The following is a 51,081-nucleotide window of genomic DNA, read 5'->3' on the forward strand; positions in this document are numbered from 1 at the left end:
AGAAAGTTCGACGAGAGCCGCTTGGTAGGAGATCGGTTCGATGGTGACAAAGTCGAGTACACGGCCGCCGACGGAATCCATCAACGCGTCGACATAGTTCCGTGCCTCAGCGCGCAGATCCGCATCCCGACGATACCAGAGGTCGACCTCTAGTCTGATGAGGCGTCCGGGCGTTTCGCGCAGGAGCCGATCGACGTATTCCTTTGTCCTTGGATCGACGCGGTCCTTAGGTGACCACGGACGAATATCGTTCAGGTAGCCAAAGAGGTTCCACCATGCGGCTCCATCCTGAGCGGGACGGCTCCTATCAGCCTTGAATTGATGCCATAGGGAGAGAACTTTCTGCAGCCCGGCCATACTTGGCATGGTTACATAGAGAGGCGTGTCTACTTCGGCTTCGCCTTCATCGTCTTCGTCAGATTCTACCTCGTCTTCGTCGTCCAACGGGGCGTAGTCCTCACCCAGCCATTCGAGTCCAGCCGCGTTAGCCGCTCGTACGAAGTTTTGGACTGGACCAATAACCTCAAACACGAGCGCGCGATCGGGCGTTACTTCATCCGCAGACGTAGTAGCTGTTGTATCGCCAAGAATCTTCGCGACGGTACCAGCAATACGGTCGAAAGTGGCCCCAAGGCGTTCAGCCTGTGTCTCTGAGGAGATCCTCCGAGGAAACCTCGCTCGTCGGCCCGGTATTCTCTGACGTTGGACGGGCTCGCGTCCGATTCTTACGATTGGTTCCCGCGCCAACTTGTGTCGTCCCCCCGACTTTGCGGCGACGCTCCCATTGCATCACCGCTTCTTTGAAGGCGTCGACGGACGTCTTCGAGCCTTTGGATAGGACGTGCTTGCGACGAGCGTCCAGAACAACCGTCTCCACTTCCGAGAAGGTTTCTCCTCGAAACATTCTCGTAAAGTCGGCTGCACTGATGCCGATTTCGCCGAACGTGTCATGAACTCGTATATACCAGTCACGGAGTTCCGCATCGCCCGGCTTTGGAAGCTCAATTCGTACCTCGAAACGGCGCCAGACGGCGCGGTCTAGAAGCTCCGGATGATTGGTTGCGCAAACCACTACACAGTGCGACGGAAGGGCATCCATGTGTAGAAGAAGCGAGCTCACTACACGTTTGATTTCACCGGTTTCGTGGGCGTCTGAACGCTCTTTCCCGACGCTGTCGAACTCGTCGAAAAAGAGGACGCAGGGCGTCCGCTGCACGTATTCGACAATCTGTGCCAAACGTCCTGCCGTCTCGCCGAGATAGCTACCGACAAGACCATCGTAGCGAACGGTCAGGAAGGGCAAGGCCAGCTCCTTCGCCAGAGCGCCGGCAAGACTGGTTTTGCCAGTGCCAGGCGGTCCAACAAGCATCACGGTATGGCGAGGTTCGAGCGAGTGCGATCGAAGAAGGGCAGCCTCCGAAATCTCCGCCACGAGATCCATGACCTCATGTCGGACGGCTTTCGGCAGAATGAGGTCCTTGGCCCGACGTTTGGGGGTTGTTTCCCAAAGCAGGGATTGAAGGTTATCAGGGAGCATCGGCGAAAAGCTGATGGGTGATGAGGAGGCCGTTGGGTGAGGGAAGCCGACAGGTTCGTCGCGATTCGACCGCGAGCGGTGCTTCTGTTGGCGATGCGCTTCGTGGATCAACGCTGTGAACGTATCGCGTAGAGCCCCGGTGTCGGGAGCCCCGCCAGCAGGTCGCAGCCTCCGCACAGACTGTTCGTTCTTCATCGCTTTCATTCCTGAAGTTCAGCCTAAGCGTTTCGCACCGCTGCCCTTCGACCATCTTCGCCTGGCGCGCATCTAACGTGGACGATCCGCTTTGCGCCTGCAAGTAGGCAAAAGGCCCTATGAAGGTGGCGTCGACGTTGATCGTCTACGCCTCCCGGATTTCCCGCATCGCGCTGTCCAAGCTAGTAACTCCGTCAAAGCGAAAGGACGCCTAGGCCATTTCCAAACCTAGATCCAACGTCGCGATCATTGAGACGCCAAACGCTGGAGTCGGCAGATAGGAAACACGCAAAAGCGCTCTCTTAAACCCCTCCAGGACGAATGCGGCACGGCGGTGTCCTAGGTCTGGAAGCGCGGCGACGTAGGAGTTAACCCATCGACATCGCCCGTGCAGAGCGGTTCGGTTCGCAGCTGTGGTGAGGCGTGCAGCCTTGTTGATCGGAAGTTGCACCGTAAGCAAAATTTGGTGCAACCTTCTGGCGCACGATCACAATGTAGGAAAAAATGGTGCCCAAGGGCGGGATCGAACCACCGACACTGCGATTTTCAGTCGCATGCTCTACCAACTGAGCTACTTGGGCCCACACCGCGATTGCGATTGGAGGCGTGCCTTTAGGGGTGGTTTTGCCCCGTGTCCAGCCCTTCTTCGTCACTTTCCTTGACCGGAATGCGATAACCTTCGCCCAGCCATTGCAGCAGGTCGCGATCCTTGCACCCGCGCGAGCAGAAGGGGGCGTGTTCGGCGGCGGTCGGCTTGTCGCAGATCGGGCAGGGGGTCATGCGCGTTCCAATTGCAGGGGGCGGCCGGTGCGGCGGGCGATGGCGTCGCGCCAGTCCGGATTCGCCATCAATCGATCATAAAGGGTGCCGGAGAGCCGATGCACGGCGGCGGGACCCGGCGGTTCGCGCTCCCATTGGCGTAGCAGCGCGCGGGCGCGGGCACCGATGGGGTCGATGCCGAGCCGCTCAGGGATCGAGGCACGCGGGCGCGGGCGGACGATCTGGAGAAAGCCGAAGCCGTTCACCGCCGTCCGCTCGAATGGGAGCGGGAGGGCGGCATCCAGAGCCTCGGCCACCGCCTGGCGAGGCCCCTTGCCCTCCAGCGTGGGGAAGTCGATGCCGATCGACCCGCCGATGCCGTGGCGCACGATGCTTTCCGCCACCGTTCGGGCGGCGGCGATCGACAGCGGTTCGTGCGGGAGCGAGCCATCAACGTCGAACAGCGTCATCGCCGGGGTGGGCGTCATGCGCAGCACGCCCGCGCCGAACCCGATCTCGCCCGTGACGGCTTCGTCGAGCAGTTCGGACCAGCCCGCCGCTTCGAGGTCGTCGGGTTGATGGGACAGCAATTCGCGGACGGGAATATCCATTGCGGCGATTCGCGCGCGCAGATCGGGGCCCGGCCCAGGTACGGCGTCCTCGGGTGCGACCACCGCCTTGGGCAGTTTCGAGCGGCCGCGCTCGGGGATGGCCTCGCGGGTAACGAGGACGGTCAGCGCCGATCCTTGCGTCATCCCCTTGGGCACCGGCGCCAGCAGCACGTCGCCGCCGCTCGCCAGCGTCACCCGCCCCTGCCGACCGGGGAGCAGTTCGACCAGCCGCCCCGCCGCCACCGTGCCGACGGTCAGCGTGGCCGTCAGCTCGATCGCGGCCTGGACGATGCGGCCATCCTCGACCAGCGCGGCGCGCGCCTCGCCGATTCCGGCCTCATAGAGCCATTCAGACAAGCGGGAGCCCGGCGGCCTTCAGCAGCGCGCGCGTCTCGAACAGCGGCAGGCCGATGACACCCGAATGCGACCCCTGTAGGAAGCGGACGAACGCCTCGGCACGGCCCTGGATGGCATAGCCGCCAGCCTTGCCCAGCCCCTCGCCGCAAGCGATGTAGGCGTCGATTTCGTCGTCGGAGAGCGGCTTGAACGCCACGATCGTGTCGGCCAGCCGGGTGCGTGCCTTGCCGGTCGCGTCGATGACGCAGACGGCGGACAGCGCATGGTGCCGCCGCCCGGACATCAGGCGCAGCAGCTTGCGCTGGACTTCCTCGGTCTCGGCGGGGGGCAGGATGCGGCGACCGAGTGCGATGGTGGTGTCGCCCGCGACGACCACCTCACCTTCGGCACGGTCAACCGCGTGCGCCTTTTCCACCGCCAGCCGCAGCGCGTAAACACGGGGCAGCTCGGCGGGGCGGGGCGCTTCATCGATATCGGGCGAGGCCGTGCGGTCGGGCACGACTCCCAGCCGCGCCAGCAGATCGCGGCGGCGCGGGGAAGAGGATGCAAGGACGAGCGGCATGGGAGGCCGGTCGCTCACTTGAAGCGGTAGGTGATCCGGCCCTTGGTAAGGTCGTACGGCGTCAGCTCGACGAGCACTTCGTCGCCGACCAGCACGCGGATGCGGTTCTTGCGCATCTTGCCCGCCGTATGCCCCAGGATCTCGTGATCATTCTCGAGCTGGACGCGGAACATCGCATTGGGGAGCAGTTCCACCACGCGGCCGCGCATCTCGAGCAGTTCTTCCTTGGCCAAAAAATACCTCGGTTCGTCTTGTTTTAGGGTATGTCGAAGAGGCGCCGCCATAGCCGCAAAGCCGCCAAAAGGAAAGGCGTGGCCGTTCAACCCAGGATATGGGGATGGAACACGGTTTTGCAATCCTCCCCGCGTGCGGGGAGAATCGTCAGGCGGGGTTATGTTTGGCCAGGAACGCGGCCATCGCCTTCAGGAATTCCAGCCGGTCCTCGGCGCGGGTGAAATGGTGGTCGGCCAGCGGCTGCTCGATATAATTCACCTGCTTGCCCGCCGCCTTCAGCGCGGACACCATCATCCGCGACTGGTTGACCGGCACACGCTTGTCCTCCTTGCCGTGCACGATCAGCAGCGGGATCGCCATGTCGGCCGCGCCGAAGCGGGGCGAGACGGCGTGATAGTCGGGTGCCTGTTTCTGCAGCCAGTCGGCGCGCGTCTTGCCGAACAGGAATCGCGAATCGTAGCGTTTCATCGCCTGAAGATCGGACACCCCCGCATAGGACACGGCGCAACGATAGAGCGCGCTGTTGCGCTGGGCCGCGCGCATCGCGGCATAGCCGCCATAGGAGGCCCCGACCATGCAGGCGCGTTTGGGATCGGCGATGCCTTCCTTCGTCAGATAGGCGACTGCGTCGTCCAGATCGTCCTGCATCTTCAGGCCCCATTCGCCCTGCCCCTTCTTGGCGAAGGCGGTGCCATAGCCCGAGGAACCCCGATAATTCGGCTGGATCACCGCATAGCCCAACTCGGCCAGATACTGGCTCCACCAGTCCCAGCTTTCGGAATCGCGGGCGAAGGGGCCGCCATGTGGCATGACGATCAGCGGCAGGTTCTTGGTCCCGCGTCCGCGCGGCATGGTCAGGATCGCCTCGATCGAGGTGCCGTCGCGGGCGGGATAGCGCAGGGTACGGACGGGCGACAGCCGCTGACCCTTCAACTGGGGATTGGCCCAGGACAGGAACTGCATGTTGCCGTAATCGGTATCCCAATAATAGAGCGACCCCGCCGAGGACGGGCTGCTGACCGTCACCAGGAAACGGGTGCGCGCGGTGTTCCAGGACACGATCTCGGCGCGGCGCGGCGCCACCGACTTGTCGATCGCATCCTGCAATTCCTTGATCCGCGGGTCGGTCCAGGCGTCGTGATAATATTGATCGGTGTAGCGGATCGCCGAAACATCGTCGCCCGTCGCAGTCTTGATGATGCCGTCGATGTCATAACCGGTGACGGTGCTGAGCTTGCGGCCCAGCTTTAGGTCGGGCAGCGAAACTTCATACAGTGCGTCATATCCGTCGCTGTCATCGATCGCCAGCGCGGTGCCGTTGGGACGAAAGACGCTGGGCACCAGCACCGATTCGTCCTTCCGGCCATCGGCCCGTGCGATGGTGCGGAAGGGCTCGGCGTTGGACTGGCGATAAAGGATGCTCTTCTGACGGGTGTCGTCGCTGTAGCGCACGCCCATGCGCAATTGGCCCTGGCCGTCGGCATACCAGTCCCACACATCGGTCTGCCCGCTCGCAATCCGCTTGACCCGCCCGGTCGAGACATCCGCTTCATAGACGGAGGGGTAGACGTCCGACATGGAATAGATGCCGGTCTGCTTGGCGAACAGCAGGCGCGGAGTGCCGTCATGTGCGGTCCACAACACCTCGTCGGCGCGGAAGCCCGAATTGTCCCAATCGATCTTCACCGTCTTCTGCATGTCGGCGCGGACACCGATCAGGCGGGTGACATAATATTCCTCACCCTGGATCACGTCCTGGCTGCCCAGTCCAACGACCAGCCATTCGTCATTGACCCAGCGCCACCAGTTGACGTCGACCTTGTCGCTCAGCGCCGCCAGCGCGGTCTTGCCATGGCCTTTGATCAGCGGGACGACCATCAGATATTGCTTGCCGTTCAGCGCCCGCTTGCCCGCGATGCGGGTGCCATCAGGCGACAGGGCAGGTCCCTCGAATTCGGGCAGCGCGGCAAAGGCTTCGACCGGCAGGGGGCCCGTCTCGGTTGGACTGGCCGGGGTTGGGGTCGGTGGGGCGGGCGGTGTCTGGCCCGCATTCTGCGTCATGCCCGTCAGCGCCATCAACGCGAGCGCCGCCACCGACGCGCCCAGCTTCCTTACCCCACGCATTCCCGACCCCCCCATGTCGGCACCACTCCCCAGGGGCCGAACCAATCCAGATTAACAGCGTAACCAAGGGAAGAAAGGGGATTCAGCGTTCGGGGGCGTGCTCATAGCCCCAGCGGGGCGGCGGCGGGATCGGTTTCCCCGAGTCGATCAGGATCAGACCGCCGCCAGGCCCGAAGCTGCCGACACACGTGGCGGCGACCGGCGGCGCGATACCGGCGGGCAAGGCAAAGAGCAGCTCGTAATCGTCCCCGGCGGTCGCGGCGGCCAGTCGTGCTGCCCGGTCGGTGCCGCCGAATGCCCGCGCCGCTTCCGACAGCGGGACCCGATCGAGCGCGACCGTCACCGCCAGTCCGCTCGCCCGCGCCATTCGGTGGGCGTCGATCAGCAGCCCGTCGGATACGTCCATCATCGCATGGACGATGGGCCCCAGCGCGCGGCCCTCACTCAGTCGCGGAAAGGGGCGGCGATAGGCATCGCGCAGCGCGACCGGGCCATGGCCTGCCTGCGCAATCGCCAGGCCCAGGCCGGCATCGCCGATGGTGCCGGTGACCCACAAGGCGTCGCCGTCTTGCGCACCATCCCGCGAGGGGGCGGCGGCGTCGCGGCCGAAGGCGGTCAGCGTCAGGGTGCGGGGGCCGCGCTTCGACACCGTATCGCCGCCGATCAGCCGCGTGTCGAAGCAAGTCAATACCGTCCCCAGCCCGTCCAGAAAGGCGCGGTCCCAGGTGGAGTCGCCCAGCGGATAGTTGAGCAGTACCCCTTCGACCAGCGCCCCCTTGGCGGCCAGGTCGGACAGGTTGGTGGCGACCAGCTTCCACGCGATATCGGCGGGCGGGTCGTCGGGCAGGAAATGCACGCCTTCGACCAGCGTGTCGGTGGTGACGACCAGCGGCCCGGCGTCGATCACCGCGCTGTCGTCGACCAGTCCGCGCGCACCGGGATGCAGCGGCATCCGGCGCAACGCGGCGATGAACTCCGCCTCGGTCATCGGGGCGGGTGAGGGATCAGGCCCGCGCGACCTTGGCGATCGCGTCGAGCAGGCCGTTGACGAAGCCCGATTCGCGCTTCTCGTAAAAGGCGTGGGCGACATCGACATATTCGCTGATGACTGCGCCGACCGGCACGTCATGGCGCGCAATCAATTCATAGGTGCCCGCGCGCAGGATCGCCTTCATCGGCCGGTCGAGCCGGTTCAGCGTCCAGCCCGAGGCCAACTTGCCCTCGATCATCACATCGATCTCGCCCAGCCGCGCATGGACGCCCTTGACGATGTCGTCGAAGAAATCGGTGTCGGCATCGGCATATTCCACGTCTTCGATGGTCGCGCCGATGCGGTGATTGTGGAATTCGTGGAGCAGCGCCGCCAACGGGGTCTGTTCCATGTCATGCTGATAGAGCGCCTGGACGGCGGCGAGACGCGCGGCGGCGCGCGCCTGGGTACGGGCTGGAGGACGAGTCATTGGCGGGCCTTTACCGGGCTGTCGTCAATCCGTCACGCATTTTGGGAGAGGGGGCGGGAACCCTCAAAGCATCCGGCGGAAATAGACCACCCGTTCGGTCTCGACGAAGCCGAGCGCGCGGTGCATCGCATGAGAGCCGATATTGTCGAATTCGGCATCCGACGCGAACTCGGTGCACCCCTGCGCCTTGCCCCAGTCGGCCACCGCCGCGACCAGCGCACCGGCCACGCCCCGTCGCCGATGGGCCGGATCGACGCACAGCCCTTCGAGGAACAGCACCGGTGAGGTGTCGCAGCCATTGACGTAATCGTGCCGGATGGCAGCCTCGGCGAAACCGATCACCCGGGCGTTCTCCAGCGCGACGAAGCCGCCGCCCTTGGCCAGCCGTCCGGCAATCTCCGCCGGTTCGCCTGCTTCCTCGCCCCAAAGCATCGCCCGCAGCGCCAGCCATCCTTGCGAATGCTCCGGCGCGGCGGGCGTGACGATCACCGGTTGAGCCGCAGCCGCAGCGCCACCGACTTGGCATGGGCGGGAAGCCCCTCGGCATGGGCCAGTGCGACCGTCGCGGGACCCAGTTCGTTGAGCGCGGTTTCGGTCAGGCCCAGGAAGCTGGTGCGCTTCATGAAGTCGAGCACCGACAGCCCGCTGGCGAAGCGCGCACGGCGGCCGGTGGGCAGGACATGGTTCGGCCCAGCGACATAATCGCCGATGGCTTCCGGCGTATGGCGGCCCAGGAACACCGAGCCCGCATGGCGCAGGCGGTCGAACAACTCTTGCGGCTCGTCCACCGCCAGTTCCAGATGCTCGGGCGCCAGCCGGTCGACCAGCGGCATCGCGGCCTCCAGCGACTCGACGACGATGATCGCGCCGTTCGCGTCCCAGGCGGTGCGCGCGACGCTGGCGGTGGCCAGTTCGGGGATTTGCCGGTCGACGGCTTCGGCGACACGGTCAGCGAAGTCGGCGTCGTCGGTGAACAGGATCGACTGGGTAACCGTGTCATGCTCGGCCTGGCTCAGCAGGTCGGCGGCGATCCAGTCGGGATCGTTCTTGCCGTCCGCGACCACGACGATTTCGGAGGGGCCCGCCACCATGTCGATGCCGACCATGCCATAGACCTGGCGCTTGGCCTCCGCGACCCAGGCATTGCCGGGGCCGGTGACGACATCGACCCGCTGGATGCGCCCGGCGCCATAGGCCAGCGCGCCGATCGCCTGCGCGCCGCCGACGCGCCACACTTCGTCCACCCCCGCGAGATGGGCGGCGGCGAGGACCAGATGGTTGATCTCGCCCTTGGGTGTCGGGGTGACCATCACCAGCCGTTCGACACCCGCCACCTTGGCGGGGATCGCGTTCATCAACAGCGAGGAGGGATAGGCGGCGCGTCCGCCGGGCACATAGATCCCCGCCGCATCCACCGCCGTCCAGCGCGCGCCCAGCCGCACGCCCTGCGCATCGACATAGTCGGTGTCGGTCGGCTTCTGCTTTTCGTGATAGGCACGGATGCGTGCGGCGGCGAGGTCGAGCGCGGCGCGGAGTTCGGGCTCCAGCGCCTCATAGGCCGCACGGCAATCGGCGGGCTCGATCCGCCACCCGGTCTCGGCAAGGTCATGGCCGTCGAACTGCTTGGTGAAGGCCGCCACCGCCGCCTCGCCATCGTCGCGCACCGCGCGCAGGATGACCTGTACGTCGCGCGCGACATCGGCATCGCTCTCGCGCCGGGCATCGACCAGCGCGTCGAAGGCGGCGGCAAAGCCCGCTTCCGTCGTATCGAGGCGGATCATGCGGCTTCCCTCTCGGCGACCGCGCGGCGGAATGCCTCGACCAGCGGCACGACTGGCGCGCGCGTCTTCATCGCCGCGCGATTGACGACCAGGCGCGAGGTGACCTCCTCGATCACCTCGACCTCGACCAGCCCGTTTTCCTTCAGCGTGCGGCCCGACGACACCAGGTCGACGATACGCGGCGCCAGACCCAGCGTGGGGGCCAGTTCCATCGCACCGTTCAGCTTGACGCACTCGGCCTGCACCCCGCGCGCGGCGAAATGGCGGCTGGTGATATGCGGATATTTGGTCGCGACGCGGACATGGCTCCACCCGCGCGGATCGTCGCTTTCCGCCATCGCGGCGGGCTCGGCGACCGAGATGCGGCAATGACCGATTTTCAGGTCGACCGGCGCGTACAGCTCGGAATAGCCGAATTCGGACAGCACATCCGACCCGACGATGCCCAGCTGCGCCGCGCCATGCGCGACGAAGGTGGCGACGTCGAAGGCACGGACGCGGATCAGCTCGATGCCCGGCACATCGGTCGCGAAGCGCAGCGCGCGGCTGTCCTTGTCGGTGAAGGCGGGTTCGGGCCGGATGCCGGCGGCGGCGAGCAGCGGCAGCGCCTCGGCCAGGATGCGTCCCTTGGGGACGGCGATGATCAGCGGTTGGGCCATGAGGATCGGGGACTTACCCACCCCGGTGGGGGATCGCAATGTCGTTTCCCTTCCTCCCCTGCAAGGGGAGGTGGCATCGCGTTAGCGATGACGGAGGGGTGTCATCCTATCGAGAGCGGGACACCCCTCCACCAGCTTCGCTGGTCCCCCTCCCCTTGCAGGGGAGGAGTAGGACGCTTCACACCTTGGCGGCGTAGATCATCCGGCCGGGGCCGAGATTGGCGAACACGCGGTCCAACTCGTTCTCGCCGACCGCGAAGCAGCCCTGGCTGCGGCCGAGCATGCCGTGCGTCCTGATCATGTCGCGATTGGCGTACCAGGCCGAATGGATCACGATCGCGCGGTCCAGTGCATTGTTGTTGGTCGGATCGAGGCCGACCAGCCGCTGCGACCGACCATGCTTGCCGACATAATATTCGTCGGTCAGGAAGGCGCCTTCCGAGCTGGCATTCGAATTGAACGCATTGGAAAAGCGCTGAAGATAGCCGCTGTGCGACGGGTCTGAACCGCTGCCGTGCGAAACGAGCAGCGAGTTGCTCCGGCCGCTGACCAGATCGACCAGATGGAGGCGCGGTTCGGAAGAGCCGACCGCGAAATCAACGATCGCCATGCGATCACGCCGCTGTACCTGCGATCCGTGCCGCTGGAGCGAGGCCATGGCCTGGCGCAGCAGTTCCGGCCGGACGACCCGCGACGACGCCAGGATCGGCTGGGCCGGGATCGGCGATGGCATGGTTGGGCGCGTCGGCAGCGGTGGCTGGCGCACGGGGCGCAGATCACTTGCCGTCAGCCGCCCCCGGGCACTTGCCGCCCCCGGAACCGCCAATGCCCCGGCGAGCACCAGCGCGTTCTTCAACAGCGCGCGCCGACCCGGCGCCGCGTCCAGATTATCGTGCATTTTGGTCCTTCAACCCCAGAAATCCCGCGACTCCTAGATAGCAGAGAAGGGGCGGTTTTTCTGCCCGTCCCTTGATCCGTTGATCGCTTGGTTCCATCGACTCGGCGTAAGTTCCGCCGTTCCGCAAAAATTTTCGCTTGGCACAAATTCTGGGTTGACGTGTTTAAAATTTCGTGAACTCGCCAAGGAAAAGGGATATGAAGGCTTTTGCTTTTTCCGCCCTGCTGGGCTTTGCGTCGCTGGGTCTGGCTGCGCCAGCCATGGCCGCCGATGAAGGGCCTGCCACCGCGACCATCGCCCAGGCCGCGGCCGCACTGGCTCCGAACCGCTTCGTCTGGGCCGATCCGCAAATGGCGGCGGTCGACCCCGTGACCCAGCCGGTCACCGTGGTGGTAAGCCTGCCCATGCAGCGTGCCTATGTCTATCGGGGCGAGGCGATGATAGCCGCGGCCTCGGTGTCGACCGGCAAGGATGGCAAGGACACGCCCACCGGCACCTTCCCCATCTTACAGAAGCGCGAAATGCATCGCAGCAACCTGTATAACGACGCCGCGATGCCGTTCATGCAGCGACTGACCTGGGATGGCGTCGCACTACATGCGGGCAACAATCCGGGATTTCCCGATTCGCACGGCTGCATCCGCCTGCCCGCCGTTTTTGCCAAGAAGCTGTTTTCGATCACCTCGGTTGGGACGAATGTGATCGTCACCGATCAGATGGTCGGCGATCATTTCGACCCGTCGCTGCTGGAAACCGAGGCGAGCCAGGCCAATCAGGCGCAGCTGGCGTCGCTGACTCGGTAAATTTCTATGCGGCTTTGGACTGTACCTAGGCCGACCGCCTCGTCAGGCCACCAGAGCCCCAAAGCCTGAAGCTGCGGCCGTAACGTCGCTTCATCGGTGAAGTGCAACGCGTGAATGCCCAGCGCGGCCGCGGCGTCGATATTGGCGCGGTTGTCGTCGATAAACACCGCCTCGCCCGGCTCCAGCCCGAATCGGGCGAGCGCGAGGCGGTAGATGGCGGGATCGGGCTTCACCAGTTTTTCGTCGCCCGACACCACGATATCGCGAAAGCGATCGAACAGTGCCGCTTCGGCCACGCGAAAGGGTGGCCAGAACTCGTGGCTGAAGTTGGTGATTGCGAACAACGGGACGCCCGCCGAATCGAGTTCGGCGACCAGTTCGTGCATTCCCGGAATCGGATCGCCGATGCTCTCGCGAAAACGCGGGCCCCAGGCGGCGATCAACTCGGCATGCTGCGGATACAGCGCGATCAGCTCCGCCGAGGTGTCGGCGAAGTCGCGGCCAGCATCATGCTGGAAATGCCATTCGGTCGTGACGACATCGCGCAAAAACGCATCGAGCGCCCGATCGTCCGCGATCAGGCGCCGATACAGGATGCGCGGGTCCCAGTCGTAAAGGACGCGACCGACGTCGAAGATGACGGCGGTCGGCCGATCGGCACGCGTGGCGGACAAGGCGTCCGTCCCGTTCGATTCGACCGGCATCAGGGCTGATTAGCCCTGGCGCGCCTTGAAACGACGGTTGGTCTTGTTGATGACGTAGGTGCGGCCGCGACGGCGGATCACGCGGTTGTCCCGGTGACGATCCTTGAGCGACTTCAGGGAATTGCGGATCTTCATGATCGATTCGCTTCTTTTGAACTGGAGGGTGATCTGGAAAGCGTCGCCGCCTAGTGGCAACCGGCGTTCAAGTCAAGGTTCGGCAAGTCAAGGTTGGGGCATGACAAGACGATCAGGATGCATCGCGCCCCTTTCGCCACCGGATCAACCGCCATATGTCATGCGTTGCCCATCCGTAACATCCTTCAAGGTGTCTTCAACGCATGAAAGCCCGCTCGCTCCTGATCCTCGCGGCCGCCGCCGGAACGCTGGCCGCCTGTTCCACCACGGGCGGGCGTATGCCGCCGACCGAGGTGATCCGCTATCACCTGGGCGAGCCGATCGCGCGCGGGACCATCCGGGTCGAGCCGCTGTCGAGCACGGGTCCGGCCAGCATCGAGTTCAAGACCTATGCCGCCGCAGTCGAGACCGCGCTGCTGCGCAACGGCTATTCGGTGGCGCAGGGTGACGCGCAGCCGGACTATATCGCCACCGTCTCCTTCACCCGCGCCAATCGACTCGGGCCGCCGCGCCCGTCACCCTTCTCGATCGGCCTGGGCGGCGGCAGCTTCTCCGGCGGTCGCGGCGGCGGCGTCGGCCTGGGCGGGGGCGTGAGCTTCCCGATCGGCAAGAGCCGTCCGCAGGAGATCATCGGCACCGAATTGTCGGTCCAGATCAAGCGCCGAGTCGACCAGTCGCCGATCTGGGAAGGCAGCGCGCGCAACATGGCGCCGGTCGAAACTCTCGCCAAGCTGGATGCCCAGGCGCAGGCGACCAAGCTGGCCGATGCGCTCTTCACCAAATTCCCCGGCGAATCGGGCCGCACGATCGAGGTGAAGTGACGCAATGACGCTGACCATCAATGCGTCCTTCGACGGCGGCAACATTCGTGTCGTGCGCGTCGACGGCGACCGGGTCGACCTGGAAATCGTCGCCGACAAGGATTCGGACTTCTACCAGTGGTTCTACTTCCGCGTCGGCGGGGCGAAGGGGCGGACGCTGACCTTTCGTATCCTGAACGGCGCGGGGTCGGCCTTTGCCGATGGCTGGCCGCATTATCAGGTGCGCGCCTCGACCGACCGGCTGGACTGGCGGATGACACCGACGACCTATGCCGATGGCGTGATCGAATGGCAGTGGGCGGGCGAGAGCGATCTCGCCTGGTTCGCCTATTTCGAGCCCTACACGATGGAGCGTCACCATGATCTGGTCGCGCGAATCGCCGGGCGCGGCGTCCATCACGAGGAAATCGGCGTCACCCTGGACGGTCAGCCGATCGATTATTTCCGCCTGGGCACCGGGCCGAAGCAGGTATGGCTCTACGCACGCCAACATCCGGGCGAATCGATGGCCGAATGGTGGATGGAGGGGGCGCTCGACTGGCTAACTAGCCCGGCGGCCGAGTCGCTGCTGGCGGCGGCGACCGTCCATGTCGTGCCCAACATGAACCCGGACGGCACGCGGCGCGGGCATTTGCGGACCAATGCGGTGGGCGTGAACCTGAACCGCGAATGGCATGATCCGACCCCCGAGCGCAGCCCCGAAGTGCTGTGCGTGCGCAACCGGATGGACCAGACCGGCGTCGACTTCGCGATCGACGCGCATGGCGACGAGGCGATTCCGGCCAATTTCATCGCCGGATTTGAGGGGATTCCCAGCTGGACCGAGGAACACGGCGCCAAATTCTATGAATTCGGCCGCCGCCTGGCCGCGCATACGCCCGATTTCCAGACCCAGATGGGGTATGAGAAGTCGGGGCCGGGCCGGGCGAATCTGGCGATGTCGACCAACCAGCTCGCCGAGCGATTCGGGGCGGTGTCGGTGACGCTGGAAATGCCGTTCAAGGATCACGATCCCAACCCCGACGCGGTGCATGGCTGGTCGGGCGAACGCTCGGCGAAGCTAGGCGTGTCGTGCCTGGAAGTGCTGGCCGGAATGATCGGGGAAATTTGATCGTGGGGGCGGGGGACTTTGGTTCTCCGCCCCGCTGGTTTCCCTTGGCCTTCGACTTCGCTCAGGCTGAACGGGGTTGGTAAGTCGGGTTCACGCGAAGGCGCGAAGACACGAAGAAGATTTTTCGCGCAGAGGCGCAGAGGACGCAGAGAAGGTTATCCGCGGTTAGCGCCGGTTCTCTGTCAAATCATGGCCTCATGCCGCAGTCGCGGCAGCGCCTGTAGGCCTCTGCGTTCTCCGCGCCTCTGTGCGAACCTTTAACGCCGCACGCCCTGCGCCGCGAGATGCCGGTCCAGATCGGCCAGCACTCGCTCCAGACCGAACGCATCCCCCGCCTCCGCGCGCACGGTCAGCGCAGCCTGGGTATTGGAGGCGCGCAGCAGCCACCAGCCATCCGCCGTCCGCACCCGCACGCCATCGGTGTCGTTGACCTCCGCGCCCTCGGCCCGCAGCGCCTCGGCCACCCGCTCGACGATCGCGAACTTGTCGGCCTCCGCCACCGCGATTCGCGTCTCGGGGATGTCGATCATCGCGGGCATCGCACCGCGCAGTTCGGTCATCGATCGGCCCGCCAGATGGACGCTGCGAATCAGACGGATCGCGGCATAGTGCGCGTCGTCAAAGCCATACCATTCCCCGGCGAAGAACATATGGCCCGACATCTCGCCGCCCAGCGGCGCGCCCGTCTCGACCATCTTGGTCTTCACCAGGCTGTGGCCGGTTTTCCACATCACCGGCTGGCCGCCCAAACCCTGGATATGGTCGAACAGCGCCTGGCTGGCCTTCACGTCCGCCACGATCGGCGCGCCGGGATATTGGGCGAGCGCGGGCCCCGCCAGCAGCATCAATATCTGGTCGCCCCAGATCACCCGGCCCTGGCCATCGACCGCGCCGATCCGGTCGCCATCGCCGTCGAAAGCGAATCCGAAATCGAGCCGTCTCTCCGCCACCAGCGCCTTCAGCGCGTCTAGGTTGCTCTCGACCGTCGGATCGGGGTGATGATGCGGGAAATGACCATCCACATCGGTGAACAGCGTATGGTGCTCACCCGGCAGGCGCTGGACCAGCTTTTCGATGACGGGGCCCGCCGCGCCGCTGCCACAGTCCCAGCCGATGCGATATTCGCCGCCCGCGTAACCCGCCATCAGCCGGTCGACATAGGCGTCGAGGATGTCATGCTCGGTGACCTGCCCGGTGCCATCGGTCCAGTCGCGCGCCGCCGCCATCCGCGCCAGGTCCTGCACATCCTCGCCAAAAAAGGGGCGATGCTGCAGCACCATCTTGAAGCCATTGTCGTCGCGGGGGTTATGACTGCCCGTTACCTGTACGGCGCCGTCCACTTCTAGGGTCGCCTCGGCGAAATAGACCATCGGCGTGGGGCCCAGCCCCAGGCGTATGACGTCGACACCGCTGTCGGTCAGACCCTCGATCAGCGCGGCCTCCAGCATAGGCGAACTCAACCGCCCGTCGCGCCCCACCGCGACGCGGGTGCCGCCCGCTTTCCGCACCCGCGTGGCGAAGCCGCGCCCGACCGCATAGGCCGCGCCCTCGTCCAGCGTCTCGGGCACGGTGCCGCGCACGTCATATTCGCGGCAGGCACTGGGGTGGATCGCCGCGACCCGTTCAGCCCCAGGATCAGGCATCGCGCCGAGCCAGCAACAGGTCGCGCGCCGCATTCACCCGCCGCGTCAGGTCGGCCGAGCCGCCGCGATCGGGATGGACCTGTCCGATCCGCCGACGATGCGCCTGGCGGATCGCCTCGGCATCCGCGCCGGGCGACAGGTCGAGAATGGCGAGCGCATCCGCCTCGTCACGGGGCAGGCGCGGCGCCGGGCTGCGCTTGGCGGGGCGTGGCATATAGCGCCACACCAGCCAGATGACAGCCAACGCGATCAGCCATTTCATGCGGCGGCGTCTGCCTCTTTGGTGCCGGCTTCCGCCCCAAGCTCGGGCAGCTGCAAGGCCGCCATCATCTCGCGCAGTTCCTGCCGTGCGGCGACATGGCCCAGGCCCATCGCGCCGAATTCCTTGGCATCGATCATGGTCAGGCCGTTGGGGAACATCTCGCGATAGATGACGCGCTCGCCCAGCCCCGGAATCACCCGGAAGCCGACCCGGCGCGACAGGTCGGTCAGCGCGTCCGACACGCGGCGCATGTTGCGCGCCTCGATATGCTGAAGCCGGTTGCGCAGCACGACCCAGTCGATGGTGGTGCCATCAGCGCGCGCCCGCTGCTTGCGCGCGTCCCAGATCAGCTCGGAATAGAAGCTGGGGCGCGTGACCTGGAACGTCTCCGGGTCGACCTGGCCGATCAGGTCGAAGTCGACGAAGCTGTCGTTCATCGGCGTGACCAGCGTGTGCGACAGGGCGGCGGCGGTGCGCGCGAAATGATCGTCGCGGCCCGGCGTGTCGACGATCAGGAAGTCGGCGTCCTGCGACAGGCCAAACCACAGCTCCTCGAACCCTTCCTCCGTCTGGCTGGTATGGGTCGCGTGGACCGGCATGGGCAGCTGGTGCCCGGTGCGCTTGATCGTCTCGGCCCGGTTGTCCAGATAGCGGCCGACGGTGCGCTGGCGATGATCCAGGTCCAGACAGGCCACCCGCGCCCCCTTGGCGGCCAGCGCGATGGCGACGTGAACCGCCGTGGTCGATTTGCCAGTGCCACCTTTTTCATTGGCAAAGACAATTACGTGCGTGGAAGATAGCCGTTCCGGCAACTCGTCGCTTCCTTATTGATCCCCGTTGCCACCCTACATAGAAGCCCTGGGCGTGGGGAACGAGGGGTAAAATCAGTGGAAGTCATTCGGGATCGCGAAGCCTTGGTCGCGGCGCTCGCCAGCTTGCGTGCCGACGGCGCGCGCGTGGCGTTCGTGCCGACCATGGGCGCGCTCCATGCCGGGCATGTCGCGCTGATCGAGGCGGCCAAGCGGCCCGGCACCAAGGTCGTGGCCTCCATCTTCGTCAACCCGAAGCAGTTCGGCGCGGGCGAGGACCTGAGCCGCTATCCCCGGCGCGAGCAGGCCGATATCCGCATGTTGACCGAGGCGGGCTGCGACCTGCTCTGGCTGCCCGGCGTCGAGGTCATGTACCCGGAGGGCCACGCCACGACGATCCGCGTCGCGGGCGTGACCGAGCCGCTGGAGGGGGCGTCGCGCCCCGGCCATTTCGACGGCGTCGCGACCGTCGTGGCCAAGCTGTTCAACCAGGTCGGGCCGGATGCGGCCTATTTCGGTGAGAAGGATTTCCAGCAGCTGGCGGTGATCCGCCGCATGGTCGCCGACCTCGACTTTCCCATCGAGATCGTCGGCGTGCCGACCCAGCGCGACGATGACGGCCTCGCTCTGTCCTCGCGCAACATCTATCTGGACGAGGAGCAGCGGGCCAAGGCCGTGGCGCTGCCGCGTGCGCTGGGCGTGGCGGCGCGCGCGATCGGGCGGGGCGAGGATGTCGCCAGTGTGCTGGCCGATGCGCGCGCCACGCTGACCGCCGCCGGGTTCGAGGTCGATTATCTCGAGCTGGCCGATGCCGAGACGCTGACGTCCCATGGTTCCGGCGACACCGCCACCGACCGCCCCCGCCGATTGCTGGCCGCCGCCCGGATGGGATCGACCCGGCTGATCGATAACATCGCTGTCACGGACGGTTAATCGGTTAACCAATTTGTGACCGTTCTGGTCATATGCCTAGCCTTACGGACAACAGGGGTCCGTAAGGAGGGCAGGACATGGCTAACAGCAGCAAGAGCGCGCATTTCCTGATGGAAAGCCGCCTCGCCGATCAGCGGGTGACCGATGACGGCGCGACGATGTACGATCTGGGTGTCGCCTATTCGACCGGATCGGGCGGGATGCGCCTGGACCTGATCGAGGCGCATAAATGGTTCAACCTGGCCGCGGTCGCGGGTTTCCTGCCCGCACAGATCGCGCGCGCCGAAGTGGCCAGCGACATGACCGCCCGCGAAATCGCCGAGGCACAGCGTCAGGCGCGGGCTTTCCTGCACGGTACGATGCAGCATATGCGCGCGGCCTGAATCGTCTCCACGACCGCGCGCTGACCAACCCGGGCAGGGGAGGCCGGGATCAGTCTTCGCTCGTGTCCTTCACGGCCGTCTTCTTGGCCGCCGCTTTCTTCGGTGCCGGTTTTTTCGCGGGTGCCTTCTTGTCCCCCGCTGCCTTTGCCGTCTTGGCAGGCGCTTTCTTGGCTGCGGCCTTCTTCGCCGGTTTCTTGCGTGCCGGAGCGGCCGCCGCCCGCGCGTCGATCAACTGCGCGGCTTCTTCCAGCGTCAGCTGATCCTTGTCGACCGTCTTGGGGATGGTCGCATTCGTCTCGCCGTCGGTGACGTAAGGGCCGTAGCGCCCCTCCATCAGCTTGATCTCCGCCTCGGTACGTGGATGCTTGCCCAGCACCTTGAGCGGTTCGCGCGATGCGGTTCCGCGCGCGGCGCGGCCGCCACCCGCCGCCGCTTCGGCCAGCTTGACCACGGCGGCGTTCATGCCCGTCTCGAACACATCGGCGGTCGAGGTCAGGCGGGCATATTTGCCGCTATGCGCCAGATAGGGGCCATAGCGCCCGATCGAGGCGGTGATCGGCTCGCCCGTTTCCGGGTGGTTGCCGATGGTGCGCGGCAGGCTGAGCAGCTTCAATGCCCATTCCAGGTCGAGATCGACATCCTTGGGGATCGAAGCGCGCTTGGCGTCCTTGCCTTCGCCCAGCTGGATATAGGGGCCGAACCGCCCCGACTTGCGCTCGACCGGCAGCCCGGTTTCGGGGTCCTGGCCCAGCGTTTCCGGCCCGGTATCCTCGCCCGCGCCTTCGCCGCCCTGAGCAAATCGGCGGGTATATTTGCACTCGGGATAGTTGGAGCAGGCGATGAACGCGCCGAAACGGCCACCACGAAGGGCGAGCTTGCCCTCGCCGCAATTGGGGCAGAGTCGCGGGTCCGACCCGTCCGCCTTTTCGGGGAAGAGATAGGGCGCAAGGAACTGGTCCAGTTCGGCGGTGATCGCCGAGGGTTGCTGCTCCATCACCTCCGAGGTGCGCGGCTTGAAGTCGCGCCAGAAGGCGTCGAGCACCGCCTGCCACTGGGCACGGCCGCCGGACACGTCGTCCAGCTCCTCTTCCAGCTCGGCGGTATAGTCGTAGCCGACATATTTCTCGAAGAAGCGTTCCAGGAACGCCGTCACCAGTCGCCCGCTCTCCTCGGCAAAGAAGCGGTTCTTCTCGACGCGGACATAGGCCCGGTCCTTCAGCGTCTTGATGATCGAGGCATAGGTCGACGGACGCCCGATGCCCAGTTCCTCCATCCGCTTGACCAGCGACGCCTCGGAGAAGCGCGGCGGCGGCTGGGTGAAGTGCTGCTCGGCCTTCACCTCCTTCTTGGCGGGGGCATCGCCCTCGCGCAGGCGGGGGAGGCGGCGCGCCTCTTCATCCTGGCTGTCGTCCTGGCCTTCTTCATAGAGCGCCAGATAGCCGGGGAAGAGCACGACCTGGCCGGTCGCGCGCAGGACGTGACGGCCGGTGCCGTCGGCCATGTCGATGGTGGTCCGCTCCATCCGCGCCGAGGCCATTTGGCTCGCCAATGCGCGCTTCCAGATCAGGTCGTAGAGACGGCCATGATCGCCCGAACCGGCACGATCGCGCGAGAAGTCGGTCGGGCGAATCGCCTCGTGCGCTTCCTGCGCGTTCTTCGCCTTGGACTGGTACATGCGCGGCTTGTCGGGGACGTAGGAGGCGTCATAGCGCTCGGCGACGGCCTTGCGCGCCGCCGAGATGGCCGATCCGTCCATCTGGACGCCATCGGTACGCATGTATGTGATCGCGCCATCCTCGTAGAGCTGCTGCGCGATCCGCATCGTGTGATCGGCGGAGAAGCCCAGCTTGCGCGCGGCCTCCTGTTGCAGGGTCGAGGTGGTGAAGGGCGGCGGCGGATTGCGCGTCGCGGGCTTGGTCTCGACCGACTGGACCTGGAACCGACCCGCCTCGACATCGGCCTTGGCGCGCTTGGCGTCGCCTTCATTGCCGATCGACAGGCGGTCGAGCTTCTTGCCCTCCCACTGGACCAGGCGCGCGACGAAGGGGGTGCCGTCCTGCTCCATATCGGCCGTCACCGACCAATATTCCTGGGGCTTGAAGGCTTCGATCTCGCGCTCGCGGCTCACGATCAGGCGCAGCGCCACCGACTGGACGCGGCCCGCCGACTTGGCACCGGGCAGCTTGCGCCACAGCACCGGCGACAGGGTGAAGCCAACCAGATAGTCGAGCGCGCGGCGCGCCCGGTAGGCGTCGATCAGGTCGGTATCCAGCTCGCGCGGATTCTGCATGGCGTGCAGGATGGCGGGCTTGGTGATCGCGTTGAACGTCACGCGCTCGACCTTGTCGGGCAGCGCCTTGCGGTTCTTCAGAACCTCCTGCACGTGCCAGGAAATCGCCTCGCCCTCGCGATCAGGGTCGGTGGCCAGGATCAGTCGGTCGGCCTTCTTGGCCTCGTCGGCAATGGCTTTGAGCTGACGCGCCTTGTCCGCGTAGTTTTCCCACTCCATCGAAAAATTCTGGTCGGGGTCGACCGAGCCGTCCTTGGGCGGCAGGTCGCGGACGTGACCATAGCTGGCGAGGACGCGGTAGTCCGAACCCAGATATTTCTCGATGGTTTTCGCCTTGGCGGGCGATTCGACGATGACGAGTTGCATTGGGCCTAACTAGGAAGTCTCACACGTACGTGCGAGAGTGGAGGGGAAGGTCGGGAGGCGTCAAGTCGGTGCCGTCGCGGTCGATGTCATCGTCCATCCGCCGCCGCGCCGCATAGGCACACGCCCAGAAGGCGGGGGTCAGTATCGCCCAGACCGACAGGAGCATGTCGGCCACCGCCAGGCTGTTGGGACTGTCGAAGCTCGGGATCAGGGCCGCCACCGCAACAAGGGCCAGCACGGCCAGAAAGGGTACCGCGGCGAGCAGTACGAGGCCGACGAACGACGCAAGATAGGGGCGCGTCAGGACCCAGCTTCGCCGCATGGCTGATACGGCCGGCAGCCGCTCGGCCGCCAGCGCAGGCAGCGCCAGGCTCCAGAGCGCGAGCAGCAGGACACCCGGTACGATCAGCAGCACCAAGCCGATCGCGACGGTCAGGAACGTCAGCAGGCTGAGCAGGAACGCGCCCGGATAGCGTCCATCGGTGGGGCGATCCTCGGGCTGGTCGGGATGGGTCAGCCCGGCATGCGCCAGCGCGCGAAAGGTGACCAGCAACTGGAGATACAGCGTCACCAGCCCCAACAGGCTGCTCAGCCGCGTCCAGTCGCCGGGGGAATATTCCATCGCGATCTGCGGCACCGCATCGATCGCGATCATCATGGCGATGAAGCCCGGCTGCGCTCGCACGAAGGCGAAGGTGTCGGCGAGGACGCGGCGGGGGGCGAGGTCGTCAGTCTTCATGGCGTCCGGGTCTTGTCGGCGCTGTTTTCGGCGAGGCGGAGATAACGAAGGACGTCCTGATCGCGATACTGTGACCGATCATGCGGGCGATAGCCCAGCTTTTCCGCCAGCCGGATGGAGTGCTGGTTGGCGGGTGAGATCATGCACTGGGTCGCGGGCGGAGCATGATGCTCGTCCATCCAACGATGCGCGGCGGCGGCGGCCTCATAGGCATAGCCCTTGCCATGCGCGGCGCGGGTAAAGACCCAGGCGGCCTCTGGAAAGGTATCCAGCCTGGGCGTGACCTCGCGGTGGAAATCCATGAATCCGGTCTCGCCGAGATACTGGCCGGTCGTCCGATCCAGAACCGCGAACAGCCCGTGGCCGAACACCGACCAATGGCCGATGAAGCGCAGCAGCCGCATCCACGCCTCCTCGCCGGTCATCGGTGCCCCGGCATGGCGAACCACCACCGGATCGGCGACCATCGCGGCATAGGCGTCGTAATCTGCGACCGTGTAGGGGCGCAGAGTCAGGCGTTCGGTCTGGATCATGTCAGCGCCACCCGCCCGCCCGCATGGCGTTCCAGCCGTCCGGCCAGCTCCAGTTCGAGCAGGATCGTCTGGACGATGGCGGGAGGGCGGCCGCTTTGGCGGATGAGTTCGTCGACGCTCACCGCCACCGGGCCGAGCAGATCGGTGACGCGTGTGCGATCGGCATCGCTCGCCTCCTGCGGCGGCGGGGGCGTGTAGGGACTTTCGGGCGCGCGGACCATGCGGGCGTCGATGGGGCGGATTTGTTCGAGGATATCGGCCGCCGACTGGATCAGCGTCGCACCCTCGCGGATCAGCATGTTGCATCCTTGCGCGCGCGGATCGGCCGGGTGGCCGGGCACCGCCATGACCTCGCGCCCCGCCTCGCCCGCCAGCCGCGCGGTGATCAGCGAGCCGGAGCGCGGCGCGGCCTCGACCACCACCGTGCCTTGCGCGAGGCCTGCGATGATCCGGTTGCGCGAGGGGAAGTGGCGGGCGAGCGGCTGCGTCCCCGGCGGTTGCTCGGCGATCAGCAGGCCACGCGTCGCGACCTCCTCCTGCAACCGGGCGTTTTCGGGCGGGAAGGCGATGTCGATGCCGCTGGCGATGACGCCGATCGTCCCGCCCTCCAGCGCGCCGATATGCGCCGCCGTATCGATCCCGCGCGCCAAGCCGGAGGTGACGGGCAGGCGCTGCGCTGCGAGGTCCTGCGCCAGTCCGCGTGCGAAGCGGCACGACGCGGCCGAGGCGTTGCGCGCACCGACCAGCGCCACGCCGCCGCGCTGCGCCAGCCCGATGTCGCCGCGGATGATCAGCGCGGGCGGGGCGGTGTCGAGTTCAGCGAGCAGCGCGGGGTAATCGGGCTCCCCCAGCAGGACATGGCGTGCTCCCAGCCGCGCGACCGTCTCGATCTCACGCGCGATCACCGCCGGGTCGGCGGCCTTGGGGGCTTCGCCGCCGCCGCGCCGGGCAAGATGGGGCAGGGCGTCGAGCGCGGCCTGCGCCTCGCCGAAACGCGCCATCAATTGCCGCCAGGTGACGGGTCCGATGCCATGGGTTCGCAGCAGCCGAAGCTGCGCGAACCGGGCGTCAGTCACGCTTCTTGCCGATACGGGGTTCGGTCCCGGCCAGCAGGCGCTCGATGTTCGAGCCGTGCTTCCAGACGACGATCAGCGCGAGTGCGATCAGCAGCAGCACCAGGTCGAACCGGCCCAGCACCGCCGCCGCCAGCGGGGCGCTGACCGCCGCTGTCATTCCCGCCACCGCCGAGATGCGCAGGGTGGCGAGCAGGCCCAGCCAGACGATCGCATAGACGACGCCCAGCGGCCAGTAGAGCGCGGTGACGACACCCATCAGCGTCGCAACACCCTTGCCCCCGCGAAACTTCAGCCAGATCGGATAGCAGTGCCCGATGAACGCGGCCGCCGCCGCCAGCACTTCCTCACCGGGCAGCCATTGCCGCACCACCAATACGGCGGCGACACCCTTCAGCAAGTCGAGGATCAGCGTTGCGGCGGCCAGGCCCTTGCGGCCGGTGCGCAGCACATTGGTCGCGCCGATATTGCCCGACCCGATGCTGCGCAGATCGCCCGCGCCCGCCGCGCGCGTCAGGATGATGCCGAAGGGAATCGACCCCAGCAGATAGCCGATCAGCAAGGCCCAGGTGGGCGGCCCCCAGATGATTTCGGTCGGCAATAGTCTTCCCCTGTGCTCCGGCACATACATAGAACATCGCGTATGGCCTGTCCAATGCGGGCCGCTCTGGTTTCGGTGCTGCGGGGCGTTTAAGGGGCGGGGATGAGCGATGCGCGTCCCATCCTGTTCTTCGATTCTGGCGTCGGCGGACTGTCGATCGCGGGGCCCGCACGCGCCGTCTTGCCGACCGCGCCCTTCGTCTATGTCGCGGACAGTGCGGGCTTTCCCTATGGCGAGAAGAGCGAGGCGGAGATTGCGGGCCGGGTGCCCGCGCTGCTCGGGCGGCTGGCGGAGCGGTATCGGCCGCGCCTGATCGTGATCGCGTGCAACACGGCCTCCACCATCGCATTGCCCGCCGTACGCGCGGCGCTCGACCTGCCCGTGGTGGGCACGGTGCCCGCGATCAAACCGGCGGCGGCGATGAGCAAGACTCGGGCGATCGGCGTGCTCGGCACCCGCGCGACGGTACGCCAGGCCTATGTCGACGATCTGGCGGCGCGCTTTGCGGGCGATTGCCGGGTGATCCGGCACGGCTCGGCCGAGTTGGTGGAACTGGCCGAGGCGAAGCTGCGCGGCGAGTCGCTGTCCCCTGCGGCGTTCGCGGCGGTGCTGGACGGGCTGTTCGAGCAGGAGGGAGGCGAATCGATCGATGTCGTCGTCAACGCCTGCACCCATTTTCCGCTGGTCGAGGCGGAATTGGCGGCGGCGGCACCCCGGCAGATCACCTTTGTCGATGGCGGGCCGGGCATCGCGCGGCGGATCGCGTTTCTGACACAAGGCCAGGACTGGCCCGACTCGGCGGGCGAGGGGGTGGCGGTGTTCACGCGACTCGGGGATCGCGAAGAGGCGCTTCGGCCGGGACTGGCGGCGCGCGGCTTCACCCGGATCGAGGCCCTTTAGCCTCTCGGCGCTCGGCCTGGGCGCAAGGGATACGGAACTCTTCGATCCTTGGGACAATATGTCCACCATGATCGATCACAGTAACCACCGATCTCCACTCGATTCCTTTACCGGATCGTCCTACATTCCCGTTCCATGAGCATCGAGGGCACGGACGCGCGCGTGGATTATTCCCGCGTCTTCACCCAGGCGATCGACCGCCTGCACGCCGAGGGACGTTACCGCGTCTTCATCGACATTCTGCGCAACAAGGGCATGTTCCCTAATGCGCGGTGTTTCGCCGGGCATAACGGGCCTAAGCCGATCACCGTCTGGTGCTCCAACGACTATCTCGCCATGGGCCAGCATCCGAAGGTCATCGCCGCGATGGAGGAAGCCCTCCACGATGTCGGCGCCGGTTCGGGCGGCACCCGCAACATCGGCGGCAACACCCATTATCATGTCGATCTGGAAGGCGAACTCGCCGACCTGCACGGCAAGGAAGCGGCGTTGCTGTTCACTAGCGGATACGTCTCCAACGAGGCGACGCTGGCGACGCTGGCCAAGATCCTGCCGGGTTGCGTGATCTTTTCCGACGAGCTGAATCACGCCTCGATGATCGCGGGCATCCGCAATTCGGGCTGCGAGAAGCAGGTATTCCGCCACAATGATCTGGCGCATCTGGAGGAACTGCTGGCGGCGGCCGATCCGGGCGTCCCGAAGCTGATCGCGTTCGAGAGCGTCTATTCGATGGAGGGCGATGTCGCCCCGATCGCGGCGATCTGCGATCTCGCCGACAAGTATAACGCGCTGACCTATCTCGACGAAGTACACGCGGTCGGCATGTATGGCGCGCGCGGTGGCGGCATTTCGGAGCGGGACGGGGTCGCCCACCGGTTGACCGTGATCGAGGGCACGCTGGGCAAGGCGTTTGGCGTGATGGGCGGCTATATCGCGGCCGACCGGATGATCGTCGACGTGATCCGCTCCTATGCGCCGGGGTTCATCTTCACCACCTCGCTGTCACCGGTGCTGGTCGCGGGCGTGCTGGCGAGCGTGCGCCACCTGAAGCAAAGCTCGGTCGAGCGCGAGGGGCAACAGGCCGCCGCCGCCAAGCTGAAGGCGATGATGACCGAGGCGAGCCTGCCCGTCATGCTGGGCGAGACGCATATCGTGCCGGTCATGGTCGGCGATCCGGTCAAGGCCAAGAAGATCAGCGACATCCTGCTCGCCGAATATGGCGTGTACGTCCAGCCGATCAATTATCCGACCGTCCCGCGCGGCACCGAGCGCCTTCGCTTCACCCCCGGCCCCGCGCATGACGAGGCGATGATGGCGGAACTGGTGTCGGCGCTGGTCGAGATCTGGGAGCGGCTGGAGTTGAAGATGGCGGCGTAACGGGCTCCATCTTTTTCGTTCTTCCCCGGCGAAGGCCGGGGCCCAGTTGCGGCGAAGCGGGTGGTGCGCGGAGCGATGCGACCTTACCCCACCAATGGTAGGGTAACTGGACCCCGGCCTTCGCCGGGGTGGTCGCAATGTTAAAGGCCGGATTTCAGTCGAGCGTGATTGCGGCGTTGCTTCCCGGCACCGCCAATGGTGCGCCAAACCGCACCGTGTGGACGCTGCTATAGTCGCCCTCTGCCGGATCGGCATAGACATGGACGACGCGGCGCACCCCGTCGATCACCCAATAGGTCGGGATGCTCGCCTGGGCGTAGAGCATCCGCTTGAGCCCCATGTCGCGGCTTTGCGTCGTTTGGGAGATCTCGATCACCAGCAGAACATCGTCTGGCGTCAGGAAGCGTTTCTCGACCACCTGCTGGCGCAGCAGCGCGGCATCGCAGGCGACGACCGTCGAATCGTCGATAACAAGACCGGTTTCACCCAAGACCAGCGCGACGCCCACGGCCTGAGCGAGATAGAACACGACATTGGCCTGCGCGGCAGCATGGCCCCCCATCGGCGGGTTCATCCGTTCCAACGCCCCGTCGATGAGCTCGACCTTCATGCCCTCGAACGCACCGCTCTCGACCATGCGCAGGAACTCGGGCGCCGTGAAGCGCGCTCGGTTCTCCGGGGAAAGGCGGGCCAGTTGGTTCACGGTGGCGATCCTATCATGGCGGCGATAGCGAGCCTAGCCGCGCCTCACTTCCTGCAATAGCCCTCACCCGACTTCACCGTCAGGCAGTCGGTCTTGCCCGCCAGATACTTCAGCCCCGTGGCATCGCCATTGGTCGGGCGGAGCGTTTCGCGGACGCCGTTCCGCTCGAAGACGATGGTGTCGCCGACCTGCTCGCCCCGGAACTCGCCCTTGTTGTCCAGGTCCCACTGCATCTCCATGCGGTAGCGGCCCGGCGTCGCGGCGTGCTTGATGTTCAGGTACATGCCCTCCACCCCGACATAGCGGCCGACATAATCGGGGGCCTTTTGCTTGGGCAGGCCGGTAAAGGTTGCGCCATCCCCGGCAGGCCCCGCCGTCGTGGCGGCGCTGGGGGCGTTCGCGGTCGGCGCTGCGGCGTTCCTGACCTCCTCCGGCGTCTCGCGCGAGCAGGCGGTCAGGGCAGAGAGGGCGGTGAGGATCAGGATGCGCTTCATGGCGCGCAGAACCCCTCAACCCTGGCGCACGTTCCGTTGCGCGAAGGGGTAGCCATTCGCCCTGCGCGCGCGTAAAGGCGCGGGCATTCCAATCGACCCTGTCAGGAGCGCCCGTCCCATGCGCATCGCGATCGCATCCGATCATGCCGCCGTCTCGTTGAAGACCGTGCTGGCGGACTGGCTGCGCGAACAGGGGCATGAAGTGCTGGACCTGGGCACCGATGGCAATGCCAGCGTCGATTACCCCGATTTCGGCCGTGCGGTCGGCGAAGCGCTGGCCGATGGGCGCGCCGAGCGTGGCGTGGCGCTGTGCGGATCGGGCATCGGCATCTCGATCGCCGCCAACCGCAACCCCGCCTGCCGCTGCGCGCTGGTGTCCGAGCCGCTGTCGGCCGCGCTCGCCCGCCAGCATAACGACGCCAACGCCATCGCCATGGGCGCGCGCGTCATCGGTGAGGAAATGGCCAAGGCCTGCCTCGCAGCTTTCCTGTCCACCCCGTTCGAGGGCGGACGTCATCAGCGCCGTGTCGACATGCTGTCCACCGCGCCCGCCCAGAATTGAACGCCCGAGGATACGTACCCCATGAGCACGCTTAACGACGTCCAGCCCGCCGGCTTCTTCACCCGCACCCTGGCCGATGCCGACCCCGCCGTCTTCGCCGGTGTCGCGCACGAGCTGGAACGCGAGCAGACCCAGATCGAGCTGATCGCCAGCGAGAACATCGTCTCCAAGGCGGTGATGGAAGCGCAAGGCTCGGTCTTCACGAACAAATATGCCGAGGGTTATCCGGGCAAGCGCTATTACCAGGGCTGCGCGCCGTCGGATGAGGTCGAGCAGCTGGCGATCGACCGCGCCAAGCAGATTTTCGGCTGCGATTTCGTCAACGTCCAGCCGCATTCGGGTGCACAGGCGAACGGCGCGGTGATGCTGGCGCTGGCCAAGCCCGGCGACACGATCATGGGCCTGTCGCTCGACGCTGGCGGTCACCTGACGCACGGCGCGAAGGCCGCGCTGTCGGGCAAGTGGTTCAACGCCGTCCAGTACGGCGTCGACCCCGAAACGCACCTGATCGACTATGACGAGGTCGCCCGCATCGCACGCGAGTGCCAGCCCAAGATCATCATCGCGGGCGGCTCGGCCTATCCACGCGTCATCGACTTCGCCAAGTTCCGCGCCATCGCGGACGAGGTCGGCGCCTATTTCATGGTCGACATGGCGCACTTCGCAGGCATCGTCGCGGGCGGGCTGCACCCGACCCCGTTTGGCCATGCGCATGTCGTGACCACCACCACGCACAAGACCCTTCGCGGTCCGCGCGGCGGCATGATCATGACCAATGACGAAGCGATCGCGAAGAAGATCAACTCGGCGGTCTTCCCGGGTCTTCAGGGTGGCCCGCTGATGCACGTCATCGCCGCCAAGGCGGTCGCGTTCGGCGAGGCGCTGCAGCCTGACTTCAAGACCTATATCGCGGCGGTCGTGGAAAATGCCCGGACGCTGGCCGCGACGCTGAAGGCGCGCGGCGCGAACCTGGTCGCGGGCGGCACCGACACGCATCTGGCGCTGGTCGACCTGACTCCGCTGGGCATCACCGGCAAGGATGCCGACGAGGCGCTGGAGCGGGCGGGCATCACCTGCAACAAGAACGGCATCCCCAACGATCCGCTGCCCCCGATGAAGACCAGCGGCATCCGCGTCGGCTCGCCGGCCGGGACCACGCGCGGTTTCGGCCCGGCCGAGTTCGAGCAGATCGGCCATATGGTCGCCGATGTGCTCGACGGTCTGAAGGCCAAGGGCGAACATGGGGACCCCGAAGTCGAGGCGAACGTTCGTGCCCGTGTGCGTGAGCTTTGCGCACGCTTTCCGATCTATCAGGGATAAGGACGTTACCGATGGCCAAGTTCGACCAGAAGATTTCCGAGGTTCAGGACGACATCAAGTCGACCCCGGGCCTGGGCAAGAGCATGGCGAAGTGGGGCGCGCTGGGCGCGGTCATCGCCATTCCGGTGCCGTTCGTCGGCCCGATCTTCGGCGCGGCGGCAGGTGCCGGTTACGCCTATCTCAAGGCCAAGAAGAAGATCTGAATGCGCTGCCCCTTTTGCGGCCATGAAGACAGTCAGGTAAAGGACAGCCGCCCCACCGAAGATGGGGCGGCCATCCGCCGCCGTCGCCAGTGCGAAGGCTGCGGCGCGCGCTTCACGACGTTCGAGCGCATCCAGTTGCGCGAGCTGTTCGTGCTGAAGAGCGAAGACCGGCGTGAGCCGTTCGACCGCGAGAAGCTGCTCCGCTCCATCGCCATCGCCACGCGCAAGCGGCCGATCGATCCGGTGCGGGTGGAAAAGCTGGTGTCCGGCATCCAGCGCCAGCTGGAGACGAGCGGCGAGGGCGAGGTATCGTCCAAGCGGATCGGCGAGATGGTGATGGAGGGGCTGAAGGGCCTCGACTCGGTCGCCTATATCCGCTTCGCCAGCGTGTATCGCGAGTTCGGCGAGGCCAAGGATTTCGAGGCTTTTGCCGGAACGGTCGAGGAAGTGGCGCCCAAGGGAGAATGATCTCCTCCTGAAATAGCACATCGATCGGGCAAGATCTTGGCGAACACTACGCCGAAATCGTACGGCGTGAGCCAGCATACCTCATTTGGCGGATGTCAAATCCGCCCGGCGCCCATCATATCCCCGCGCTATTCGGGGATATGATGAATGTCTGTAAAATCGCGTAATCGGGCGGGTGTAACAGATCCAGCCGCGCCTCATCGGCCCCATGTCGATACCAACAGATTTAGAATCAAACGATTTTCTGTTTTCGTGAAGATGCTCGAGAGCATCGAATCGAAAGGGATTATCCGTGTATTGGATGTCGGGGGAACCAGGGCTTACTGGGAAGGCTTGAAGGACCATTGGGGCCATATCCCCTTGGAAGTCACCCTGCTTAACCTGGATGCCGTGCCGGAGCAGGATGGCCCTTTCCGCATCGTCGCTGGCAACGCCTGTGCCCTGGAATATGGCGATAACGCGTTCGATATCGTCCATTCCAACAGCGTGATCGAACATGTGGGCGGGTGGCAGGCGATGATGGCCATGGCGGGCGAAATACGCCGTGTGGCCCCCCGATATTTCGTCCAGACGCCCAATTTCTGGTTTCCGATCGAGCCGCATTTTCGCAGCGTGTATTTTCAGCTGCTGCCGCAAAGTGTCCGGGCAAGGATGCTGATGAAAGGCAAGCGAGGGCATCGACCCAGGGCGCAGAGCTTTGAAGAGGCAATGGTCAGCATCGAGTCAGTGAACCTGCTGACGTTTCCGCAAATGCAGGCGCTTTTCCCGGACGCGACGATCACCAAGGAGCGGGTGTTCGGCCTGGTCAAATCCCTGATCGCCATTCAATAGCTGGCCGGATCGCACTGGACGCGCCCGATGGAAGCCGCGATATCGCGGACAGAAGGCGGCGCAACCGGCCGCCGCGCCCGGAAAAGCAAAGTGTCCCAGTTGCCATCGCAGTCCCAACCGCCCGTCATCGTCCTGGTTCGCCCGCAGCTTGGCGAGAATATCGGCAAGGCCGCGCGCGCCATGCTCAATTTCGGGCTGGTCGAGATGCGCCTCGTCACGCCGCGCGACGGCTGGCCCAATCCGCAGGCGGGGCCTGCCGCGTCCGGCGCGGATATCGTGCTGGAACAAGCCAAGGTCTATGAGAGCGTGGCCGAGGCGGTGGCCGATTGTGCCCAGGTCTACGCCACCACGGTGCGCAAGCGCGGCGTGACCAAGCCGGTGGTGACGCCGGAAGAGGCGGCGCGGGAAATCCATGCCGATACGGTGGGCCGCGCGGCGTTCCTGTTCGGGCCGGAGCGCTCCGGCCTCGAAACCGATGACGTCGCCATCGCGCGCAAGATCGTGACCGTGCCGATCAACCCGGAATTCGGCAGCCTCAATCTCGCCCAGGCGGTGATCCTGATCGCCTATGAATGGTCGAAGGGCATCGCACTGGCCCAGCCGCCCGAAGTCGAACTGCCCGAGGTTGCGCCGCAGTTCGAGCTGGACGGCATGATCGGCCAGTTGGAGGAGATGCTAGAGAATGCGGGCTTCTTTTTCCCGCCCGATCGGACGCCTGCGAGCAAGCGCACCCTGCGCACCTTGCTGACCAAGCCCGGCTGGTCGAGCCAGGAGGTGCGGACCCTGCGCGGCGTATTGTCGTCATTGGCGCGGCCGCGTCAGCGGTAAGGCCTTATCCCCGCGTCCGGTCGAAGGTCGCCAGTTCATAGGCGATCGACCCTTCGACCAGTATCTCCCAGATTTCGGCGATGACCGTCTCGGGCACGCCCAGCCGCACCGCTTCGGCGCGCGCCTGATCGATCACCTGGGTCTTGCGATCCTCGTCGCGCACATGGTCGCGGGTCGGTTTGATCCGCGCGGCGGCGTCCATATAGGCGAAGCGGCGCGCGAGCAGCGCCACCAGTTCGCGGTCGAGCTGGTCCACCCCGGCGCGAACCTCCGCCATGGTCGTGCAATCGGGTCCGGCGAGTATCTGGGTCATGGGCAAGGGCTCTGCCGGGCGGGGCGGGCGCTGTCCAGTCCGCTTGCGGCGGGGCGGCAGATCGCGTTAGCATCCTGATCACCGATAAAGGGGGAGTGAGATGATGGTGACCATGTTGCTGTTGTTGGCGCTGGCGGGCCAGGAGACGGCTCCGGCATCGGTGCCTCCGTCCAAAAAGGACAAGGTGATCTGCAAAAAGGAGGAGGCCACCGGATCACGGCTGGGTGGACGACGGATTTGCCACACGCGGCTGGAATGGGACGAAATTGCCCTGATCGCGCGGCGGGATGTCCAGGAAGCCGCTACCCGCACACGCGGCCCGGTCGGCAACTGACTGCCATCTTAGTTGACTTCGGCTTGCCTCTCGTCTAGGCGCGCCGCTTCGCAATTGCCCCCGCATCCCGGTGAAGCGGTGGGCCTGCGCTTGTCCCTCAAAGACTGGCATGGTGCGATACCGGGACCAACGTTGTTCGTAGTTGCTAAGGAATACACATGTCGAAGCGTCAGAGCGCGAAGTACAAGCTCGATCGCCGTATGGGCGAGAACATCTGGGGTCGCCCCAAGAGCCCGGTCAACAAGCGTGAGTACGGCCCCGGCCAGCACGGTCAGCGTCGCAAGGGCAAGATGTCGGACTTCGGTCTGCAGCTGCGCGCCAAGCAGAAGCTGAAGGGCTATTACGGCGACGTGACCGAGAAGCAGTTCAAGGCCTGCTACCAGGAAGCCGCCCGCATGAAGGGCGATACCTCGCAGAACCTGATCGGCCTGCTCGAGCAGCGTCTGGACATGATCGTGTACCGCGCCAAGTTCGCGCCGACGATCTTCGCTGCGCGCCAGCTGGTCAGCCACGGCCACATCCGCGTCAACGGCGTGAAGTGCAACATCGCGTCGCGTCGCTGCTTCGTCGGCGACGAGATCTCGCTGGGCTCGAAGGCGACCGAAATGGCGCTGGTCATGGAAGCTCAGCAGCTCGCCGAGCGTGAAGTGCCCGATTACGTCACCGCCGACGGCAACACCAAGGTCGCGCTGACCCGCATCCCGACCCTGGACGAGGTGCCCTATCCGGTGAAGATGGAACCGAACCTGGTCGTCGAATTCTATTCGCGCTAAGTTTCGGGTCTCTACCGAATTTACGGAAAGGGCGGTCCCATCGGGGCCGCCCTTTTTGTTTACGCCTCGCTTGCCGGGTGGCGGTGGCGCGCGCATACTCCGCCTGTTTAAAGGGGGAGGGTGTTGATGCGCTTGGGATTGATCGCCGCGGCGGCATGGTTGAGCACGACGGCTGCTACCGCCCAGACGGCCGAGCAGGGGCTGTATGCCGACCAGCTTCGCGCGATGATGACCGCCGTTGCCGCCGGTACCTGCCCTGAGGCGCTGATGGGTGAGCAACTGCTCAACGCCTGTCGTCAGCAGCTCCCGCAGATGGCCCCAGCGATCAAGGCGGCGGGCGCGATCCAGTCGGTGAAGTTCGACAAGTCCCAGGACGCGAACGGACAGCGTTACGAGAAATACACGATCAGCTTTGCCAGCGGCAAACCCTCGACATGGGTGATTGGAGGGTTGAAGGATGGCAAGTTCGAGTCCGTCTATTCCCTGGGCGACTGACGGGCAGTCGCCCAAGGGTATGTTGCGGCAGGACCGCAATCAGAAGCGGATCTGTCGCTCCAGCTGATCCGCGCGCAGCGCCGTCTTGCTTACGATGCAGCTGGTATCGATCGTGTCGCCATTGATCTTGCAGCTGTAATCCCGTTCCCGAATCCAGCGGCGCTGCTGGTCGCGCAAGGCGGTCTTGGCCGCCGGACGCGACACCAGTTGCCGCATGACCTGCTGATAGGCCTTGTTCAGTCGGTCATCTTGGACAGCCGACTCGCGCTGGGTACAGACGCCGCTCTGCACGGTGTTGCTACCGGCGCGGCTCATGCAGCTGCTATAGGCGGGCGACAGGTTCGGCGATTCCTGCGCCAGGGCGGGGGTGCCCGTTGCGACGATCATCGCGGCGGTCATGGCGGCAATCCACTTCATCATTCCCTCCTTTTATACGGCGTGACATTCTCATCGGCCGATACAGTCGCACAACCATTTGTCGTCGGGACGGTTTCAGCATCGATCTGGCGCCGCCGCCATTTTCTGACCCTGCCGCGAGAAAAGCGCCCAAGCAGTATGGAGATGCCCTATCCGGCGCGCTTGCTCTGTAAGATCGCGACGCCGATCGCAGTAGCCAGCCCCACGGGGAACCACAGGCCGAACTTGCCGGTCAGCAGGCCGATGCATCCGAAGATCACCAGGACGGCAAAGGGTGACAGTTTCTTCATGATGCCAGCCTGACGCGGCGCTGCCGTATTGGCAAGCTTGCCCCGTGCGACCCCGCCGGGCACAACATCCCAAGATATAAGGGGAAATCATCATGCGCCGTCTGGTCCTATTGTCCCTCCTCCTGTCCGGCACCGCGATGGCGCAGGAGAAGCCCGCCATTTCGGTCGACACGCTGAAGACCGTCACCCAGACGCTCAGCTCCGACGCGTTCGAGGGTCGCGCACCGACCACTCCGGCCGAGGACAAGACGGTCGCGTATATTATCGACCGCTTCCAGAAGGCGGGGCTGAAGCCGGGCAACAAGGGCAGCTGGACCCAGGACGTGCCGATGGTCGAGATCACCGCCAACGACGTCCAGCCCTTTACGGTGGCCGGAAAGGGGACCTCGATCCCGCTCGCCTATCGCACCGACATGGTGGTCGGCACGTACCGGGTGACGCCGCGCATCGATGTGAAGGACAGCGAGCTGGTGTTCGTCGGATACGGCATCACCGCCCCCGAAAAGGGCTGGGACGATTATGCCGGGGTCGATGTGCGCGGCAAGACGGTGGTCATCCTGATCAACGACGCCGACTGGCAGACCATGGGCCGCGAAGGGCCGTTCGAGGGCCGTGCCATGACCTGGTACGGTCGCTGGCCCTATAAGTTCGAGAATGCCGCCAAGCACGGCGCGGCCGCCGCGCTGATCGTGCACCAGACCGAACCCGCCGCCTATCCCTGGGCGGTGGTGCAATCCTCCTGGACCGGGCCGCAGCTCGAACTGGACGAGGCGGGCGATCATCAGGACCAGAGCCGGGTGATCGGCTGGCTGCAGCAACCGGTGGCCGAGCGCATCCTGAAGGCGGCGGGCCGCGATCTCGCCACCCTGACCAAGGCCGCGCAGACCAAGGGGTTCAAGGCGGTGCCCCTTGGCCTCACCCTGTCGGGCGGCTTCAGCAATACGATCCGGCGACAGGCGTCGAAGAACGTTATCGGCGTCCTGCCCGGCACCACCGAGCCGGGTGATTATGTCCTCTATTCGGCGCATTGGGACCATCTGGGCCGGTGCGACGCGGTGGACGGCGACGATATCTGCAACGGCGCGCTCGACAATGCGAGCGGGGTGGCCGGACTGGTCGCGCTGGCCGAGGCGAATGCCAAGGCGGGGCCGGCCAAGCGGTCGATCGCGTTCCTGGCGGTGACGGCGGAGGAAAGCGGGCTGCTCGGCTCGTCCTATTATGCGCAGCATCCGGTCTTCCCGCTGGCGCGTACCGTCGGCGGGGTGAACATGGACGGGCTGAACGTGACGGGCCGGTCCAGGGACTTCGTGCTGGTCGGGCAGGGCAAGTCGGAGATCGAGGATCTGGCGAAACAGATCGTCGCCGCGCAGGGCCGCACGATCAGCGCCGAGCCCAATCCCGAGCGGGGCAGCTATTACCGCTCCGACCATTTCTCCTTCGCCAAACTGGGCGTGCCGATGCTCGACGGCGGATCGGGACAGGACAAGGTGGTCGGCGGCACCGCGGCGGGCAAGGCGGCGGCGGAGGACTATGTCGCGCACCGTTATCACAAGCCCGCCGACCAATATGATCGCCGCTGGGATTGGTCGGGTGCGGTCGAGGATTTGACGGTCTATTATCAATTGGGCAGGACGCTCGCCGACCGGCCGGGCCTGTGGCCCAACTGGTATCCCACCGCCGAATTTCGCGGCATCCGCGATCAAAGCAGGAAGAACGCCCAGTGACGACGTTACATGTGACGACGCCAAACGCGACGACGCCGCCCCCCCCTGAATGGGCCCGGCACGAAGCCGTGTGGATCGGTTTCCCCAGCCATGGCGAGCTGTGGGAAGACGATCTGGAGCCCGCGCGCGAAGAGGTGCTGGCCTTTGCCCGCGCCGTCCATGCCGATGGCCGGGGCGAGCGGGTGATCCTGGTCGCCGCGGACGGCGAGGCGGCCGAGGCCGCGCGCCGCATGGCTGGTGACGCCGCCGAGGTGATCGTCCAGCCGTTCGGCGACATCTGGCTGCGCGACACCGGGCCGATCGTCACGGGCGACGGCACGGCGCGGCTGTTCGAATTCAACGGCTGGGGCGGCAAATACGACCTGCCCGGCGATGATACGGTCGGTGCGCGGCTGGCCGAAGAGCGTGGTATCGCGGCCAGCGCCTGTGGCTGGGTGCTGGAGGGCGGCGCCATCGACGGCGACGGCACCGGCCTGGCCGTGACGACGCGCCAGTGCCTGCTCAACCCCAATCGCAATCCGGGCCTGAGCGAAGAGGCGATTGCCGAGCGTCTGGCGCAGGACCTGGGGCTGACCCGGATCGTGTGGCTGGGCGACGGGCTGCTCAACGATCATACCGACGGCCATGTGGACAATCTGGCCCGCTTCGTCGGCCCGAACCGCATCGCCCTGCCTGAAGCGGCCGAGAACGATCCCAATTGGCAGGTCTATATGGCCGCCAAGCGCGACGCCATCGCCGCGGGGCTGGAGGTCGTGTTGATCCCGTCGCCGGGCCGCGTGCTGCGCGACGAGGAGATCGTGCCTGCCAGCTATATGAACTTCTACATCGGCAATGCCGCCGTCGTCGTGCCGCTCTATGGCAGCGAGAATGACGCGGCGGGCGTCGCGGCGATCCAGGCGATCTTCCCCGACCGCGAGGTCATCGGCCTGCGCGCCGACGCCATCCTGACCGGCGGCGGCAGCTTCCACTGCATCTCGCAGCAGATTCCGGCGATCACCTGATCACGGGTTTCGAGCCCGCGTGTCCGACAAGGAGACGCGGGCTTCAGCCCGTCGGGGGCAGGCCCTTCACTATCCGTAAACCGTCAGCCGACTATGACCTCGCGATCCCCTGTCCGGGATCGGAATCATGCATTGCAAGCCACGATCAATCTGCTCCGCAGCCAATATGACGATATCGCACGGGCCATCGGCGATCTCATGGCGCTGTTCGACATGCGCTATGCCGATGCCGAGCCCATGCTGGGGGCGGTGCGCATGCGGATCGCGCAAATCATCGTCAAGCATCTGAAGACCGAGGACGAGCTGCTGCTGACGCCGTTGCGCGAGCGACGGCTGATGGCGAGCATTCCTGGATGCGAGGCGATCGTGACCGAAACCCGCGAATTGCGACTGGCCTATTCCCGGCATGTCGGTACCTGGACCGCGCGCGCCATTGAGGAACGGTGGAGCGAATATGTCGTGGTGACGCGCCAGCTCAACGAGCGGCTGATGGCGCTGTGCGACCAGAAGATGAAGAACTTCTACCCGGTGGTACTGCGCCGCATCCTGCTCGATCCGGGCATCGACGCGACGGAACGCCTCGCCGTAATTCGGCAGGCATCTTGACCGCCGGGACGCTTCGCCCGGCGCAACCGCAACGCGGCGCCCGGATCTTTTCCCGACGTCCGGCGCGCGGAAGCGGGGTGACGCCCGGTCGCCGAGCCATTAAAGGGCGTGGCCATGACCCAGATCACTGTCGCCGCGCTGCAACTGGCCTTCACCGCCGATATCGACCGCAACATCGCCGAGGTCACGCGCCTCGTCCGTGAGGCGGCCGCCCAGGGTGCGCAGGTGATCCTGCCGCCCGAACTTTTCGAAGGCGAGTATTTTTGCCGTGTCGAGGACGAAGGACTGTTCTCCAACGCCAAGCCGACGGGCGAGCACAAAGCGGTGCTGGCGATGCAGGCGCTGGCGGCCGAGCTGAAGGTCCATATCCCGACCAGCTTCTTCGAGGCGGACGGGCCGCATCACTATAACTCGCTGGCGATGGTCAACCCGGACGGCAAGGTTGCGGGCGTCTATCGCAAAAGCCATATCCCGGACGGTCCGGGCTATGAGGAGAAATTCTATTTCCGCCCCGGCAATACCGGGTTCAAGGTGTGGGACGGCCCAGCGACCAAGCTGGGCGTCGGCATCTGCTGGGACCAATGGTATCCCGAGACGGCGCGCGCGATGATGCTGATGGGTGCGGAAATCCTGTTCTACCCCACCGCGATCGGCAGCGAGCCGCATGACGACAGCCTCGACACCGCCCGGCTGTGGCGGCGCGCGATGGTCGGCCATGCCGTGTCCAACGTCGTGCCGATCGTCGCGGCGAACCGTATCGGCAACGAGCATGGCCAGACCTTCTACGGCACCAGCTTCATCTGCGACGAGCGCGGCGACATCCTGGCCGAGCTGGGCCGCGAGGAAGAAGGCGTGATCGTCGCCACCCTCGACATCGACCGCGTAAAGCGCCACCGCGCCGCCTTCGGCTTCTTCCGCGACCGGCGGCCTGAACTGTACGGGCGGCTGGTGCAGGACATCTGATGATCGAGGCTGAACTCGAGTCGCTGCAATTTAGTCCTTGGGCGAAAATTCAGCTCAAGAATGATCGGCTGCGGTTCGACTATAAGGCGCGCCCTGCGGATCATCGTGAGGGTTTCGTCTACGCATGGGTGTGGACGACTTCGGACGGGCAGGCGAAGGAGATCTGCTATGTCGGTAAGGCAGGTGGCACGCTGGCTGCCCGGGCAGGGCAGCACCGCGAAGGTTTCAAGGGCAATGGACGCGGCGGCGCTCTAGCGGCTTCGATTCGTCCCTGTCTGGCGGACGGGGAAATGTGGGTTTGGGCTCGCCACTCGGCAGAGCAGGAGATTTTCGGTCAGCGCGTTTCATTATGCGCGAGCGAAGAATTAGCGTTGTTCGGTCGCTTGAAACCCTCTTGGAATAAACTCCTGCCCAAACGATAGCGTCTGATGGACCACCGAGGTGACGGCCGGGGTGGTCCAAGCCGGATTCACCCCCGCAACTCTAACGCCCGCGCGAAGACAGCCTCGAACATCTCGGGCGTCAGGCGGCCGGTATTCTGGTTGTAGCGCGAGCAGTGATAGCTATCGAGCACGACCATGCCGCTTGGCATCCGGTGTTCGGCGAGATGCGCGAATCGGGTCTTGGGGAGCTTGCCGCCCAGCGCCTTGACCGCCGACTGGTGCGCGATCTGGCCCAGCGCGATGACGACCGACAATTTGGCCAGCGCCGCCAGTTCCTGGGTCAGGAAGGGGCGGCAGGTGCGGATTTCGTCGGGCGTCGGCTTGTTTTCGGGGGGCAAGCATTTGACCGCGTTCAGGATCACCGCGCCGGTCAGCGTCACGCCGTCATCGACACGCGCGTCGAATTGTCCCTCGGCCAGCCCGAACTTGGCGAGCGTGCCATAGAGGAGCGGTCCTGCGCCATCGCCGGTAAAGGGGCGGCCGGTGCGGTGCGCGCCATGCTTGCCGGGTGCCAGCCCGACAATAGCGAGCCAGGCGTTTTCATCGCCGAACGGCGGCACGGGCGCGTTCCACCAGCCGGGATATTCGGCGGCGACGGCATGGCGGACCTCGGCCAGGCGTGGACAGAGCGGGCAGTCGCGTGGCGGCTGGATCGGGACGAGGGGTGCAGGGATAGCGGGAAAGGATGCGTCGGGCATCGCGCTCGGGTAGTCGGGTGACATGACGACGACAAGCTATGCCATCGCGCTGGGTTCCAACCGTCCGGGACGGCATGGCTCGCCGCAGGACGAGATTCGTGCCGCGCTGGCCGCGATCGGCGGTGTCAGGCGCGTGTCGCCGATCATCACGACCGCGCCGGTGGGGCCGTCGATCCGGGCCTTTGCCAATGCCGCGGCCTTGGTCGACAGTCTGCTTGCTCCCCCGGCGATGCTCCGTCACCTGAAGGCGATCGAACAGGCGTTCGGGCGACGGTGCGGACAACGCTGGGGCGCGCGGGTGATCGACCTGGACATTATCCTGTGGTCGGGGGGGCGGTGGCGCTCCCCCGAACTGGTCGTGCCGCACATCGCCTATGCGGCCCGGAGCTTCGTGCTGCACCCGCTGGTCGCGATCGTTCCGGACTGGCGCGATCCGCGTGATGGCCGAACGGTTCGGCAAATGCGACATGGTGTTGACCGGAGGCGTCCGCGCCCCTAGGTCCCATCCACCCCGATGGAGGGTCCGTAGCTCAGTTGGTAGAGCAAGCGACTTTTAATCGAGAGGTCCCGGGTTCGAGTCCCGGCGGACCCACCATCGCGGGGAAGCATCCGATGCAGGTTCGTCCCCATGCGGACGTCGCGCGTCATGCCATTCCGATCATGCGCAGATATCGGCCGCTCGACCAGGGGAGCGACCGATCCTGTTATGCCGTGGGGAAAGTGAAACGGTCGATCAGAGCAGCTGTTTGACCAGCGCGGAGGCACCCAGCGCGACGCCGCCCACCGCCAGCCAACTCACGACAGCGCCGCACGTCAGGATCAACAGGCGATTGATAGGTAGAATGGCGTGTTCGTCCATGGTCTGGCATTCCTCTCCCACCGGTCTTTGTGCCGGTGTAGGACAGTTCTGCATCAAAAGAATGGGCCTGACAAACCCGTTTTTCCAGGGTGCTTGAGGCCCGAGCTTGCGCTTTGCCTTGGGCATCGTCACAGCATCGTCATGGAAGTTCCCAAGCCATGACGCCGCACGATTCGCTTGAAAGCGACTTGGCGCTTTCCACCGAATCGCAGGCGGCCGAGTCGCCGGGGCTGGCGAGCCTGCCTCTGGCCTTGCGGGGATTGGCGGCCGGGGGCGCGGCGCTGGCGTTGCTGCTGCTGGTGGGCTTGCTGGTCGATCACTGGCCCTTTGCCTGGGATCGCGCGATCCTGACCGGGTTGCGGGCGCATGCCCAGTCGGCTGCGCTCAGGGCGGTGGCGGTTGATTTCACCGCGCTGGGCAGCGTGCCGGTGCTGATCCTGATGGTCGGGGGCGCGGCGCTATTGCTGCTGGCGCGGGGCTGGTGGTTGACGGCGATCGCGACGGTGGCGGCGGGGATCAGCGGCGGCGCGGTCGTCACCTTGGTCAAGCATCTGGTCGCACGCACCCGGCCCGACCTGGTGCCGCACTGGGTCGATGTCCATAATGCCAGCTTTCCCAGCGGGCATGCGGCAGGCGGAGCCATGGTCTATCTGACGCTGGCCGCGCTTGCGACCCAGGCGACGCAGGCTCGGCGGCTGCGTCATATGATCGTGCTGTTGGCCGTGGTGCTGGTCGGCGCGATTGGGGTCAGTCGGGTCTATCTGGGCGTGCATTGGCCGTCGGACGTGGCGGCGGGATGGTGCTTCGGCACGCTCTGGGCGCTGGGCTGGTGGTGGGCGACCGCCGCCGCCCGCGCGTCATGGGCGAAGACCTCAGCCCCGCGCGCGGGCGAGTAGCGCCTGTGCCGCTTTGAGATGCGGCGCATCGACCATCTTGCCGTCGAGCTGGAGCGCGCCTGCGCCGGGGTTCGCGGCGAACAGGTCGACGATCGCCTGGGCACGGGCGATATCCTGTTCGGAGGGGGTGAAGGCGGCGTTGATGACCGGCACCTGCGCCGGATGGATCGCCATCATGCCGGTAAAGCCGTCGCGCTGCCCCCGCGCGGCATAGGCGGCCAGCCCGTCCAGATCGCGGAAATCGGGATAGACCGTCTCGATCGCGGCGGTGCCCGCAGCATGGGCGGCGAATAGGGTTAGCGAACGCGCGAGCTGATAGGGGGCGGTATAGCTGCCGTCCGCTTCACGCGCCGTGGTCGCACCGATCGCGGCGGGCAGGTCCTCCGCCCCCCAGGTGAGCCCAGCGAGCGGCAGGCTGGACCCCGCATATTCGCCCAGTCGGAAGATCGCGGTCGGGGTTTCGGTGACAATGGGCAGGATGGGGATATGCTCCACCCCACGCGCCGCCAGCGCGTGCAGGCTGACCAGGCCCTCCGCCTTGGGAAGTACGATCCCGTCGGGCCGGGCAGGCAAGATCGCCGCCAGATCCTCCGCCGCCAACGGCCCGTCGACCGGATTGATCCGCACGAACAGTTGCACACCGTGATCGCGGGGCTGGGCCAGGAACGCCGCCACCGCCTGTCGCGCGGCGGGTTTCGCGCCTGGGGCGACCGCATCCTCCAGGTCGAGGATCAGCGCGTCCGCACCCAGACCCAGCGCCTTGGCCATCCGGTCCGGCCGGTCGCCGGGCACGAACAATAGCGAGCGCAGCCGCATCGGGATCAGCGGCCCATCTCAGCCAGCTTGCGCTCCCAGGCGAGCGCATCGCGGACGATGCCGTCCAGATCGTCGCGCTCGGGCCGCCAGGGCAGGGAGGCCAAGATCGCGCTATTGTCGGCGACCAGTTCGGCCGGGTCGCCCGCGCGGCGGCCCTCCAAGCGGCGCTCGATCGTGTGATTGGTCACCCGGTCGACCGCATCGAGCACTTCGAGGACCGAGAAGCCCCGGCCGTAACCACAGTTGAGCGTATGGCTCTCACCCGGCTGCGCGACCAGCAGCTCCAGCGCGGCGACATGCGCGGCGGCGAGGTCCGAGACATGGATATAGTCGCGCACGCCGGTCCCGTCGCGGGTCGGGAAGTCGGTACCATAGACGCCGACCGCATCGCGCTTGCCGATCGCCGCCTCGACCGCGATCTTGATCAGGTGGGTCGCGCCGACTGTCGACTGGCCCGAGCGACCCTGCGGGTCCGCGCCCGCGACGTTGAAATAGCGCAGCGCGCAATAGTTGATCGGATGCGCGGCGGCGACGTCCTTCAGCATGATCTCGGTCATCAGCTTGGACATGCCATAGGGGTTGATCGGTGCCTTCGGGTCATTCTCGGCGACCGGCACCTTTTCGGGCGTGCCATAGGTGGCGGCGGTCGAGGAGAAGATGAAATGGGCGACGCCCTCAGCCACCGCGCTTTCGATCAGCGACCGGCTGGCGGCGGTGTTGTTGCGATAATATTTGAGCGGGTCGCTGACCGACTCGGGCACCACGACCGATCCGGCGAAGTGCATGATCGCGCGGACGCGGTGGTCCCGGATCGCGGCGCGGACGGCGGTGTCGTCGGCGACATTGGCGACGACCAGCGATGCGCGCGGATCGACCGCCCAGTCGAAGCCGGTGACCAGATTGTCGAGCACCACGACCTCATGGCCCGCATCGAGCAGCGCCAGCACGGCATGGCTGCCGATATAGCCGGCCCCGCCCGTTACCATCACCTTGCCGTCGATCGCTGCCATCACTTTTGTCCCAAATGCTTGGATTGCCGTGGCCTAGCCGCTTCCTATCTAGGCATACAAGACGACAAGGAGATTCCGAGTGACCGAATATGTAACGCTGGCCGGGGGCTGTTTCTGGTGCACCGAGGCGGTGTTCAAGGACGTGATCGGCGTCGAATCGGTCGAAAGCGGCTATATCGGCGGCACCGTGCCCAACCCGACCTATAAGCAGGTGTGCGGCGGCGACACCGGCCATGCCGAGGCGATCCGAATCGGTTTCGACCCCGAACAGCTGGCGCTGGACGATTTGCTCGACATTTATTTCGCGACGCATGACCCGACGCAGCTCAACCGTCAGGGCAATGATGTCGGGACCCAGTATCGCTCGGCGATGTTCCCGGCGGACGAGCGCCAGGACGCCGCGATGAAGGCTGCGATGGAACGGGCCCAGGCGGGCAGCGACAAGCCGATCGTGACGACCATCGAGCCGATGGCGGAATGGTATCCGGCCGAGGATTATCACCAGGATTATTGGGAAACCTCTGGCCGGTCGAACCCCTACTGCATGGCGGTGATCCCGCCCAAGCTGCAGAAGCTGCGCAAGAGCTTTGCCGCACGGTCGAAGGCCGTCACGGCGTAATCCGGGTATCGGGCGGAGGCGAAAGCGAAGGATCAGCTCCCGCCCGCTATCCTAGCGAGTCGCGGCCCGTCGCAGCCGGTCATTGATCGCGTCCCCGATCCCCTCGGCCGGGATCGGGGCGATTGCCAGCCGGGGCCGGTCGCTGGCATCCGCGCGGTGGAGCGCGTCGAACAGGCGCGCCGCCGCCTCGACGGCATCGCCGCTCGCCGACAGCGTATCCTGTCCGGTGACCGCGCCAAAGCCGATCAGCCATTCGTCCGCCTCGGCCCGCATCGCATTCAGCCGCAGCGGCTTGCGCGGGGCATAATGGCTGGCCAGCTGGCCCGGGGCGGTGACGATAGCGGGGGCTTCGGGGCCCTGCTCCACTTCGCCCAGCACCTCGGCCAGCATCGCGGCGGTCACGGGACCGGGGCGCAGGATAGTGCGCCCCGCGACGATGGTCGACTCGACACCCGCCTCGGTCGCGCCGTCGTCGAGGATCGGCACGGCGGGGCCCAGGCTGGCGCGGACATGCTGGCTGCGGGTCGGGCTGATCCCGCCGCTGGCATTGGCCGAGGGCGCGGCGAGCGGACGGCCGGTTTCCCCCAGCAGCGCCTGCATCGCGCGGTGGCGCGGCACCCGGATGGCAACTGTGTCGAGCCCGGCGGTCACCAGCGCGGCGATCCCCGAATCCCGTCGCACCGGGCGGACCAAGGTCAGCGGACCCGGCCAAAAGGCTCCGGCCAGCGCCAGCGCCTCCGCGTCGAACTCGGCGATCGCTTCGGCCGCCGCCAGATCGGGGACATGCACGATCAGCGGATTGAAGGACGGCCGCCCCTTGGCCGCATAGATACGCGCGACGGCTTGCGGCTCGGTCGCATCGGCGGCCAGGCCATAGACGGTCTCGGTCGGCACCGCGACGATGCCACCGGCACGAAGCACCTGCGCGGCCGCGCGGATCGCGGCGGGAGAGAAGGGCAGGGTCGGATCGGTATCGGGAAAGGCCATCGCGCGCGCCTATACCCGGTTGCGCCCTGTTCGATAAGAGGTGCGCCCGATAAGGGGCGGGGCCATCACCCCTTCGACAATCGTGATCCGGCACCCTATCTGCTGGGCCATGTTCGACCTCGATTCCTATCTCGCCCGTATCGCCCTGCCGTCGCGCGTCACCGTCGATGCCGATGGGCTGGCGCGACTGCAATGGGCGCATCGTCTGGCCATTCCGTTCGAGAATCTCGATGTGCGGCTGGGCCGCCCCATCGCCATCGACAGCGACAGCGTCTTCACCAAGCTGGTGATGGCCAAGCGCGGCGGTTATTGCTTCGAGCAGAACCGCCTGTTCCTCGACGCGCTGGCCGCGCACGGGTTTGCGGCACGGCCGATCCTGGCGCGGGTCTGGCTGCGGGCCACGGACGTGCCGCCGGTGACCCACACGCTCAGCCTCGTCCATATCGACGGGCAGGACTGGATCGCGGATGCCGGTTTCGGGGGCAGCTATTCGCCGCCCCTGCCGCTGGTCGAGGGTGCCGAGGCGACGGCCCCCGACGGCGCGCGGTTCCGCCTGACCCGCGACGCGCAGCATGGTTGGATGCTGCTGCGCGACGGGCATCCGGGGCATACCGACGGTCGCTCGACGGGCGAGGGGTGGGAGGCGCAATACAGCTTCACCATCGATCATGTCTGGGACGCCGACCTGGCGCTGAGCAATCACTGGACCTCGACCGCCGAGGCCAGCCGGTTCCGGCAGGCGACCATCGTCAGCATCATCCTGCCGCACGGTTTCGCCTCGCTGACCGATCGCCACTATCGCCGCCGCGTCGGCCAGGATGAGACCGCCGCGACGATCACCGATCCGCGCGTCTATCGGATGCGCATGAGCCTGATGTTCGGCATCGACCTGACGGTCGAGGACAGCGCGATCCTGTTCGCCGAATGACCATTTTCGCCGGTGGGCGGGTGGGTGCAGTGCCGCCCATGCCCACCGGTCCTATCTCCCGCGACTCGGGGAACGGCTCGTCTTTTCTTCGTGGCTGAGCATCAGGCCTTATGCTGTTCGCGGATATGTCCCAGCGCAAACATGGCGGCATCCATGGCATTTTTGTCATGGTCCATGGGATCGATTACAGAAATCGCCATTTCCGTCACATCCTCCTCTACATTTAAGCTCGATTTTACCATTGATGCGTACACCCACGAATGAACGTGGGGGATTACGGATGAGGCTAGGATTTTCGTCACAGCGACCAGAGGCTGGCGGCGTGCGATGGCATCGCTCCGGTGACGATCATCGACTGCCGAAAGACGGTCGCAGCAATCCCAGACTGTAATCTCCGGCGCAGGGCTGCTCCGGCGCCGCCACAGCTTTTCCATGGAAGGAAGCGATCATGTCGATCACCACGGTGATGGCAAGCGAGAATCTGTGCCTGCCGAATATCGGCGTACTTGCCGAAGAATTGACTGCCGCGATCACGCCGGGGGGCACGGTCCGTCTGGACCTGTCCGACGTGGCTGCCCCCGATCTCAGCGTGATCCAGCTGGTGCAGGCGGCGCGGGTCAGCGCGGCGAAGGCCGCCTGTGACTTCGCGCTGACGGCCCCTGCGGGCGATCCGTTCCGCGCCCTTCTCGACCGGGCGGGCTTCACGTCCGCCGACCATCCCGACCACTCCCAATTCTGGTTCCACGGAGACACCTCCCAATGAGCGCATCCATTCTGACCGTAGACGACAGCGCCAGCTTGCGCATGGCGATCCGCATCGCGCTGACCGGCGCGGGCTATGCGGTGACCGAGGCAGCCGACGGTGTCGAAGGTCTGGCCAAGGCGACCGCGACGCGGTTCGACCTGATCGTCACCGACCTGAACATGCCCAACATGGACGGGTTGCAGATGATCCGCGCGCTGCGTGAACAGCCCGCCCAGGCGGGTGTGCCGATCATCTTCCTGACCACCGAATCGGACGATGCGATGAAGGCCCAGGCCAAGGCCGCCGGTGCGACCGGCTGGCTGGTCAAGCCGTTCCAGCCCGAACAGCTGATCCGCGTCGCGCAGAAGGTCCTGGCACGATGAGCGGCCCCGGGAGCAATGAGGACCCGACAGCCGCCTTTCGGGTCGAGGCGGGCGAGCTTCTGGAGCAGGTCGAACAGGGCCTGCTCGATCTGGGTCACCGCCTGGACGATATGAGCCTGGTCAATGCGGTGTTCCGGGGCCTTCACACGCTGAAGGGCTCGGGCGCGATGTTCGGCTTCGACAAGCTGGCGGCCTTCACCCATCATTGCGAAAGCGCGTTCGACCGCGTGCGCAAGGGCGACGTGCCCGCCACCGCCGACCTGGTATCGGTGATCCTGTCGGCGGGCGACCATATGCGCGCCTTGGTCGAGGGCGATGCGCCTGAGGCCGAGGGGCAGGCGATCCTGGCGAAGCTGGCGGCGGCGGTCGACGCCGCAGCGGGCGGCTCCGGCGGCGCTCCGGCCGTGGTGAAGGCTCCGGCGAAGCAGGGCTGGACCCTGTCCTTCCGCCTGCCGCCCGACGCGATGGCCCATGGCACCAACCCGCTGGCGCTGCTCGACGAGTTGCGCGATCTGGGCGAGGCGAGCATCGTCGCGCGCCTCGACGACATCCCCGCGCTGGACGAGTTCAACCCCAGCCACTGCGTCGTCGGCTGGGACTGCACGCTGATCGGCGACATTTCGCGCGAGGCGATCGAGGACGTCTTCCTGTTCGTCATGGACGACATGGACATCACCATCACGCCGCTCGCGGTCGAGGAGACCGAGGACGAGGTGCAGGAGGCGGCTCCGGTGGAGATCGTCGAAGCCAAGGCGGCCGCCACCGCGCCCGCCCCGGCGAACGATGCGGCCCCGCGGGCGGCGGCCGCCAACCGGTCGCAGGGCGAGCATGTCCGCGTCCCCGCCGAGCGCCTGGACGAACTGATGGACCGCGTCGGCGAACTCGTCATCGCGCAGAGCCGGCTGTCGCAGCTGGCAGGCCATGGCCAGGACCTCAGCCTGCGATCCGTCTCGGAAGAGATCGAGCGGCTGGCGGGCGAGATGCGCGACACGATGATGATCCTGCGCATGGTGCCGGTCTCGACGCTGTTCGGCCGCTTCCGCCGCCTGATCCATGACCTTGCCATCGAAACCGGCAAGACGATCGAGCTGGTCACCGAGGGCGAGAGCACCGAGGTCGACAAGACGGTCATCGAGCGACTGTTCGATCCGCTGGTCCACATCATCCGCAACTCCTGCGACCATGGCCTGGAAAAGCCCGAGGATCGTCTGGCGGCGGGCAAGTCGGCCAGCGGCGTGATCCGCCTGAGCGCGCATCAGGCGGGCGGCGAAGTCCTCATCACCATCACCGACGACGGGCGCGGCATCGATGTCGAGCGCGTTCGCGCCAAGGCGGAGGCCAATGGCCTGCTCCAGCCGGGGCAGGTGGTCAGCGAGGACGAACTGCTGGGTCTCATTTTCCATCCTGGCTTCTCGACGGCGGCGCAGGTCACCAACCTGTCGGGGCGCGGTGTCGGCATGGATGTGGTCAAGCGCACGATCGAAAGCCTGCGCGGCTCGATCGTTGTCAAGAGCGTGTCGGGCCAGGGCTCGACCATCACGCTTCGCATTCCGCTGACGCTGGCGATCATCGAGGGGCTGCTCGTCCGGGTGGGCGAGGGAAGCTATGTCATCCCGCTCGCGGCGGTCGAGGAATGCCTGGAGCTGTCGCTGGAGGAGGATCTGCGTTCGCGTGGGCGCAGCATCATCACGCTGCGCGAACGGCTGGTGCCCTTCCTGCGCCTGCGCGACCTGTTCGACACCGGGACCAAGCCCGATACCTATCAGAAGATCGTGGTGGTCGGCACCGGCCAGGAGCGGGTCGGTCTGGTCGTCGACCAGATCATCGGCAACCACCAGACGGTGATCAAGGCGATGTCGCCCTTGCACCGGGGCGTCGCGGCCTTTGCGGGCGCGACGATCCTGGGCGACGGTTCGGTCGCCCTGATCCTCGACATCGCCCAGCTCATCGCGATGAGCCAGCCCAGGGAGGAGCGGCGTCTCGCCGCTGGATAAGCCCATGCCATATCACAAGATTCCCAACTGGACGCCAGAAAATGGCTTGGAGGTCCTGACCTTCGGCCTGGGGTCCGAAACCTTTGCGCTGGAAGCGGGCATCGTCCGCGAAATCCTGGACATGATGCCGATCACGGCGGTGCCCGGGGCCGATCCGATGGCGGGGGCCGTCATCAACTTTCGCGGGCGGATCGTGCCGCTGGCCGATCTGCGCGGGCCCTTCGGCATGGAGGCGCAAGGCTCCACCGCCGACAGCCGGATCATCGTCATCGAACTGGACCTGGACGGCGCGCCCGTTCTGATCGGCCTGACCGCCGATCGCGTCAACGAGGTGGCGGTGCTCGATGCGCTGGATGCCGAAGAGGCGCCCGTCATCGGCATACGTTGGCCGCGCGACCATGTCCGCTGCCTGGTCCGCCGCCAGGGCGACCTGATCGTCCTGCCCGACCTGCCATCGCTGTTCGCGCGCCTCACGGCCCGCACGGCCGAGCCGGTCAGCCTTCACTGATTGCAACCTGCCATCCAATTTCATCCTCAAGGGGGGGGACCCAATACATGCGAGCTACGATCAAAATGAAATTGGCGGCCAGTTATGCCGTCATCATCGTCCTGATGCTGGCCGTCGTCGGCGTCGGCGTCACCAAGATGAGCGCCCTGAACGAAGCCATCACCGAGGTCATCGCGGGTCCTTCCAAGCGTCTGGAGATCGCGTTGCGTGTCAACGAGCGCATGAACAAGACGCTGCGTTTTGAAAAGAACATGGCGCTGACCGAGGACGAGGGCCTCACCCAGAAGTTCGATGCGGAAGACATGAAGGCGCGCAACGAGGTGCGCGAACTGATCGCCACGGGTATCAACATCGCGACGGCCGAAGGCAAGCCGCGCTGGATGCAGGTCCAGTCGCTGTTCGACCAGTATGTGCCGATCAACGACCAGGTTCGCCGCCTGGCGTTGGCCAACAAGAATGCGGAAGCGGGGCAGGTTTCGGTCACCAAGTCGCGTGAGGTTGCCGGTGCAATGTCTCAGCAACTCGACCAGATCGTCGGCATTGCGCAGGACGGCATGAAGCAGGCCGACGCCGACACCAATGAACAATATTCCAATGCGCGCAATATCCTGTTCATCACGGCGGGACTGGCGTTGCTGGTCGCCATTGCCGGTGCCTTCTGGATTTCGCGCATTGTGTCGCAGGGCCTGAACAAGGTCTCGGTGGCGATCGATGCCGTGGCGATCGGTGACCTGAGCCAGGACGTGACGGTCACGTCGAATGACGAGATCAAGGATCTGGTCGAAACCGTCAACCGTATGACCGCTAATCTGCGGCAGAGCGCTGAACTGGCCGATACGATCGCCAGCGGCGACCTGACCGTCGATCACCAGCCGCTGTCCGACAAGGACACGCTGGGTCATGCCCTGGTCGCGATGGTCGAGCGTCTGCGCGGCGTCGTCGGCGATGCCACCCAGGCGGCGCAGAATGTCGCGGCGGGCAGCCAGCAACTGTCGTCATCGTCGGAACAGGTGAGCCAGGGCGCGACCGAGCAGGCCGCGGCCGCCGAGGAAGCTTCCGCCTCGATGGAGCAGATGGCGGCGAACATCAAACAGAACGCCGACAACGCGACCCAGACCGAGAAGATCGCGCGCCAGTCCTCGCAGGATGCCGAGATCAGCGGCCAGGCGGTGCAGAAGGCCGTGATCGCCATGCGCACCATCGCGGAAAA

At 65.9% G+C, this 51,081-nt stretch carries 64 protein-coding genes and 2 tRNA genes; 31 read left to right on the forward strand and 35 right to left on the reverse strand.

Going from position 1 to position 51,081, the window contains the following annotated elements:
- The 14 genes from SSA01S_RS11510 to SSA01S_RS11570 all read right to left on the reverse strand — a co-directional run.
- The coding region (locus tag SSA01S_RS11510) for a hypothetical protein (RefSeq protein ID WP_156477768.1) at window positions 1–444 on the reverse strand (444 nt) is incomplete at its 3' end.
- Between the two features lie 193 nt (window positions 445–637).
- Window positions 638–1,732 (reverse strand): AAA family ATPase, encoded by a 1,095-nt coding sequence (locus tag SSA01S_RS11515; protein WP_061780498.1) that lies wholly within the window; start codon window positions 1,730–1,732, stop codon window positions 638–640.
- Between the two features lie 505 nt (window positions 1,733–2,237).
- Window positions 2,238–2,313, reverse strand: a tRNA-Phe gene (locus tag SSA01S_RS11520).
- A 31-nt stretch (window positions 2,314–2,344) separates the two neighbouring features.
- The gene (locus tag SSA01S_RS19175) at window positions 2,345–2,512 is read right to left on the reverse strand and encodes a DNA gyrase inhibitor YacG (protein ID WP_082670196.1); all 168 of its coding nucleotides are present in this window, start codon (window positions 2,510–2,512) and stop codon (window positions 2,345–2,347) included.
- Window positions 2,509–3,459: an Rne/Rng family ribonuclease gene (locus tag SSA01S_RS11525; RefSeq protein ID WP_061780456.1), complete on the reverse strand. Its 951-nt coding sequence runs from the start codon at window positions 3,457–3,459 to the stop codon at window positions 2,509–2,511. Before SSA01S_RS11525 ends, SSA01S_RS19175 begins: the two co-directional genes overlap by 4 nt.
- Window positions 3,452–4,021, reverse strand: coding sequence for a Maf family protein (locus tag SSA01S_RS11530; RefSeq protein WP_061780457.1), 570 nt, complete (start codon window positions 4,019–4,021; stop codon window positions 3,452–3,454). Before SSA01S_RS11530 ends, SSA01S_RS11525 begins: the two co-directional genes overlap by 8 nt.
- Before the next feature lie 14 nt (window positions 4,022–4,035).
- Entirely contained in the window at window positions 4,036–4,254 is a 219-nt protein-coding gene (gene infA, locus SSA01S_RS11535) for a translation initiation factor IF-1 (protein ID WP_007403889.1), read from the reverse strand.
- Window positions 4,255–4,402: 148 nt separating this feature from the next.
- Window positions 4,403–6,379, reverse strand: a complete 1,977-nt coding sequence (locus SSA01S_RS11540) for an alpha/beta hydrolase family protein (RefSeq protein WP_082795053.1) — start codon at window positions 6,377–6,379, stop codon at window positions 4,403–4,405.
- Window positions 6,380–6,461: 82 nt separating this feature from the next.
- Window positions 6,462–7,367, reverse strand: coding sequence for a thiamine-phosphate kinase (gene thiL / locus SSA01S_RS11545; protein WP_061780458.1), 906 nt, complete (start codon window positions 7,365–7,367; stop codon window positions 6,462–6,464).
- Window positions 7,368–7,383: 16 nt separating this feature from the next.
- Complete coding sequence (gene nusB, locus SSA01S_RS11550) at window positions 7,384–7,839, reverse strand: transcription antitermination factor NusB (protein ID WP_061780459.1); 456 nt, start codon at window positions 7,837–7,839, stop codon at window positions 7,384–7,386.
- 63 nt (window positions 7,840–7,902) lie between these two features.
- Window positions 7,903–8,328 (reverse strand): aminoglycoside 6'-N-acetyltransferase, encoded by a 426-nt coding sequence (gene aac(6'), locus SSA01S_RS11555; RefSeq protein ID WP_061780460.1) that lies wholly within the window; start codon window positions 8,326–8,328, stop codon window positions 7,903–7,905.
- Complete coding sequence (gene hisD / locus SSA01S_RS11560) at window positions 8,325–9,620, reverse strand: histidinol dehydrogenase (protein WP_061780461.1); 1,296 nt, start codon at window positions 9,618–9,620, stop codon at window positions 8,325–8,327. Before hisD ends, aac(6') begins: the two co-directional genes overlap by 4 nt.
- Window positions 9,617–10,279 carry an ATP phosphoribosyltransferase gene (hisG, locus tag SSA01S_RS11565; protein ID WP_061780462.1) on the reverse strand — a complete coding sequence of 221 codons (663 nt, stop codon included), beginning with the start codon at window positions 10,277–10,279 and terminating at the stop codon, window positions 9,617–9,619. The genes hisD and hisG overlap by 4 nt, the downstream gene beginning before the upstream one ends.
- A gap of 178 nt (window positions 10,280–10,457) precedes the next feature.
- The gene (locus SSA01S_RS11570) at window positions 10,458–11,177 is read right to left on the reverse strand and encodes a murein L,D-transpeptidase catalytic domain family protein (protein ID WP_061780463.1); all 720 of its coding nucleotides are present in this window, start codon (window positions 11,175–11,177) and stop codon (window positions 10,458–10,460) included.
- A 197-nt stretch (window positions 11,178–11,374) separates the two neighbouring features.
- On the opposite strand from SSA01S_RS11570, the gene SSA01S_RS11575 reads away from it, so the two are divergent.
- Window positions 11,375–11,980, forward strand: a complete 606-nt coding sequence (locus tag SSA01S_RS11575; RefSeq protein ID WP_061780464.1) for a L,D-transpeptidase family protein — start codon at window positions 11,375–11,377, stop codon at window positions 11,978–11,980.
- On the opposite strand, the gene SSA01S_RS11580 is transcribed toward SSA01S_RS11575, so the two are convergent.
- The gene (locus tag SSA01S_RS11580) at window positions 11,950–12,684 is read right to left on the reverse strand and encodes an HAD family hydrolase (protein WP_082795054.1); all 735 of its coding nucleotides are present in this window, start codon (window positions 12,682–12,684) and stop codon (window positions 11,950–11,952) included. The genes SSA01S_RS11575 and SSA01S_RS11580 overlap by 31 nt on opposite strands.
- A gap of 9 nt (window positions 12,685–12,693) precedes the next feature.
- Complete coding sequence (gene ykgO, locus SSA01S_RS11585) at window positions 12,694–12,819, reverse strand: type B 50S ribosomal protein L36 (RefSeq protein WP_003046794.1); 126 nt, start codon at window positions 12,817–12,819, stop codon at window positions 12,694–12,696.
- 203 nt (window positions 12,820–13,022) lie between these two features.
- Between ykgO and SSA01S_RS11590 the strand changes: the two genes are divergently transcribed.
- Both SSA01S_RS11590 and SSA01S_RS11595 read left to right on the forward strand, forming a co-directional pair.
- Window positions 13,023–13,640, forward strand: a complete 618-nt coding sequence (locus SSA01S_RS11590) for a DUF4136 domain-containing protein (RefSeq protein ID WP_058716683.1) — start codon at window positions 13,023–13,025, stop codon at window positions 13,638–13,640.
- A gap of 4 nt (window positions 13,641–13,644) precedes the next feature.
- Window positions 13,645–14,751 (forward strand): M14 family metallopeptidase, encoded by a 1,107-nt coding sequence (locus SSA01S_RS11595; protein ID WP_061780465.1) that lies wholly within the window; start codon window positions 13,645–13,647, stop codon window positions 14,749–14,751.
- 257 nt (window positions 14,752–15,008) lie between these two features.
- Here the strand turns inward: SSA01S_RS11595 and pgmG are convergent, their stop codons facing one another.
- From pgmG to SSA01S_RS11610, 3 genes are read right to left on the reverse strand one after another with little or no spacing between them, the layout of a single operon-like run.
- Window positions 15,009–16,394, reverse strand: coding sequence for a phosphoglucomutase/phosphomannomutase PgmG (gene pgmG, locus SSA01S_RS11600; protein WP_061780500.1), 1,386 nt, complete (start codon window positions 16,392–16,394; stop codon window positions 15,009–15,011).
- Window positions 16,387–16,656 carry a J domain-containing protein gene (locus SSA01S_RS11605; RefSeq protein ID WP_061780466.1) on the reverse strand — a complete coding sequence of 90 codons (270 nt, stop codon included), beginning with the start codon at window positions 16,654–16,656 and terminating at the stop codon, window positions 16,387–16,389. Before SSA01S_RS11605 ends, pgmG begins: the two co-directional genes overlap by 8 nt.
- A complete protein-coding gene (locus tag SSA01S_RS11610) occupies window positions 16,653–17,468 on the reverse strand; it encodes a division plane positioning ATPase MipZ (RefSeq protein WP_061780467.1) in 816 nt (271 codons plus the stop codon). Before SSA01S_RS11610 ends, SSA01S_RS11605 begins: the two co-directional genes overlap by 4 nt.
- A 75-nt stretch (window positions 17,469–17,543) precedes the next feature.
- Here SSA01S_RS11610 and panC point away from each other — a divergent pair, with 75 nt between their 5' ends.
- Together panC and SSA01S_RS11620 are read left to right on the forward strand one after the other, a co-directional pair.
- A complete protein-coding gene (gene panC, locus SSA01S_RS11615) occupies window positions 17,544–18,398 on the forward strand; it encodes a pantoate--beta-alanine ligase (RefSeq protein WP_061780468.1) in 855 nt (284 codons plus the stop codon).
- A gap of 77 nt (window positions 18,399–18,475) precedes the next feature.
- Window positions 18,476–18,781: a hypothetical protein gene (locus SSA01S_RS11620; protein ID WP_058716678.1), complete on the forward strand. Its 306-nt coding sequence runs from the start codon at window positions 18,476–18,478 to the stop codon at window positions 18,779–18,781.
- Between the two features lie 49 nt (window positions 18,782–18,830).
- Here the strand turns inward: SSA01S_RS11620 and topA are convergent, their stop codons facing one another.
- The 5 genes from topA to plsY are packed head-to-tail and all read right to left on the reverse strand — an operon-like array spanning window position 18,831 to window position 24,383.
- Entirely contained in the window at window positions 18,831–21,437 is a 2,607-nt protein-coding gene (gene topA / locus SSA01S_RS11625; RefSeq protein ID WP_061780469.1) for a type I DNA topoisomerase, read from the reverse strand.
- A 19-nt stretch (window positions 21,438–21,456) separates the two neighbouring features.
- Window positions 21,457–22,176, reverse strand: coding sequence for a hypothetical protein (locus SSA01S_RS11630; protein ID WP_061780470.1), 720 nt, complete (start codon window positions 22,174–22,176; stop codon window positions 21,457–21,459).
- The gene (locus tag SSA01S_RS11635; RefSeq protein ID WP_061780471.1) at window positions 22,173–22,709 is read right to left on the reverse strand and encodes a GNAT family N-acetyltransferase; all 537 of its coding nucleotides are present in this window, start codon (window positions 22,707–22,709) and stop codon (window positions 22,173–22,175) included. The genes SSA01S_RS11630 and SSA01S_RS11635 overlap by 4 nt, the downstream gene beginning before the upstream one ends.
- The gene (gene dprA / locus SSA01S_RS11640) at window positions 22,706–23,785 is read right to left on the reverse strand and encodes a DNA-processing protein DprA (RefSeq protein WP_061780472.1); all 1,080 of its coding nucleotides are present in this window, start codon (window positions 23,783–23,785) and stop codon (window positions 22,706–22,708) included. The genes SSA01S_RS11635 and dprA overlap by 4 nt, the downstream gene beginning before the upstream one ends.
- Window positions 23,778–24,383 carry a glycerol-3-phosphate 1-O-acyltransferase PlsY gene (gene plsY, locus SSA01S_RS11645; RefSeq protein ID WP_061780473.1) on the reverse strand — a complete coding sequence of 202 codons (606 nt, stop codon included), beginning with the start codon at window positions 24,381–24,383 and terminating at the stop codon, window positions 23,778–23,780. Before plsY ends, dprA begins: the two co-directional genes overlap by 8 nt.
- A 102-nt stretch (window positions 24,384–24,485) precedes the next feature.
- Here plsY and murI point away from each other — a divergent pair, with 102 nt between their 5' ends.
- Together murI and hemA are read left to right on the forward strand one after the other, a co-directional pair.
- The gene (gene murI, locus SSA01S_RS11650; protein ID WP_061780474.1) at window positions 24,486–25,283 is read left to right on the forward strand and encodes a glutamate racemase; all 798 of its coding nucleotides are present in this window, start codon (window positions 24,486–24,488) and stop codon (window positions 25,281–25,283) included.
- A 135-nt stretch (window positions 25,284–25,418) separates the two neighbouring features.
- Window positions 25,419–26,660, forward strand: a complete 1,242-nt coding sequence (gene hemA / locus SSA01S_RS11655) for a 5-aminolevulinate synthase (RefSeq protein ID WP_061780475.1) — start codon at window positions 25,419–25,421, stop codon at window positions 26,658–26,660.
- 154 nt (window positions 26,661–26,814) lie between these two features.
- Here hemA and SSA01S_RS11660 read toward each other — a convergent pair whose 3' ends face one another.
- Window positions 26,815–27,363, reverse strand: coding sequence for a Uma2 family endonuclease (locus SSA01S_RS11660; RefSeq protein ID WP_061780476.1), 549 nt, complete (start codon window positions 27,361–27,363; stop codon window positions 26,815–26,817).
- A gap of 44 nt (window positions 27,364–27,407) precedes the next feature.
- Complete coding sequence (locus SSA01S_RS11665; protein WP_061780477.1) at window positions 27,408–27,857, reverse strand: hypothetical protein; 450 nt, start codon at window positions 27,855–27,857, stop codon at window positions 27,408–27,410.
- A 118-nt stretch (window positions 27,858–27,975) separates the two neighbouring features.
- Between SSA01S_RS11665 and rpiB the strand changes: the two genes are divergently transcribed.
- The 6 genes from rpiB (at window position 27,976) to SSA01S_RS11695 (ending at window position 32,069) form a co-directional block, all read left to right on the forward strand.
- Entirely contained in the window at window positions 27,976–28,419 is a 444-nt protein-coding gene (gene rpiB / locus SSA01S_RS11670) for a ribose 5-phosphate isomerase B (RefSeq protein ID WP_061780478.1), read from the forward strand.
- A gap of 21 nt (window positions 28,420–28,440) precedes the next feature.
- Entirely contained in the window at window positions 28,441–29,739 is a 1,299-nt protein-coding gene (gene glyA / locus SSA01S_RS11675) for a serine hydroxymethyltransferase (protein WP_061780479.1), read from the forward strand.
- 11 nt (window positions 29,740–29,750) lie between these two features.
- Window positions 29,751–29,942, forward strand: a complete 192-nt coding sequence (locus SSA01S_RS11680; RefSeq protein WP_058716667.1) for a hypothetical protein — start codon at window positions 29,751–29,753, stop codon at window positions 29,940–29,942.
- Window positions 29,943–30,410 carry a transcriptional regulator NrdR gene (gene nrdR / locus SSA01S_RS11685; protein ID WP_058716666.1) on the forward strand — a complete coding sequence of 156 codons (468 nt, stop codon included), beginning with the start codon at window positions 29,943–29,945 and terminating at the stop codon, window positions 30,408–30,410.
- Window positions 30,411–30,668: 258 nt separating this feature from the next.
- Window positions 30,669–31,241, forward strand: coding sequence for a class I SAM-dependent methyltransferase (locus SSA01S_RS11690; protein ID WP_082795056.1), 573 nt, complete (start codon window positions 30,669–30,671; stop codon window positions 31,239–31,241).
- 90 nt (window positions 31,242–31,331) lie between these two features.
- A complete protein-coding gene (locus tag SSA01S_RS11695; RefSeq protein ID WP_061780502.1) occupies window positions 31,332–32,069 on the forward strand; it encodes an RNA methyltransferase in 738 nt (245 codons plus the stop codon).
- Window positions 32,070–32,073: 4 nt separating this feature from the next.
- Here the strand turns inward: SSA01S_RS11695 and SSA01S_RS11700 are convergent, their stop codons facing one another.
- Window positions 32,074–32,382, reverse strand: a complete 309-nt coding sequence (locus SSA01S_RS11700) for a chorismate mutase (protein ID WP_061780480.1) — start codon at window positions 32,380–32,382, stop codon at window positions 32,074–32,076.
- Between the two features lie 100 nt (window positions 32,383–32,482).
- On the opposite strand from SSA01S_RS11700, the gene SSA01S_RS11705 reads away from it, so the two are divergent.
- The 3 genes from SSA01S_RS11705 (at window position 32,483) to SSA01S_RS11715 (ending at window position 33,984) form a co-directional block, all read left to right on the forward strand.
- On the forward strand, window positions 32,483–32,716 hold the full coding sequence (locus SSA01S_RS11705; protein ID WP_061780481.1) for a hypothetical protein: 234 nt from the start codon (window positions 32,483–32,485) through the stop codon (window positions 32,714–32,716).
- A gap of 158 nt (window positions 32,717–32,874) precedes the next feature.
- A complete protein-coding gene (rpsD, locus tag SSA01S_RS11710; protein WP_042490485.1) occupies window positions 32,875–33,489 on the forward strand; it encodes a 30S ribosomal protein S4 in 615 nt (204 codons plus the stop codon).
- Window positions 33,490–33,615: 126 nt separating this feature from the next.
- A complete protein-coding gene (locus tag SSA01S_RS11715; RefSeq protein ID WP_061780482.1) occupies window positions 33,616–33,984 on the forward strand; it encodes a hypothetical protein in 369 nt (122 codons plus the stop codon).
- Between the two features lie 39 nt (window positions 33,985–34,023).
- Here the strand turns inward: SSA01S_RS11715 and SSA01S_RS11720 are convergent, their stop codons facing one another.
- Window positions 34,024–34,404, reverse strand: coding sequence for a lysozyme inhibitor LprI family protein (locus tag SSA01S_RS11720; protein WP_061780483.1), 381 nt, complete (start codon window positions 34,402–34,404; stop codon window positions 34,024–34,026).
- Between the two features lie 146 nt (window positions 34,405–34,550).
- Window positions 34,551–34,691, reverse strand: a complete 141-nt coding sequence (locus tag SSA01S_RS19825; RefSeq protein WP_167348913.1) for a hypothetical protein — start codon at window positions 34,689–34,691, stop codon at window positions 34,551–34,553.
- A 92-nt stretch (window positions 34,692–34,783) separates the two neighbouring features.
- Here SSA01S_RS19825 and SSA01S_RS11730 point away from each other — a divergent pair, with 92 nt between their 5' ends.
- From SSA01S_RS11730 to SSA01S_RS11750, 5 genes are all read left to right on the forward strand, one after another.
- Window positions 34,784–36,415: a M28 family metallopeptidase gene (locus SSA01S_RS11730; RefSeq protein WP_061780485.1), complete on the forward strand. Its 1,632-nt coding sequence runs from the start codon at window positions 34,784–34,786 to the stop codon at window positions 36,413–36,415.
- On the forward strand, window positions 36,412–37,416 hold the full coding sequence (locus SSA01S_RS11735; protein WP_244885670.1) for an agmatine deiminase family protein: 1,005 nt from the start codon (window positions 36,412–36,414) through the stop codon (window positions 37,414–37,416). The genes SSA01S_RS11730 and SSA01S_RS11735 overlap by 4 nt, the downstream gene beginning before the upstream one ends.
- A 132-nt stretch (window positions 37,417–37,548) precedes the next feature.
- Window positions 37,549–38,022, forward strand: a complete 474-nt coding sequence (locus SSA01S_RS11740; protein ID WP_061780487.1) for a hypothetical protein — start codon at window positions 37,549–37,551, stop codon at window positions 38,020–38,022.
- A gap of 114 nt (window positions 38,023–38,136) precedes the next feature.
- On the forward strand, window positions 38,137–38,985 hold the full coding sequence (gene aguB / locus SSA01S_RS11745; RefSeq protein ID WP_061780488.1) for an N-carbamoylputrescine amidase: 849 nt from the start codon (window positions 38,137–38,139) through the stop codon (window positions 38,983–38,985).
- Window positions 38,985–39,407, forward strand: coding sequence for a hypothetical protein (locus SSA01S_RS11750; protein ID WP_061780489.1), 423 nt, complete (start codon window positions 38,985–38,987; stop codon window positions 39,405–39,407). Before aguB ends, SSA01S_RS11750 begins: the two co-directional genes overlap by 1 nt.
- 47 nt (window positions 39,408–39,454) lie before the next feature.
- Here SSA01S_RS11750 and SSA01S_RS11755 read toward each other — a convergent pair whose 3' ends face one another.
- Window positions 39,455–40,126 carry a uracil-DNA glycosylase gene (locus tag SSA01S_RS11755; RefSeq protein ID WP_156477769.1) on the reverse strand — a complete coding sequence of 224 codons (672 nt, stop codon included), beginning with the start codon at window positions 40,124–40,126 and terminating at the stop codon, window positions 39,455–39,457.
- A gap of 22 nt (window positions 40,127–40,148) precedes the next feature.
- Between SSA01S_RS11755 and folK the strand changes: the two genes are divergently transcribed.
- A complete protein-coding gene (gene folK, locus SSA01S_RS11760; RefSeq protein WP_061780491.1) occupies window positions 40,149–40,625 on the forward strand; it encodes a 2-amino-4-hydroxy-6-hydroxymethyldihydropteridine diphosphokinase in 477 nt (158 codons plus the stop codon).
- Between the two features lie 20 nt (window positions 40,626–40,645).
- Window positions 40,646–40,721: transfer RNA gene (locus SSA01S_RS11765), tRNA-Lys, on the forward strand.
- Between the two features lie 138 nt (window positions 40,722–40,859).
- On the opposite strand, the gene SSA01S_RS20180 is transcribed toward SSA01S_RS11765, so the two are convergent.
- Window positions 40,860–40,985, reverse strand: a complete 126-nt coding sequence (locus SSA01S_RS20180) for a hypothetical protein (RefSeq protein ID WP_272867556.1) — start codon at window positions 40,983–40,985, stop codon at window positions 40,860–40,862.
- A 158-nt stretch (window positions 40,986–41,143) separates the two neighbouring features.
- Here SSA01S_RS20180 and SSA01S_RS11770 point away from each other — a divergent pair, with 158 nt between their 5' ends.
- Window positions 41,144–41,881 (forward strand): phosphatase PAP2 family protein, encoded by a 738-nt coding sequence (locus SSA01S_RS11770; RefSeq protein ID WP_082795057.1) that lies wholly within the window; start codon window positions 41,144–41,146, stop codon window positions 41,879–41,881.
- On the opposite strand, the gene SSA01S_RS11775 is transcribed toward SSA01S_RS11770, so the two are convergent.
- Window positions 41,858–42,697 carry an HpcH/HpaI aldolase/citrate lyase family protein gene (locus SSA01S_RS11775; RefSeq protein WP_061780492.1) on the reverse strand — a complete coding sequence of 280 codons (840 nt, stop codon included), beginning with the start codon at window positions 42,695–42,697 and terminating at the stop codon, window positions 41,858–41,860. The two genes, SSA01S_RS11770 and SSA01S_RS11775, sit on opposite strands and share 24 nt — an antisense overlap.
- A gap of 5 nt (window positions 42,698–42,702) precedes the next feature.
- Window positions 42,703–43,707, reverse strand: coding sequence for a UDP-glucose 4-epimerase GalE (gene galE, locus SSA01S_RS11780; RefSeq protein ID WP_061780493.1), 1,005 nt, complete (start codon window positions 43,705–43,707; stop codon window positions 42,703–42,705).
- A gap of 79 nt (window positions 43,708–43,786) precedes the next feature.
- On the opposite strand from galE, the gene msrA reads away from it, so the two are divergent.
- Window positions 43,787–44,326: a peptide-methionine (S)-S-oxide reductase MsrA gene (gene msrA, locus SSA01S_RS11785; protein ID WP_058717502.1), complete on the forward strand. Its 540-nt coding sequence runs from the start codon at window positions 43,787–43,789 to the stop codon at window positions 44,324–44,326.
- A gap of 51 nt (window positions 44,327–44,377) precedes the next feature.
- On the opposite strand, the gene SSA01S_RS11790 is transcribed toward msrA, so the two are convergent.
- Complete coding sequence (locus SSA01S_RS11790; RefSeq protein WP_061780494.1) at window positions 44,378–45,313, reverse strand: L-threonylcarbamoyladenylate synthase; 936 nt, start codon at window positions 45,311–45,313, stop codon at window positions 44,378–44,380.
- A gap of 109 nt (window positions 45,314–45,422) precedes the next feature.
- Here SSA01S_RS11790 and SSA01S_RS11795 point away from each other — a divergent pair, with 109 nt between their 5' ends.
- Window positions 45,423–46,241, forward strand: coding sequence for an arylamine N-acetyltransferase family protein (locus SSA01S_RS11795; RefSeq protein ID WP_061780495.1), 819 nt, complete (start codon window positions 45,423–45,425; stop codon window positions 46,239–46,241).
- A 101-nt stretch (window positions 46,242–46,342) separates the two neighbouring features.
- On the opposite strand, the gene SSA01S_RS19540 is transcribed toward SSA01S_RS11795, so the two are convergent.
- Window positions 46,343–46,675 carry a hypothetical protein gene (locus tag SSA01S_RS19540; RefSeq protein WP_156477770.1) on the reverse strand — a complete coding sequence of 111 codons (333 nt, stop codon included), beginning with the start codon at window positions 46,673–46,675 and terminating at the stop codon, window positions 46,343–46,345.
- A 14-nt stretch (window positions 46,676–46,689) separates the two neighbouring features.
- On the opposite strand from SSA01S_RS19540, the gene SSA01S_RS11800 reads away from it, so the two are divergent.
- The 5 genes from SSA01S_RS11800 to SSA01S_RS11820 form a co-directional block, all read left to right on the forward strand.
- Complete coding sequence (locus SSA01S_RS11800) at window positions 46,690–47,004, forward strand: STAS domain-containing protein (RefSeq protein ID WP_240954641.1); 315 nt, start codon at window positions 46,690–46,692, stop codon at window positions 47,002–47,004.
- Complete coding sequence (locus SSA01S_RS11805) at window positions 47,001–47,369, forward strand: response regulator (RefSeq protein ID WP_058717505.1); 369 nt, start codon at window positions 47,001–47,003, stop codon at window positions 47,367–47,369. The genes SSA01S_RS11800 and SSA01S_RS11805 overlap by 4 nt, the downstream gene beginning before the upstream one ends.
- Window positions 47,366–49,363, forward strand: coding sequence for a chemotaxis protein CheA (locus SSA01S_RS11810; protein ID WP_061780496.1), 1,998 nt, complete (start codon window positions 47,366–47,368; stop codon window positions 49,361–49,363). Before SSA01S_RS11805 ends, SSA01S_RS11810 begins: the two co-directional genes overlap by 4 nt.
- A gap of 4 nt (window positions 49,364–49,367) precedes the next feature.
- Window positions 49,368–49,871 (forward strand): chemotaxis protein CheW, encoded by a 504-nt coding sequence (locus tag SSA01S_RS11815; RefSeq protein WP_061780497.1) that lies wholly within the window; start codon window positions 49,368–49,370, stop codon window positions 49,869–49,871.
- A 65-nt stretch (window positions 49,872–49,936) separates the two neighbouring features.
- On the forward strand, window positions 49,937–51,081 hold a 1,145-nt coding region (locus SSA01S_RS11820), incomplete at its 3' end, for a HAMP domain-containing protein (protein ID WP_156477771.1).

Source organism: Sphingomonas sanguinis NBRC 13937, assembly GCF_001591005.1.
Lineage (GTDB): Bacteria > Pseudomonadota > Alphaproteobacteria > Sphingomonadales > Sphingomonadaceae > Sphingomonas > Sphingomonas sanguinis.

Bases quoted from the DNA above. Each gene is read 5' to 3' on its own strand.
- SSA01S_RS11515 (WP_061780498.1), bottom strand. From the start codon at position 1,732: ATGAAGAACGAACAGTCTGTGCGGAGGCTGCGACCTGCTGGCGGGGCT.
- SSA01S_RS19175 (WP_082670196.1), bottom strand. From the start codon at position 2,512: ATGACCCCCTGCCCGATCTGCGACAAGCCGACCGCCGCCGAACACGCC.
- SSA01S_RS11530 (WP_061780457.1), bottom strand. From the start codon at position 4,021: ATGCCGCTCGTCCTTGCATCCTCTTCCCCGCGCCGCCGCGATCTGCTG.
- SSA01S_RS11540 (WP_082795053.1), bottom strand. From the start codon at position 6,379: ATGCGTGGGGTAAGGAAGCTGGGCGCGTCGGTGGCGGCGCTCGCGTTG.
- thiL (WP_061780458.1), bottom strand. From the start codon at position 7,367: ATGACCGAGGCGGAGTTCATCGCCGCGTTGCGCCGGATGCCGCTGCAT.
- nusB (WP_061780459.1), bottom strand. From the start codon at position 7,839: ATGACTCGTCCTCCAGCCCGTACCCAGGCGCGCGCCGCCGCGCGTCTC.
- hisD (WP_061780461.1), bottom strand. From the start codon at position 9,620: ATGATCCGCCTCGATACGACGGAAGCGGGCTTTGCCGCCGCCTTCGAC.
- hisG (WP_061780462.1), bottom strand. From the start codon at position 10,279: ATGGCCCAACCGCTGATCATCGCCGTCCCCAAGGGACGCATCCTGGCC.
- SSA01S_RS11570 (WP_061780463.1), bottom strand. From the start codon at position 11,177: ATGCACGATAATCTGGACGCGGCGCCGGGTCGGCGCGCGCTGTTGAAG.
- SSA01S_RS11575 (WP_061780464.1), top strand. From the start codon at position 11,375: ATGAAGGCTTTTGCTTTTTCCGCCCTGCTGGGCTTTGCGTCGCTGGGT.
- SSA01S_RS11580 (WP_082795054.1), bottom strand. From the start codon at position 12,684: ATGCCGGTCGAATCGAACGGGACGGACGCCTTGTCCGCCACGCGTGCC.
- ykgO (WP_003046794.1), bottom strand. From the start codon at position 12,819: ATGAAGATCCGCAATTCCCTGAAGTCGCTCAAGGATCGTCACCGGGAC.
- SSA01S_RS11590 (WP_058716683.1), top strand. From the start codon at position 13,023: ATGAAAGCCCGCTCGCTCCTGATCCTCGCGGCCGCCGCCGGAACGCTG.
- SSA01S_RS11595 (WP_061780465.1), top strand. From the start codon at position 13,645: ATGACGCTGACCATCAATGCGTCCTTCGACGGCGGCAACATTCGTGTC.
- pgmG (WP_061780500.1), bottom strand. From the start codon at position 16,394: ATGCCTGATCCTGGGGCTGAACGGGTCGCGGCGATCCACCCCAGTGCC.
- SSA01S_RS11605 (WP_061780466.1), bottom strand. From the start codon at position 16,656: ATGAAATGGCTGATCGCGTTGGCTGTCATCTGGCTGGTGTGGCGCTAT.
- SSA01S_RS11620 (WP_058716678.1), top strand. From the start codon at position 18,476: ATGGCTAACAGCAGCAAGAGCGCGCATTTCCTGATGGAAAGCCGCCTC.
- topA (WP_061780469.1), bottom strand. From the start codon at position 21,437: ATGCAACTCGTCATCGTCGAATCGCCCGCCAAGGCGAAAACCATCGAG.
- SSA01S_RS11630 (WP_061780470.1), bottom strand. From the start codon at position 22,176: ATGAAGACTGACGACCTCGCCCCCCGCCGCGTCCTCGCCGACACCTTC.
- SSA01S_RS11635 (WP_061780471.1), bottom strand. From the start codon at position 22,709: ATGATCCAGACCGAACGCCTGACTCTGCGCCCCTACACGGTCGCAGAT.
- murI (WP_061780474.1), top strand. From the start codon at position 24,486: ATGAGCGATGCGCGTCCCATCCTGTTCTTCGATTCTGGCGTCGGCGGA.
- hemA (WP_061780475.1), top strand. From the start codon at position 25,419: ATGAGCATCGAGGGCACGGACGCGCGCGTGGATTATTCCCGCGTCTTC.
- SSA01S_RS11665 (WP_061780477.1), bottom strand. From the start codon at position 27,857: ATGAAGCGCATCCTGATCCTCACCGCCCTCTCTGCCCTGACCGCCTGC.
- rpiB (WP_061780478.1), top strand. From the start codon at position 27,976: ATGCGCATCGCGATCGCATCCGATCATGCCGCCGTCTCGTTGAAGACC.
- glyA (WP_061780479.1), top strand. From the start codon at position 28,441: ATGAGCACGCTTAACGACGTCCAGCCCGCCGGCTTCTTCACCCGCACC.
- SSA01S_RS11680 (WP_058716667.1), top strand. From the start codon at position 29,751: ATGGCCAAGTTCGACCAGAAGATTTCCGAGGTTCAGGACGACATCAAG.
- nrdR (WP_058716666.1), top strand. From the start codon at position 29,943: ATGCGCTGCCCCTTTTGCGGCCATGAAGACAGTCAGGTAAAGGACAGC.
- SSA01S_RS11690 (WP_082795056.1), top strand. From the start codon at position 30,669: ATGCTCGAGAGCATCGAATCGAAAGGGATTATCCGTGTATTGGATGTC.
- SSA01S_RS11700 (WP_061780480.1), bottom strand. From the start codon at position 32,382: ATGACCCAGATACTCGCCGGACCCGATTGCACGACCATGGCGGAGGTT.
- SSA01S_RS11705 (WP_061780481.1), top strand. From the start codon at position 32,483: ATGATGGTGACCATGTTGCTGTTGTTGGCGCTGGCGGGCCAGGAGACG.
- rpsD (WP_042490485.1), top strand. From the start codon at position 32,875: ATGTCGAAGCGTCAGAGCGCGAAGTACAAGCTCGATCGCCGTATGGGC.
- SSA01S_RS11715 (WP_061780482.1), top strand. From the start codon at position 33,616: ATGCGCTTGGGATTGATCGCCGCGGCGGCATGGTTGAGCACGACGGCT.
- SSA01S_RS11720 (WP_061780483.1), bottom strand. From the start codon at position 34,404: ATGATGAAGTGGATTGCCGCCATGACCGCCGCGATGATCGTCGCAACG.
- SSA01S_RS19825 (WP_167348913.1), bottom strand. From the start codon at position 34,691: ATGAAGAAACTGTCACCCTTTGCCGTCCTGGTGATCTTCGGATGCATC.
- SSA01S_RS11730 (WP_061780485.1), top strand. From the start codon at position 34,784: ATGCGCCGTCTGGTCCTATTGTCCCTCCTCCTGTCCGGCACCGCGATG.
- aguB (WP_061780488.1), top strand. From the start codon at position 38,137: ATGACCCAGATCACTGTCGCCGCGCTGCAACTGGCCTTCACCGCCGAT.
- SSA01S_RS11750 (WP_061780489.1), top strand. From the start codon at position 38,985: ATGATCGAGGCTGAACTCGAGTCGCTGCAATTTAGTCCTTGGGCGAAA.
- SSA01S_RS11755 (WP_156477769.1), bottom strand. From the start codon at position 40,126: ATGCCCGACGCATCCTTTCCCGCTATCCCTGCACCCCTCGTCCCGATC.
- folK (WP_061780491.1), top strand. From the start codon at position 40,149: ATGACGACGACAAGCTATGCCATCGCGCTGGGTTCCAACCGTCCGGGA.
- SSA01S_RS20180 (WP_272867556.1), bottom strand. From the start codon at position 40,985: ATGGACGAACACGCCATTCTACCTATCAATCGCCTGTTGATCCTGACG.
- SSA01S_RS11770 (WP_082795057.1), top strand. From the start codon at position 41,144: ATGACGCCGCACGATTCGCTTGAAAGCGACTTGGCGCTTTCCACCGAA.
- SSA01S_RS11775 (WP_061780492.1), bottom strand. From the start codon at position 42,697: ATGCGGCTGCGCTCGCTATTGTTCGTGCCCGGCGACCGGCCGGACCGG.
- galE (WP_061780493.1), bottom strand. From the start codon at position 43,707: ATGGCAGCGATCGACGGCAAGGTGATGGTAACGGGCGGGGCCGGCTAT.
- SSA01S_RS11790 (WP_061780494.1), bottom strand. From the start codon at position 45,313: ATGGCCTTTCCCGATACCGATCCGACCCTGCCCTTCTCTCCCGCCGCG.
- SSA01S_RS11795 (WP_061780495.1), top strand. From the start codon at position 45,423: ATGTTCGACCTCGATTCCTATCTCGCCCGTATCGCCCTGCCGTCGCGC.
- SSA01S_RS19540 (WP_156477770.1), bottom strand. From the start codon at position 46,675: ATGGAAAAGCTGTGGCGGCGCCGGAGCAGCCCTGCGCCGGAGATTACA.
- SSA01S_RS11800 (WP_240954641.1), top strand. From the start codon at position 46,690: ATGTCGATCACCACGGTGATGGCAAGCGAGAATCTGTGCCTGCCGAAT.
- SSA01S_RS11805 (WP_058717505.1), top strand. From the start codon at position 47,001: ATGAGCGCATCCATTCTGACCGTAGACGACAGCGCCAGCTTGCGCATG.
- SSA01S_RS11810 (WP_061780496.1), top strand. From the start codon at position 47,366: ATGAGCGGCCCCGGGAGCAATGAGGACCCGACAGCCGCCTTTCGGGTC.
- SSA01S_RS11815 (WP_061780497.1), top strand. From the start codon at position 49,368: ATGCCATATCACAAGATTCCCAACTGGACGCCAGAAAATGGCTTGGAG.